The organism is Actomonas aquatica (assembly GCF_019679435.2).
Taxonomy (GTDB): domain Bacteria; phylum Verrucomicrobiota; class Verrucomicrobiia; order Opitutales; family Opitutaceae; genus Actomonas; species Actomonas aquatica.
On sequence record NZ_CP139781.1, the window covers coordinates 5,033,386 to 5,091,056 of the forward strand.

At 65.6% G+C, this 57,671-nt stretch carries 40 protein-coding genes and 1 tRNA gene (2 of these 41 only partly in view); 22 read left to right on the forward strand and 19 right to left on the reverse strand.

Features of this window, described 5'->3' with window-relative positions; all coding sequences use genetic code 11:
* Both K1X11_RS19250 and K1X11_RS19255 read right to left on the reverse strand, forming a co-directional pair.
* Positions 1–55, reverse strand: the beginning of a protein-coding gene (locus tag K1X11_RS19250; RefSeq protein WP_221029627.1) for a UDP-N-acetylglucosamine 1-carboxyvinyltransferase. It extends 1,241 nt beyond the left edge of the window; 55 of the gene's 1,296 nt are visible here — the first part of the coding sequence; the start codon lies at positions 53–55; its stop codon lies beyond the left edge, outside the window.
* 147 nt (positions 56–202) lie between these two features.
* The gene (locus tag K1X11_RS19255; RefSeq protein ID WP_221029626.1) at positions 203–1,348 is read right to left on the reverse strand and encodes a translation initiation factor IF-2; all 1,146 of its coding nucleotides are present in this window, start codon (positions 1,346–1,348) and stop codon (positions 203–205) included.
* A gap of 201 nt (positions 1,349–1,549) precedes the next feature.
* Between K1X11_RS19255 and K1X11_RS19260 the strand changes: the two genes are divergently transcribed.
* The 3 genes from K1X11_RS19260 to K1X11_RS19270 all read left to right on the forward strand — a co-directional run bounded on the left by K1X11_RS19260 (position 1,550) and on the right by K1X11_RS19270 (position 5,983).
* On the forward strand, positions 1,550–1,921 hold the full coding sequence (locus tag K1X11_RS19260; RefSeq protein ID WP_221029625.1) for a dUTPase: 372 nt from the start codon (positions 1,550–1,552) through the stop codon (positions 1,919–1,921).
* A 100-nt stretch (positions 1,922–2,021) separates the two neighbouring features.
* Entirely contained in the window at positions 2,022–2,501 is a 480-nt protein-coding gene (locus tag K1X11_RS19265) for a redoxin domain-containing protein (RefSeq protein WP_221029624.1), read from the forward strand.
* A gap of 458 nt (positions 2,502–2,959) precedes the next feature.
* On the forward strand, positions 2,960–5,983 hold the full coding sequence (locus K1X11_RS19270; RefSeq protein ID WP_324726027.1) for a DUF748 domain-containing protein: 3,024 nt from the start codon (positions 2,960–2,962) through the stop codon (positions 5,981–5,983).
* 117 nt (positions 5,984–6,100) lie between these two features.
* Here K1X11_RS19270 and K1X11_RS19275 read toward each other — a convergent pair whose 3' ends face one another.
* Entirely contained in the window at positions 6,101–10,189 is a 4,089-nt protein-coding gene (locus K1X11_RS19275) for a PAS domain-containing hybrid sensor histidine kinase/response regulator (protein WP_221029622.1), read from the reverse strand.
* Positions 10,190–10,347: 158 nt separating this feature from the next.
* Between K1X11_RS19275 and K1X11_RS19280 the strand changes: the two genes are divergently transcribed.
* From K1X11_RS19280 to K1X11_RS19305, 6 genes are all read left to right on the forward strand, one after another.
* Positions 10,348–10,602 (forward strand): YkgJ family cysteine cluster protein, encoded by a 255-nt coding sequence (locus K1X11_RS19280; protein WP_221029621.1) that lies wholly within the window; start codon positions 10,348–10,350, stop codon positions 10,600–10,602.
* A 12-nt stretch (positions 10,603–10,614) separates the two neighbouring features.
* Positions 10,615–12,306 (forward strand): energy-dependent translational throttle protein EttA, encoded by a 1,692-nt coding sequence (gene ettA, locus K1X11_RS19285; protein WP_221029620.1) that lies wholly within the window; start codon positions 10,615–10,617, stop codon positions 12,304–12,306.
* 150 nt (positions 12,307–12,456) lie between these two features.
* Positions 12,457–13,311, forward strand: a complete 855-nt coding sequence (locus K1X11_RS19290; RefSeq protein ID WP_221029619.1) for a hypothetical protein — start codon at positions 12,457–12,459, stop codon at positions 13,309–13,311.
* Positions 13,308–13,841, forward strand: a complete 534-nt coding sequence (msrA, locus tag K1X11_RS19295) for a peptide-methionine (S)-S-oxide reductase MsrA (RefSeq protein WP_221029618.1) — start codon at positions 13,308–13,310, stop codon at positions 13,839–13,841. The genes K1X11_RS19290 and msrA overlap by 4 nt, the downstream gene beginning before the upstream one ends.
* 106 nt (positions 13,842–13,947) lie before the next feature.
* Positions 13,948–14,517 carry a hypothetical protein gene (locus K1X11_RS19300; protein ID WP_221029617.1) on the forward strand — a complete coding sequence of 190 codons (570 nt, stop codon included), beginning with the start codon at positions 13,948–13,950 and terminating at the stop codon, positions 14,515–14,517.
* Between the two features lie 81 nt (positions 14,518–14,598).
* The gene (locus K1X11_RS19305; RefSeq protein WP_221029616.1) at positions 14,599–15,027 is read left to right on the forward strand and encodes a hypothetical protein; all 429 of its coding nucleotides are present in this window, start codon (positions 14,599–14,601) and stop codon (positions 15,025–15,027) included.
* 65 nt (positions 15,028–15,092) lie between these two features.
* Here K1X11_RS19305 and K1X11_RS19310 read toward each other — a convergent pair whose 3' ends face one another.
* Positions 15,093–15,623 (reverse strand): cysteine hydrolase family protein, encoded by a 531-nt coding sequence (locus K1X11_RS19310; protein WP_221029615.1) that lies wholly within the window; start codon positions 15,621–15,623, stop codon positions 15,093–15,095.
* Between the two features lie 62 nt (positions 15,624–15,685).
* On the opposite strand from K1X11_RS19310, the gene K1X11_RS19315 reads away from it, so the two are divergent.
* The 6 genes from K1X11_RS19315 (at position 15,686) to K1X11_RS19340 (ending at position 24,056) form a co-directional block, all read left to right on the forward strand.
* Entirely contained in the window at positions 15,686–16,702 is a 1,017-nt protein-coding gene (locus K1X11_RS19315) for a glycosyltransferase family 2 protein (RefSeq protein ID WP_324726028.1), read from the forward strand.
* A gap of 225 nt (positions 16,703–16,927) precedes the next feature.
* A complete protein-coding gene (locus K1X11_RS19320; protein ID WP_221029613.1) occupies positions 16,928–18,889 on the forward strand; it encodes a methyl-accepting chemotaxis protein in 1,962 nt (653 codons plus the stop codon).
* A gap of 62 nt (positions 18,890–18,951) precedes the next feature.
* A complete protein-coding gene (locus tag K1X11_RS19325; protein WP_221029612.1) occupies positions 18,952–20,370 on the forward strand; it encodes a methyl-accepting chemotaxis protein in 1,419 nt (472 codons plus the stop codon).
* 32 nt (positions 20,371–20,402) lie between these two features.
* Entirely contained in the window at positions 20,403–21,905 is a 1,503-nt protein-coding gene (locus K1X11_RS19330) for a chemotaxis protein CheW (protein WP_221029611.1), read from the forward strand.
* Positions 21,906–21,987: 82 nt separating this feature from the next.
* Complete coding sequence (locus tag K1X11_RS19335; RefSeq protein WP_221029610.1) at positions 21,988–22,668, forward strand: response regulator; 681 nt, start codon at positions 21,988–21,990, stop codon at positions 22,666–22,668.
* On the forward strand, positions 22,665–24,056 hold the full coding sequence (locus K1X11_RS19340) for a sensor histidine kinase (RefSeq protein ID WP_221029609.1): 1,392 nt from the start codon (positions 22,665–22,667) through the stop codon (positions 24,054–24,056). The genes K1X11_RS19335 and K1X11_RS19340 overlap by 4 nt, the downstream gene beginning before the upstream one ends.
* Positions 24,057–24,143: 87 nt before the next feature.
* Here K1X11_RS19340 and fucP read toward each other — a convergent pair whose 3' ends face one another.
* The 5 genes from fucP to K1X11_RS19365 are packed head-to-tail and all read right to left on the reverse strand — an operon-like array spanning position 24,144 to position 28,870.
* Entirely contained in the window at positions 24,144–25,535 is a 1,392-nt protein-coding gene (fucP, locus tag K1X11_RS19345; RefSeq protein ID WP_221029608.1) for an L-fucose:H+ symporter permease, read from the reverse strand.
* Between the two features lie 24 nt (positions 25,536–25,559).
* Positions 25,560–26,591 carry a zinc-binding alcohol dehydrogenase family protein gene (locus K1X11_RS19350; protein WP_221029607.1) on the reverse strand — a complete coding sequence of 344 codons (1,032 nt, stop codon included), beginning with the start codon at positions 26,589–26,591 and terminating at the stop codon, positions 25,560–25,562.
* Between the two features lie 15 nt (positions 26,592–26,606).
* Positions 26,607–27,560 carry an aldo/keto reductase gene (locus K1X11_RS19355; protein WP_221029606.1) on the reverse strand — a complete coding sequence of 318 codons (954 nt, stop codon included), beginning with the start codon at positions 27,558–27,560 and terminating at the stop codon, positions 26,607–26,609.
* 20 nt (positions 27,561–27,580) lie between these two features.
* On the reverse strand, positions 27,581–27,973 hold the full coding sequence (locus tag K1X11_RS19360; RefSeq protein WP_221029605.1) for an RbsD/FucU family protein: 393 nt from the start codon (positions 27,971–27,973) through the stop codon (positions 27,581–27,583).
* A gap of 12 nt (positions 27,974–27,985) precedes the next feature.
* On the reverse strand, positions 27,986–28,870 hold the full coding sequence (locus K1X11_RS19365; RefSeq protein WP_225919268.1) for an amidohydrolase family protein: 885 nt from the start codon (positions 28,868–28,870) through the stop codon (positions 27,986–27,988).
* Between the two features lie 100 nt (positions 28,871–28,970).
* Between K1X11_RS19365 and K1X11_RS19370 the strand changes: the two genes are divergently transcribed.
* Entirely contained in the window at positions 28,971–29,843 is an 873-nt protein-coding gene (locus K1X11_RS19370; protein WP_221029604.1) for an AraC family transcriptional regulator, read from the forward strand.
* Positions 29,844–31,000: 1,157 nt separating this feature from the next.
* Here K1X11_RS19370 and K1X11_RS19375 read toward each other — a convergent pair.
* The 5 genes from K1X11_RS19375 to K1X11_RS19395 form a co-directional block, all read right to left on the reverse strand.
* The gene (locus tag K1X11_RS19375) at positions 31,001–31,954 is read right to left on the reverse strand and encodes a hypothetical protein (protein WP_221029603.1); all 954 of its coding nucleotides are present in this window, start codon (positions 31,952–31,954) and stop codon (positions 31,001–31,003) included.
* A complete protein-coding gene (locus K1X11_RS19380; protein WP_221029602.1) occupies positions 31,888–32,454 on the reverse strand; it encodes a transposase in 567 nt (188 codons plus the stop codon). The genes K1X11_RS19375 and K1X11_RS19380 overlap by 67 nt, the downstream gene beginning before the upstream one ends.
* 189 nt (positions 32,455–32,643) lie before the next feature.
* Positions 32,644–33,393, reverse strand: a complete 750-nt coding sequence (locus tag K1X11_RS19385; RefSeq protein WP_221029601.1) for a PEP-CTERM sorting domain-containing protein — start codon at positions 33,391–33,393, stop codon at positions 32,644–32,646.
* A gap of 694 nt (positions 33,394–34,087) precedes the next feature.
* Positions 34,088–34,795: a LuxR C-terminal-related transcriptional regulator gene (locus K1X11_RS19390; protein WP_221029600.1), complete on the reverse strand. Its 708-nt coding sequence runs from the start codon at positions 34,793–34,795 to the stop codon at positions 34,088–34,090.
* Between the two features lie 87 nt (positions 34,796–34,882).
* Positions 34,883–44,815, reverse strand: coding sequence for an autotransporter-associated beta strand repeat-containing protein (locus K1X11_RS19395; RefSeq protein WP_221029599.1), 9,933 nt, complete (start codon positions 44,813–44,815; stop codon positions 34,883–34,885).
* 226 nt (positions 44,816–45,041) lie between these two features.
* Here K1X11_RS19395 and K1X11_RS19400 point away from each other — a divergent pair, with 226 nt between their 5' ends.
* Complete coding sequence (locus tag K1X11_RS19400) at positions 45,042–47,312, forward strand: ATP-binding protein (RefSeq protein ID WP_221029598.1); 2,271 nt, start codon at positions 45,042–45,044, stop codon at positions 47,310–47,312.
* Between the two features lie 7 nt (positions 47,313–47,319).
* On the opposite strand, the gene K1X11_RS19405 is transcribed toward K1X11_RS19400, so the two are convergent.
* Together K1X11_RS19405 and K1X11_RS19410 are read right to left on the reverse strand one after the other, a co-directional pair.
* Positions 47,320–48,120, reverse strand: coding sequence for a LamG domain-containing protein (locus K1X11_RS19405; RefSeq protein WP_221029636.1), 801 nt, complete (start codon positions 48,118–48,120; stop codon positions 47,320–47,322).
* Positions 48,121–48,232: 112 nt separating this feature from the next.
* Positions 48,233–48,784, reverse strand: coding sequence for a hypothetical protein (locus K1X11_RS19410; RefSeq protein ID WP_221029597.1), 552 nt, complete (start codon positions 48,782–48,784; stop codon positions 48,233–48,235).
* A gap of 410 nt (positions 48,785–49,194) precedes the next feature.
* Here K1X11_RS19410 and K1X11_RS19415 point away from each other — a divergent pair, with 410 nt between their 5' ends.
* The 3 genes from K1X11_RS19415 (at position 49,195) to K1X11_RS19425 (ending at position 51,102) form a co-directional block, all read left to right on the forward strand.
* A complete protein-coding gene (locus K1X11_RS19415) occupies positions 49,195–49,914 on the forward strand; it encodes a hypothetical protein (protein WP_221029596.1) in 720 nt (239 codons plus the stop codon).
* A 147-nt stretch (positions 49,915–50,061) separates the two neighbouring features.
* Entirely contained in the window at positions 50,062–50,376 is a 315-nt protein-coding gene (locus tag K1X11_RS19420; protein ID WP_221029595.1) for a hypothetical protein, read from the forward strand.
* 39 nt (positions 50,377–50,415) lie between these two features.
* Positions 50,416–51,102, forward strand: a complete 687-nt coding sequence (locus tag K1X11_RS19425) for a hypothetical protein (RefSeq protein ID WP_221029594.1) — start codon at positions 50,416–50,418, stop codon at positions 51,100–51,102.
* A gap of 17 nt (positions 51,103–51,119) precedes the next feature.
* On the opposite strand, the gene K1X11_RS19430 is transcribed toward K1X11_RS19425, so the two are convergent.
* Positions 51,120–51,194, reverse strand: a tRNA-Arg gene (locus K1X11_RS19430).
* A gap of 137 nt (positions 51,195–51,331) precedes the next feature.
* On the opposite strand from K1X11_RS19430, the gene K1X11_RS19435 reads away from it, so the two are divergent.
* The gene (locus tag K1X11_RS19435; protein ID WP_221029593.1) at positions 51,332–51,829 is read left to right on the forward strand and encodes a hypothetical protein; all 498 of its coding nucleotides are present in this window, start codon (positions 51,332–51,334) and stop codon (positions 51,827–51,829) included.
* Positions 51,830–51,858: 29 nt separating this feature from the next.
* Here the strand turns inward: K1X11_RS19435 and K1X11_RS19440 are convergent, their stop codons facing one another.
* Positions 51,859–53,865, reverse strand: a complete 2,007-nt coding sequence (locus tag K1X11_RS19440) for a heparinase II/III domain-containing protein (RefSeq protein WP_221029592.1) — start codon at positions 53,863–53,865, stop codon at positions 51,859–51,861.
* A gap of 223 nt (positions 53,866–54,088) precedes the next feature.
* On the opposite strand from K1X11_RS19440, the gene gspG reads away from it, so the two are divergent.
* Positions 54,089–54,529 carry a type II secretion system major pseudopilin GspG gene (gspG, locus tag K1X11_RS19445; RefSeq protein ID WP_221029591.1) on the forward strand — a complete coding sequence of 147 codons (441 nt, stop codon included), beginning with the start codon at positions 54,089–54,091 and terminating at the stop codon, positions 54,527–54,529.
* Between the two features lie 345 nt (positions 54,530–54,874).
* Here the strand turns inward: gspG and K1X11_RS19450 are convergent, their stop codons facing one another.
* Positions 54,875–57,671 carry the 3' portion of an alginate lyase family protein gene (locus tag K1X11_RS19450; protein WP_221029590.1) on the reverse strand. Its footprint extends 959 nt past the window's final position, so 2,797 of the gene's 3,756 nt are visible here — the last part of the coding sequence; its start codon lies beyond the right edge, outside the window — the gene reads right to left on this strand; its stop codon occupies positions 54,875–54,877.

Here is a 57,671-nt window from a genome sequence, read left to right on the forward strand (position 1 = left end):
AGGGAGTGATGGTGCCGGAGAGCGGATTGCCGCCTTGGACGACGAGGTCGGACATGAAGGAAGAGGTTTAAGTGGAAAGGGGAAGTGAAAGGGGCGGAGGGAGGTGGGGGAAGGGAAGAGTGGGAGTGAAGGGGCCAAAAAAAGCGCCCGTCGGTGAGGACGGGCGCTGAAGGAGTAAGTGGCGGGTGAACGCTGGGTCGGCTTATTCGCTGGCGGAGCTGCCGCCGGAATCGCCACCGCCGTTGCGGCGACGACCACGACCGTTGCCACCGCGGCCACCGCGACGGCGGCGACGGCGGTTGCCACCCTCGCCGGAACCGGAGTCGCCCTCGCCACCGCGGGAGCGGGAGCCGGAGGATTCGCCGGAGGCACCTTCGGGGCGGTTGCCACCGCGGCCACGACCACGACCACCACGGCCGCCGCGACCACGGCCGCGGCCACGGCGGTTGCCGTCGCCATCGCGGGACTTCTTGGTCTCGGTTTCGGTGGAGGTTTCGCTGCCGCCGAAGAGGCCCTTGATCCAGCCAATGAGGCCTCCGGACTTGCTGGCGGATTCCACCTTGGGCTTGGGCACATCGACCTCGACGGGCTTGGGGGCGCGGGGGCGACGCTCACCGCGGTCTTCGCGGTTTTGGCGATCGCCGCGCTCGCCGCGATTGCGACGACCTTCGCCCCGGTTGTTGCCGTTGCCGCGTTCGCGACGGCCGGTGGGTTTGAAGGTCGGACGCTCGTCGCCGGAGGCGCCGTCCGGGAAGGACGGGGCTTCCCAGCTGGAGGTCGGCTGGCGGATTTGCTTGGGCGGGAGGATGTCGAGCTCGGCCTTTTCCTCGGACTCCGTCTCGGTCTCCGCGGCGGCCGCGGGCTCCGGCGTGGGGGCCGGTGCGGGGGCGGGCTTTTTGGCCACGGGAGCAGGAGCGGGGGCGGGAGCGGACGGGGCTTCGGCGGGGGCGGAGGTGGTTTCCGCGGGAGCTGCGGGAGCAGGCTCCGAGGTTTCCGGCTGGGCAGGGGCCGGGGTCGCGACCGGAGCCGAAGCGGCCGGCTCCGGCGCCGCGGGGGCGGGAGTCTCGGGCTCGGGTTCGGGCTCGGGGGCGAACGGGTTTTTGTATTCCGATGCGTTCGTCACGATTTGGACGGCGGTGGGTTTGTAGTCACCGGCGGGGGCATCGGAGGAAGCCGGGGCCGAATCGGCGGGCTTGCGTTTGCCACGGGCGAGGCCGGAGCCGCGGCTGGTGCCGAACGCGAAGGCGGTCTCGGCAGCAGGGGCAGGGGTCTGCTCGCTGGGCGTCTCGGCGGAGGGGCCTGCCGCCGGAGCGGAGGTCTCGGGACCGGACGGATTGTTGTCTGACATGTTGTTGTTTATGTTTAGGTTAACACGCGCTCACTCAGGAGGAGGAGCCGCGGGACGGTCGCCCTGGCGGAGGCCAGCGGAGGCACTCGACGCGGGCGACAAGTGGCGCAAGCTCTTCAAGTGCGGGCGGAAGCGCAATTCTTTATTAGAGGGCGGGAAAGGCACTTGCGCTTGGGGGGCGCACGGCCAGCCTGCGGGGCCATGGACAAGCTCGAAGAGATTTTCCGCATGCAGGAGACCTTAAATGCGCGCATCGGCGTGGAATTGCCGCCGGCGAGCGACGAGGAGAAGGCGAAGTGGATTCTCAACTACACCCGCGCGATGCAGCAGGAGACGGCCGAGCTGATCGACAGCGTGCCGTGGAAATGGTGGGCGAAATACCAGAAGTTTGACGAGCAGAACGCCAAGGTGGAGGTCGTCGACCTGTTCCACTTTTTGGTGTCGCTGGCGCAGACGCTGGGGATGTCGGCCGACGATGTTTACCAGGCTTACGTGAAGAAGAATCAGGTGAACCACCAGCGTCAGGAAAGCGGCTACACGAAGAAGGACGCCGACGATTCGAAGCATATCTGAGGCGCGCGGAAACCCGCGCGGAAATCCTAAATCCTAGGAACTAAATCCTAAAAACACCGGACGGCACTCCCTCATCCCATTTAGGATTTAGAGTTTTCCCATGAAGCAAGTTGGCGAAACGTTGGACCTCTCGTTTGAGGTGAAGGTGGTGCGCGGGGCGGGCGCGGCGCCGGAGGTGATGCGGTTTGGCGACTTGGTAACGGGGCCGACGGTGGTGTCGGTTTACATGCGCAACAACACCGGCTCGTGCGACAAGCAGAACGCGGCGCTGGTGGCGGATCTGGCGGCGATTCGCGAGCGCGGTTATGCGGTGATCGCGGTGTCGCGGGACACGGCGGGGTCGCATGAACGTTATGCGACGAAGCTGGGGATTGATTATTCCTTGGTGAGCGACCCGGAGGATTTGTTTGGGCAGGCGGCGGACGCGATCGTCGAGAAGAAGATGTATGGACGCACGTTTACCGGGCCCTTGCGTTCGGCTTGGGTGCTCGATGGGACCGGCAAGGTGCTGGCGGTGATCGACAAGGTGGATGCCAAGGCGCATGGCGCGCAGGTGTTGTCGGCGCTGGATGGGATTTGAGGCGGGCGACGGCGGGGGGGCGGGGGACGGAGAGGCACGGCGCGCGGTGGGGTGCCGAGGCTGGAAGCCTCGGCCACGGTCTGTCGGTGTGCGATCGGCTGTGGGCGCGGCATCTTGCCGCGGCGGCGGCGGTGGGTGCTGAGGGGCGGAGAGGCAAGTGGCGGCGTGCCGCCGGCGGAGAGGCGAGGAGGAGCGGCCGAGACGGCCGCTGCTACACTCGGACCAGAGTTGTAGCCGCGGGCGTTTCGCCCGCGTTGCGGTGATGCGCGGTGGGGGGCCGAGGCTGGAAGCCTCGGCCACGGTCTGTCGGTGCGTGTGTGGTGGTGTCGCGGCGTCAGGGCAAACGGGTGGCAACGTGTCGCTTGCCGGGGATGGAGGCGGTCGCCTAATTTGCGGGGGTGACGACTCCGACCATTAAAGACATTCGCGCAGCGGCGGCAGCTCGACGGACCCGACGGGTGCGTCTGCGTCGTGGACTCATTGGCGCCGGGGTGGCGCTGGTGCTCGTGGCGGTGCTGTCATGGTGGGTCGTGCCGACGGTCGTGCGCAACCAGATCGAACAGCGTGCGAGTGCGGCCTTGGCGCGCACGGTGTCGGTGGCAGGCGTGAGTTTTAACCCGCTCAATCTCGGTGTGGAGGTGCGCGGGCTGGACGTGCGGCAGGGCGACGAGACGTGGCTGCGCTGGGAGCGGCTGTATGTGAATCCGCGAGTGTGGTCGTTGGTGCGCGGGCGGCTGGGGTTTGATGTGATCGAACTCGATGGGTTCGATGGACGGGTGGCGGTCGACGAGGCGGGCGAATTAAATTTTGCGGATTTGCTCGCGCGGGAGAGCGCGGACGAAGAGGACGAGGAGGAAGCCGAACCGACGGTGGTCGAGATTGGTTCGTTGGTGGTGCGGGAGGCGCGTATCGAGTTTTTGGATGCGAGTCATGCGCGGCCGTTTGCCACGACGCTGGGGCCGGTGAGTTTTTCACTGGCGGACTTTCACACGGTGGGAGATCCGCAGGCGCCGTATGAGTTTGTGGCGACGACGGAGGCGGGGGAGACGCTGAGTTGGAATGGTCAGTTGTCGGCGACGCCGTTGCATTCGCAGGGATCGATCGAGTTGGGTGGGATCCAGCTGGCGAAGTATGCGCCGTATTTGAGTGAGTTTACGGCGGCGGAGATTCGGAACGGCCAGCTGCACGTGAAGACGGATTATCGGGTGGCGGTGAGCGACGGGGGCCTGGAGTTGGAGCTGCGACAGGGGGACGTGGTGATCGAAAATTTGGCGGTAAGCGCGGTGGGACGGGCCGGCGAGCTGGTCTCGACCGAGCGTTTGCACGTGCGAGGCATGGACCTGGATTGGGCGGAGCAACGGGTAGCGATCGACGCGGTGACGTGGACCGGCGGGCGGGTGGAGCTGGCGAAACAGGCCGAGGGTTTGGAGTTGGTGCAGTTGCTGGCCGGTAGCACGACGGAGGGGGCAACGCAGGGCGGGGATGATTGGCGGGTGACGGTGGGCGAGCTCGGGGTTGATGGGCTGGCCGCGTTGTGGCGGGACGAGACTCTGGCGCAAACGGCGACGGTGGAGGTGGCGGCGCTGAGCGTGCAGGTGCGCGATTTGGATTTGAGTGATCTGACTCGAGCGGTGCCGGTCACCGTGGCGGCGACGCTGGCCAATGGGGGCGGGAACTTGGCAGCGGTCGGCGAGGCTGGACTGGTGCCGTTCCGACCGGCGTTGGACGTGACGGTAACGGATGTCGATCTGGCGGTGGCGAGTCCCTATGTGCAGGCGGCGCGACCGGGGTTGCACGTGGGCGGAGGAACTTTGGCGGTTAAGGGAGCGTTGGGCACGAGCGGGGACTCGCTGGTGTTCCGCGGTGGCCTGGGCGTGGCCGGGCTTTCGCTCACGGATGATGACGGCGCGATGTTGGCGGCGTGGGAGCAGTTGCACACGGAGGGCGTGAGTTTGGTGCTGGAGCCGTTGACGTTGGACATCGAACGGGTGCGGTTGGTGCGGCCGGACGTGGCGATGGCGATTCGCCGGGATGGTTCGATCAATTGGATGCCGGATGTGCCGGCTGAATCGGCCGAAATCGTGGGGCCGGTGGTGGCTGACTCATCGAACGAAGCGGCGCCGGTGATCCGCGTGAGTTTGGTCGAGTTGGTGGAGGCGCGGGTGGACTACCGGGATGAGTCCCTGGTAACGCGCGCCGGGGCGGTGTTGACTGAATTGTCGGGCGAGATGACGGGGTTGTCGTCGGTCGAGCTGGGCAAGGGGCAGGCGGAGTTGCGTGGGCGGGTCAATGGCTCGGGCAGCGTGTTGGTGCAGGGCGATTTTAATCCGCTGGGTCAGCCGGCCTTCACCGATCTGGCGGTGACGGTGGAGCGGATGGATTTGTCACCGCTGAGTGGATACGTCGGGCAATACGCGGGTTATGCGTTGCAGCGCGGACGGATGACGCTGGCGGTGAATTTTAAGCTGCAGGATCGCGTGATCGACAGCGAGACGGTGGTGACGCTGGACGGCTTCACGCTGGGGGCGAAGGTCGACAGTCCGGATGCGACCAGCCTGCCGGTGCCGCTGGCGTTGAAGCTGTTGCGCGACGGCGACGGGCAGATCGTGATCGATCTGCCCGTGGGGGGCAGTCTGGATGATCCGGAATTTCGCGTCGGCCGGGTGGTGTGGCGGGTGATCACCAATCTGCTGACCAAGGCGGCGACGGCGCCGTTTAAGATGCTGGGCGGTCTGGTCGGTGGCGGTGGTGAGGCGGCGGACGATCTCGATGAACAGATTTTTGCCGCGGCCAGTGCGGAACTCGCGCCCGCTGCGATCCAGAAACTGGATACGCTGGCGGCAGCGCTGCAGGAGCGGCCGGAGTTGGCGCTTTTGGTGCACGGCGAATACGCGCCGGAGGCTGATGCGGTGGCGTGGCGTCCGGCGGTGCTGGAGCAGCGGCTGCGTGAGCGCGCGGCGGAAGGGCAATGGTCGGCCGCAGACGGTTGGGCGGAGAACGCGCGGATGGGGCAGTTGGTGAATCTGTATATGGACGTGTTTGGGGTGCCGCCGCTGGATCCGGACACTCCGGTGGAAATGGAATCGGTGGTCGAGGGGGAGGTGGCGGAGGCGGCGAGGCCGGATCCCGAGCCGCGGGCCGCGTCGGACGACTCGTTGATGGGGTGGTTGCGCCGGGTGTTTGGCGGCGGCGACGCGGCGGCGGACGAGTCGTCACCGGAGAGCGTGACGGCGGTGGCCGGGGAAGAAGTCGACGGGGGCGGGCCGGGCGCGATGCCGGCGATGACGGTGTTGCCGGAAGCGGAGATCGAAGCACGTCTACTGAGTGCGATCGAAATCAGCGAAGCGGACTTAATCGAGTTGGCCCGAGCCCGGGCGCAGGCGGTGCAGGCGAAGCTGGTGGCCGCGGGAATCGCGGCGAATCGGATCGAACTGGGCGAGGTGCGCGCGGGGATGGCGCGGGTGTCGCTGGAGTTGCGCTAGGGGGGGCGCAGAAGCGGGGTTGGAACGTTGCGAGAACGTGGTCCGTTTTGGGCCACGCTTTCACCTCCGGCTCAAGCGCAGCTACGAGGGCGGCGGGCGCAGAGGCGGCGGTGGCGCTCAGGCCTCGTCCGGGCCGTTCTGCAGCCACGGGTAGCGTTTGAAGACCGCCTCGAGGGCGAGTTGGCTTTCTTCGCGGATGAGGGCGATGAGGCGTTCGCGTTCGGCGGCGGGGGGGGCGTCCTTGGGGTCGTGCAATTGTTTGATGGTGCTGACGACGCCCATGAGGGCGAGGGAGCCGGTGGAACCTTTGAGTTTGTGCAAATGACGTCGGGTGGAGGTCTGGTCCTCCGGGGGCATGGCGGCGACCTCATCGAGCACGGCGTGCAAGTCGTTGTGGTAGGTGCTGATGATGCGGCGGAGCACCTCGGGGTTGTCGGCGGCGCTGGTGAAGGTGAGAATCGAGTCAAACGCCTCCCAGTCGACCAAATGGTCTCCGGGTGATGAGGTGGGAGAGTCCGAGGGGGAAGACGCGGTCGGCATGGAAGATTGGGAGGGAGACGGCGGAGCGATGGTCTGCGGAGTAGGCGCGGAAGGAGCGGTGCGGAGGCTGACGAGTTTGGAGAGCGTGGCGAAGGTGATGGGCTTGGCGACATATTCGTCCATCCCGGCTTGAATGCAACGTTCGCGGTCGCCGCGGGTGGCGTTGGCGGTGACGGCGACGAGTCTGGGGGGAGACCAGTCGGGGGACCATTGGTGGCGCACCCAGTGGGCGACGCCGAAGCCGTCGACCACGGGCATTTGAATGTCGATGAGGGCGAGGTCGTAGGGAGAATTGGTGAGGAGTTCGATGGCGACCTGGCCGTTCTCGGCGAAGTGGGCGTTGAGGCCGAGTTGTTCGAGCATGGTGCGCACGACCTCGCGGTTTACGGGATGGTCTTCGGCGACGAGCACACGCAAGGCGCTCACCGGGGGCGGCGCGGAGGGCTTGGAATCGGGGGCGGCGGTGTGCGTGGAGTCGATCGGCGTGTCGGGGGGCGGTGTCGGCGCGGGGGAGGCGGAGGAGGAGGTGGCGGCGGCGATGCGGGAGGCGCGTTGGAGGGATTGTCCGTCGAGCAGTTGAATAACGTCGCGGCGGCGCAAGGGGGCGGAGAGTTCGGCCTCGAATGGCGAGGACGAGGGGGAGTCGGGCACGGCAACTTGGATGGCGATGCGGACGAGCGGAGGGAGGGGACGGTCGTCGGCGGGGGTGGCGAGGCTCTGAGCGGCGGCGAGGGCGGCGGGGCGGAAGGCGCGGGGGAAGATGACAGGGAGCGGTCGGCCTGGCTGGTGGTGTTGTTGGATGAAGCTGTGCAGGTCGGCGGGGGTTTCGCAGGCGATGAAGGTGCAGCCGGTTCGGGTGAGGCAGTTGTTGAGGGCGGAGAGGTCGGCTTCGTCGGGTTGGAAGACGGGGAGGCTCAGGTTAAGCGAGACGGGAACGTCGGTGTAGCGACGGGTTTCGCCGGGGGCGGGCGGGAGATGGACGATGACCCGGAAGGTGGAGCCTTCGTCGAGGGTGCTGGTGGCGGTGATGTCGCCGTTCATGGCGATGGCGAGTTCGCGGCTGATGGCGAGGCCGAGGCCGGTGCCGCCGTGGGCGCGGGTGGAGGAAGCGTCGAGTTGGTTGAACCGGCGGAAGAGCGTGTCGATGCGGTCGGGGGGGATGCCGGGGCCGGTATCGTCGATGTCGAAGCGCCAGCGGTCGTGGTCGAGCGGCGAGACACGGAGGCGGACGTGGCCGGTTTGGGTGAACTTGAGGGCGTTGCCGACGAGGTTGGTGAGGATCTGCCGCAGGCGGAGGGTGTCGCCGAGCACCCAGGAGGGATGGCCCTCGTCGCGGAACTCGTGGTGGAGGGCGATTTCCTTTTCGGTGGCGAGGCGGGAGAAGGGTTCGAGGGCTTGTTCGGTGGCGCGGCGCAGTTCGAAGGGGGCGACTTCCAGCTCGAGGCGGCCGGCTTCGATGCGGGAAAAGTCGAGCACGTCGCTGATGAGGCCGAGCAGTTGTTCGGCGGAGGTGCGCATGGAGTTGACCCATTCGCGCTGGGTTTCGTTGAGCGGGGAGCGGTCGAGGATGGTGGCGAAGCCGATGACAGAGTTGAGCGGCGTGCGCAGCTCGTGGTTCATGGTGGCGAGGAACTCGCTCTTGGCGCGGTTGGCGCGGGCAGAGGACTCGGCGGCTTCGCGCAGGCGTTGCTCGTAGTCGTGACGTTCGGTGACGTCGCGATCGAAGCCGAGGGCGCGTTCGGCGGGACCGTGGACGGCGCGCAGTTCGACGGTATTGGACTCGATCCAACGCCAAGAGCCGTCGTGATGGCGGGCACGGTAGGAGTGGCGGCGGAATTTGCGCCCGGGGTCGAGGGCCTCGACGGTGTGGGCTTTGAGTTTGGCCAGGTCCTCGGGTTCGATGAGGGACTCGTGTGCGAGCGGGTCGGAGGGGTCGGAGGGAGGCTCGTGGCCGAGCATCTGCCACCAACGGTTGGAGCGATAGAATCGGCCGCGGGTAAAGTCGGCATCCCAGAAGCCGTCGGGGCTGGTCTCGATGATGGTGCGGAGGCGTTCTTCGGCGGCGGCGAGGTGCTCACTGCGTTCCTGTCGCACCAGGTAAGAGGAGAAGGCGTTGCAGATGGCGTGGAGAGCGGAGCGCACCTCCGTGCGGGCGACGAGGTTGCGGTCGGAAAAGACCAGCACCAAGGAGCCGTAGAGGCGGTCGGTCAGCTCGACGTTTTCGACGAAACACCAGGGCGTGGCGAAGGAGTCCGGCGCCATGCCGGGCAGCGGCTGGCCGAGTTCGCGCAAGTCCCCTTCGATGGATTGGCGGCGGGACAACGCGCCGTGCCAAGCGGGCGGGAGTTCCTGGAGGGAGTGCCAATGACCGGTGTGGCCGGAGGTGAAAGACGGGTGGGCGGCGACGGGGCGGAAACCGAGTTCGCCGCGGCGTGGGCTGTAGACCCAGAAGGAAGCATGGACGAGGTTGAGCCGGCGTTGGACTTCACGGACCAGCCAGTGCGCGACCTCGTTGGCGGATTGGTTGCCCAGCAATTTGCGTGAGTGCTCGGCATTTATCTGGAGGAGGATGTCGCGCTGCCATACGCGCACCACGCCCTGCAGGTAACCGGCGATGCTACCGTAGATCACGAGGGTGACAAAAAAGACGATGAGGTCGGTCACGAGCATCGGTTCCGCCAGGCTCTGGGCGAGGAGTTCACGGGGGGCGAGCAAACCGACCAAGGCGATGACGCGGTTGTCCTCAAAGCGGCGCACCGGAGCGATCGCGAGATGCCAGCCCCCGCCGTCCTCCAGGTCCCGAAAGCGGGCCACGCTGGGCTGGCTGCTGCTGGCGAAGCGCGCGTAGTGAGCGGCGGAGGCCATGATGGGCACGGGGCGTTTGTCGGGGGAAATGACCCGGGCAATGAAGCCGGAGGACGGATTGTTGGCGGGGAGGATGAAGGCGCCGGTGATGGAATTGGACGTGGAGCACATCGACTCCAGGGCCTGGCGGAGACGTGCCGAGCGATCGGGCAGCAGGTCGGCGGAATCGATGAGGCGGGCGTCGAGGAGTTCGGCCAGGGCTTCGACGCGCGAGACCAGATCGTTGTCGCGATTGCGTAGTCCCTGATTCTCCACTCGCGTGAGGGCGATCCAACTGAGGGCCAGCGTGCCAAGCACGGCCACACCCATACTCCAGTGCAGGAAGTGGCCGCGGCGGCGCATGACGGGCAGCCCGCTGAACACCAGCCAAACCAGACTGAAGATGGCCAGCGCGAGACCCAGTGATCGGTCGGTGGGGGTGGCGCCCGACCCCAGCACGGGCGGCATTACGAAGGCGAAAACGTAGTGGGCGAGGTGGCACACGCGGGTGCGCCAGGGCCAGGTTTCGTTGACGGGTCGGTGTTTGTGGTGGAGGAAAAACGCGCCTCCAAGCAGAAGGGTGGCGACGAACCACAGGCCGGGTTGGAGCCATCCCAAAAACAGTTGGATCCAAGCGAAGTAGTGGAGTCCCCACTGCAGGCCCGAGGCGACCACGGTCGCCAGCATGTAGAGACCGAGTGGAATGAAGCGTCGCTCCGGCAATCCACGGGGGATGAGTCCCAGATACCAGCCACCAAGCCCCAACGCCGCGATGGTGTGGGCCAGTGCAAGGAAACGGGAGAGCAGGACGGGATCGGGCATGCCGATGAGCGAGGGTAAGACCGGTTTATCTTCGAAAGGAGATTTTGTGCATGTCGATGGCAAATAACTGGTTGGAGATGGGGAACACTACGTAGGGACGGGGCGATGAGCCATGGTTGGGAGTGGACAGATGGGTGGGGTTGCGGCGAGCTGGCAGCATGGACTGCCGACCCGGCTGCGCGGCCTGCTGTATCGCGCCTTCGATCTCCACGCCGATCCCGGGCATGCCGTTGGGCAAACCGGCGGGAGTGCCTTGCGTGCAGTTGGACGAGGCGGGGCGGTGCAAACTCTTCGGTCTACCCGAGCGGCCGGCGGTGTGCGTGAGCCTGCGGCCCAACCCCGAAATGTGCGGGGCGAGCCGAGAGGAGGCGTTGGAGTTCCTGCATCGGCTTGAATCCGAGACAAAACCCTGAATCGCTGTGGGTATGGCCAAGGCCGACGAACCCAAAGTGATTTTTTCCATGATCCGCGTCTCGAAGAAGATCGAGCGCAAGGAGATCCTCCGCGACATCTCGCTGTCGTTCTACTACGGCGCGAAGATCGGCGTGCTCGGCCTCAACGGCGCGGGCAAGTCGTCCCTCATGCGCATCCTCGCCGGGCGCGACCGCGAGATCGATGGACGCGTGCATTTCGACGAAGGTTACTCCGTCGGGCTCCTCGAGCAGGAGCCGCAACTCACGCCGGGCGCCACGGTGCGCGCCTGTGTGGAGGAGGGCGTCAAGACGCTCACGGATCTGGTGGATGCCTATGACGCGACGTGGGACGAAATCAACGAGGCCGAAGACGATGCGGCGCGGGATCTGATCATGGAGCGCCAGGGCGAGTTGCAGGAACGGATCGATGCGCTCGATGCCTGGGATGTGGCGCCGCAGGTGGAGATGGCGATGGACGCGCTGCGCTGTCCGGCGGGTGAGACGATCGTAGATACGCTGTCGGGTGGTGAGCGCCGGCGCGTCGCGTTGGCGCGGCTGTTGTTGCAGAAACCGGATGTGCTGTTGCTCGACGAGCCGACGAATCACCTCGATGCGGAGAGTGTGCACTGGTTGGAGCAGCACCTAGCGCGCTACGCCGGCACGGTCATCGCGGTGACGCACGATCGCTACTTCCTCGACAACGTGGCGGGCTGGATTCTCGAGCTCGATCGCGGTCACGGCATCCCGTGGCAGGGCAATTACTCCGGTTGGTTGGAGCAGAAACAACGTCGCCTGGAGATCGAGCAGCGCACGGAGGATCGCCGCCAGAAGGCGATGAAGCGCGAGCTGGAATGGATCCGCCAATCGGCCCGGGCGCGGCAGGCGAAAGGCCAGGCGCGTATCAATGCTTACGAAGCCATGTTGAAGGAAGACGTGGCGGAGAAAGAACGGGAATTTGAAATCGTGATCCCGCCGGGGCCGCGGCTCGGCGATCTCGTGGTGGAAGCCTCGGGCGTGCGCAAAGCCTACGGTGACAAACTGCTCTTCGACGGTCTTGAGTTCAGCCTGCCGCCGGGTGGCATCGTGGGCGTGGTCGGACCGAACGGTGCGGGTAAAACAACGCTGTTTCGTATGATCACCGGTGACGAAACGCCCGACGCCGGCGTGCTGCGGGTGGGACCGACGGTGAAGATCGCGCACGTCGACCAGTCGCGCGACAGCCTGCCGGATGAACAGACGATTTATGAAGCGATCAGCGGCGGGGAAGAAACGCTTTCGCTGGGCGGCAACCGCGAGGTGAACGCGCGGGCGTATTGCGCGCAGTTTGGGTTCACCGGGGCCGACCAGCAGAAGAAGGTCGGTGTGCTGTCCGGTGGTGAGCGCAACCGCGTGCATCTGGCGCGCCTGCTGAAGAGTGGGGCGAATCTGATCCTACTGGACGAGCCGACCAACGACCTCGACGTGAACTCGATCCGCGCGCTGGAGGAAGGTCTGGAGACCTTTGCCGGTTGCGCCGTGGTGGTGTCGCACGATCGCTGGTTCCTGGATCGCACGGCGACGCACATCCTGGCCTTTGAAGGCGACTCGGAGGTGGTGTGGTATCGCGGCAACTACAGCGCCTACCTCGAAGACTATCGCCGCCGCAAAGGTCACGACGCCGACCGCCCGCATCGCATCAAGTATCGCAAGCTGGGCCGCGGGTAAGCGGCGCGTGGTTCCGAGGCTGGAAGCCTCGGCCACACTTGGCTGCGGTATGGGCAGCATGGCCACGGCATCCTGCCGTGGTGCGTCGCGATGGGGCGATAGACTCGTGGATTGTCTTGGGCCGGGAAACCGGTTTGGGTCCGCCGCCATATGGCTGAGACTACCCCGGGCGAAGTGGTGGAGCGTGAGGCAGCGTCGGGTGCCTGGCCGGCTCCGTGCCCGCCCCGGCCGCCGTTGCCGTCGCATTTTAAAGCCAGTTTTTACTGGCCGCAGGTGCTCAAGGATCATCCGGCGCTCGGTCTCTCGATGGCGTATGCGGTGCTGACTCTGGCCGGAGCGGCGTATGCCGCGTTTTACTTCTACATTCTGAAGGTCAATTTCCTGCAGCTCACGGATGCGGCGGATTTTCTGGTGATGGTGTTCCAGCATCCCTTTGTGCCACTGCTGCTGTTGCTGCCGTTTCCGCTCTTCAACCTCTACATGGGGGTGAGCTATCGAATCATTTGGTGGCTGCGGTGGCGGTTCCGCTGGGCTGCCCAAAAGCTCCGCGATCCGTCGGGTCCACCGAAGTATCGAGAGCGAACCCAACGTCTGCTGGGGTATTTGTTTTTCGCGCTCTATGCGATGGTGGGGCTGGAGTTTTACGCGATCGGCAGTGCGATCAGAGTGCGGCACGGCGAGGGCAAACGCATCGTTTTGGAGGTCCGACCGTCGGCGCGGGCGGAGTCGATGACCGCGGAGTCTTACGAGGTGCTCCTGCTCGGCACGACGACTCGGTTCACGATCGTTTATGATCCGGAGGAAGGCCGGGCGTGGTCACTGCCGCACGATTCCATCGCTCGCATTTTGCATCCCGCGCGGAAGAAAAAGGACGACGAGGACGAAAATGAAGGGGCGACCGAGGACCCCGACGCGACGGTGGACCCGGCCGCGACGGACGAAGCTCAGGAAGTGGTGGAGCCAGTTGAAATGACACCGGAGTCCGGCGAGAGTCCGGGCGCATGACACAGGTTACCAAAGCGGAATCCCTTATTCTTGGCGGCGGCTGTTTCTGGTGCGTCGAGGCGGCGTATCAGATGCTGCCCGGCGTGTTGGCGGTGGAGAGCGGTTACTCTGGCGGGCACGACCCGGCCCCGACTTACGAGGCCGTGTGCACCGGTGAGACCGGCCACGCCGAGGTGGCGCGCATCACTTACGATCCGAGCAAGGTTTCGCTCGGCGAGGTGCTGGCGTTGTTCTGGCGTATTCATGACCCCACGACGCTGAATCGACAGGGCGATGACGTCGGCACGCAGTATCGCTCCGTTATCTTCTACGCTGGTGAGACGCAGCGGGTGGCGGCAGAGGCCTCCCGCGAGGCGGCCAAGGCGAGTTGGGGAGATCGTATCGTGACGCAGATTGAACCGCTCACGCAGTTTTTCCCCGCTGAGGGGTATCACCAAAACTATTACGCGCGGAACCCGGAACAGGGTTACTGTCGCGCGGTGATTCGGCCCAAACTGGACAAGGTGAAACGGGCGCTGGAGGCAGAGTGAGGTCGGAACCGGTTAAACCGGTAAAAATGGTTAAGTTGTTTATTAAAAATATTTAACGTAACCAGTAGGCATTGACCGCGCCGCAAAGGGTTTTCACCGTGCGGGCGTGTCGATTCGTCGCAATCAGCTCTGGGCCTGCCTGCTGATCTTCGCGTCCGCCAGCTTCGGAGTGGCCGGTCGCGGGCAGCTGGATTTACCGCCGCCGCTGGACGTCGATCATCTCGTATCCGCGCAGGAACTACTGGAGGACGCCCGCCAGTTGCTGCCTTCGGGCGGCTTTGTGGGTCCGTTGCTGGATGAGCAATATGCCGTGATCGATCACGGCTGGCTGAAGAACACCTTCTTGCCTTTCTACCGCGAAGAGGCGGCGAAGCTGCGGGCGGTCGCGTCGCGCGAAGGTGAGGCGTCCGACTGTGACAACTACGGCATGTTCCTGCGGCAGATGGTGGGGCTCGCGGGCATCATGGGTCGCACCGAGGAGCCGGCGGTGGCGCAGGTGGTGGTGGTGCAGAATCGACCGTTCTCGGGCGTGCGCCGCACCCGGGAGAATCATTCGGTGGGCCTCTTTTTGACCGATCGCGGGTGGTATGTGATCGAGCCGCAAAACGGCGACAAACTCATCCCTTTCCGGCGCTACGCGAACCGCAAGACGGTGCGCTACATGTCCTTTCACTGAAGCGCCTCCCCCGCGGGCGGGGCGCACCGGCTGAACCACAACCCAACAACACCACACCACGACAACGAACGAACACACATCATGAAAAAAACCATCACCGCCACTCTGGTTGCCGCCGCCTGTCTCGCCGCTCCGTTTGCCTCAGCTCAGGAGGTGAAGGAGGAAGTCGAGCTGGAGCAGTTTATGGTGACCGGCTCGCTGGCTGACGACGAAACGACCGGCGAGGAAGTTGAGCTCGAGAAGTTTATGGTCACGGGCGCCCTGGCCGACGAAGCCAACGCCGAGGACGAAGTGGAACTCGAGAAATTCCTTGTGACCGGCTCGTTGGCCGACGAGGCCAATCCGGAAGACGAGGTCGAATTGGAGCAGTTTATGGTCACCGGTTCGCTGGCCGATGAAGGAGCGGATGGCGAAGAGGTGGAACTGGAGAAGTTTCTCGTGACCGGTTCGCTCGCCGATGACGTCGCCGCCGCGCCGACCCGTCGCGTCTCCCGTTCGGTGCATCGCTAAGATCCACCTTCAGGCTATTTGCCCGGGCCGGTTCCGATGAGGGACCGGCCTGTTTCGTTTTTAAATCACGCGGGGAGCGTCGCGCTGGTGGTGAGTTGGGCTCGGCCGAGCATGCGCTTGAGGATGAGCAGGGCGCTGCTGTGGAGCGGCTCACCCGCGGTCGAGGCGACGAGGTCGGTGAGCACGACCGGGCGGATGTTGAGCGCCAGGAGGTCGCCGGCGGTGCGCAGGACGCAGAGATCGGTGTCGACGCCGACGATATGCGCGGTGGTCACGCCGAGCGATTGCAGCTGTGCGCCGACGGCCGGGGTGACGAGGCCGAAGCCGGTTTTCTCCACCAGCGTAGTGCGCGCGGCGGCACGCTGGCCGAGATCGATGGCGAGTGCCGAGGCAGGGTCAGTGGCGGCGGCCGGCAGGTAACCTTTCCAGCGGGCGATGGGGCTGGCGGGGTCGGGCAGCAGGCGGCTGGCGAAGACCCAATCAAAGCGGGGCAGGAGCGCCTGAATCGCGGCGGGCAGATGCCGCGTGTGTTCGTTGATGAACTGGGTCTGCACGTCGACGACGAGGAGGCAGGAAGGCGCGGTGGAAGCGGGCATCAATAAAGGAGGCGGGTTGAGGCTTGGACGGGTTGAGGGACAGCCGCTACGACTCGGAGTTCGTGCATCCTCAGGTTTCCATAGTCATGCCGGTGCGAAACGCAGCGTCCACCTTGGAGGGGGCCATGGCCTCGGTGGTCGGGCAAACGTTTTCGGATTGGGAGGCCGTGGTGGTGGACGATGGATCGAGTGATGCCACGCCCGAGCTACTGCAGGCGTGGGCGAAGCGGGAGCGCCGGGTGCGGCTGCTGCGGCCGGATCCACGACCGGGGTTGGTGGGCGCGCTCAATGTGGGGCTGGCGGCGGCGCGGGCGCCGCTCATCGCGCGCATGGATGCCGATGATGTGATGCACCCGGAGCGTTTGGCGCGACAGGTGGCACGGTTGGCGGCGGAACCGGCGCTGGGCCTGGTGTCGTGTGGCGTGGCGTTTGGCGGCGATCGGGCGGCGCAAGCGGGTTATGCGGCGCACGTGGATTGGCTCAACACGGTGGTGACGCCGGAGCAGATCCGGCGGGAGCGTTTTGTTGAGGCGCCCCTCGCCCACCCGAGTGTGATGTTTCGCCGCGAGCTGGTGTCACAACATGGTGGATACCGGGAGGGGCCGTGGCCTGAGGACTATGAGTTGTGGCTGCGATGGCTGGATGCGGGGGTGCCCATGGCCAAGGTCCCGGAGGTGCTGCTCACGTGGCGGGATTCCCCGGAGCGGGCTTCGCGGGTGGACGCCCGTTATGATGTGAAGGCGTTTTTTGCGGTGAAAGCGCAGTATATTGCCGCGGAGTTGGCGCGGAGTGGCGCGGGCCGGGCGGTCTGGATCGCGGGGGCGGGCCGTCCGACGCGGCGGCGGGCGGTGTTGCTGGAGGAGCACAGCGTGGAGATCGCGGGTTACGTGGATATCGATCCCCGGAAAATTGGCGGGCGCGTTGCGGGGTGCCCGGTGGTCGGCCCGGCGGAGCTGCCCTCGGCCGATGAGGCGGTGGTGCTCAGCTACGTCGCCAACCGTGGCGCGCGGGCCAAAGTGCGGGCAATGCTGACGGCGCAGCGGCGTGAGGAGGGGCGGGATTTCTGGCTCTGCGCTTGAGGGAATTCGCGAGGGAATAGTGCCCAGTGTAAGGCCCTTGTTTGGGGGTGTTTACCCATTTAAGGGGCGTAATGAACCCCTCGATTTGGGCATCAAGGGATCCGGGTGACGAGACGATCAACAAGTCCGTTGTGCTTTCGTGTTAGCGAGCCCTTGACGCCCGGAATTCCCCGGAGGGCAGGCGCCTTGCCGAAATTGCAGCTCCGTTAACATCCGCTTCAGACTATGAATTCCTCTCAAACTCTCGGCCAGCGCGTGGGCTTTGGCTTCGCTGCGGTGGTTGTCCTCGGCCTGCTATCGGGTGGCTTTGCCATCTACGAAGTCACGCGCGTGCGCGAGGCCGCGCACATGATGAGCGAGGAGTTTGTGCCGGAAGCCCGTCACGCCGCCCAATTGGAGGCGCAGCTCGGAGCGTTGCAGTTGGAGACTCAGCACTACCGACTGACCGCCGAGGAAGACCGTTTCAGTCGCATCTCCGCCCAGTTGCAAAGTGTGCGGGAGCAAGTGCAGGCCTTGCATAGCTTGGCCGAGGCACATCCGCATCTGGTTAAGCTGCGGTCGGAGGTCGGAGTGTTGGATGAGCAACTGGAGGCTTTTGAAACCCTGGCCAAAAGCCTCGCGGATGCCACGGCGACGCTTCAGGCCGGGCGAGCTTCGCTGGAACAGGCCGGGGCTAATTTTGATTTGGAAATGGATCACCTCCAAGCCGTGCAGTTTGAGCGTTTTGAAGCCGAAGCCGTGGGCAGCGATCTGGAGCATCTGCGTCAACGAGGCCTCAAAATGCATCTCGCCCAACAGGTGGCGAAGCAACTCGACCACCTGCAAATGCTCGCGGCGCAAGGCCAGCTGAAGCGCGATCCGGCGCTGATCCGGGCGGCCTCGACGACCTTTGATTCGCTATTTGAGCAACTCGCGGCTCTGCGGGCGGTCTTGGAGATTCCGGCCGATATCGCAGAGGTGGATCGTCTCACCGCGTCCGCTCGCGCCTATCGGGACAACTTGATCGTGGTGGCGGAGCAAAGCGAAGTGCTTAATGCCTTGGGCGTGACGGGCAGCACCCTCGGTCACGACCTGCAGATGGAGGCCGAAGCCCTCGCCCTCACCGGGATGGATCGCACGGTCGAAGCGGCAGAAGAATCCACCGCGCGCCTCAATTTGACGGTGCGCGGAGTCGTGGCCAGTGCAGCGTTGTTGACCCTGCTGGGGATCGTCATCTCGACGCGCGTGGTCAGCCGTCTGCGGTCGATCCTGCTCGATATTTCCAGTTCCCTGGCCGCGGGCGCCCAGCAGTTGGTGAGTGCCAGTGGCCAGATATCCACCGCCAGCAATCAGGTGGCCGATAGCGCCAGCCGCGGGGCGGCGGCGCTACAGCAGACAGGGGCTTCGATGGAGGAGCTGGCCAGTTTGGTGCGGCGCACGGCCGATGACGCGGGCGCGGCGATGTCGCTCGCGGGCGACGCGCGCCATGCCTCGGTGGCGAGTGGCCAGAAAGCCGAGCGTCTGAACGAGGCGATGGGGCGGATCAAATCCTCCAGCGACGAGATTTCGAAGATCATCAAGACGATCGATGAGATCGCATTTCAGACCAATCTACTCGCGCTGAACGCTGCGGTGGAAGCGGCTCGTGCCGGTGAAGCCGGAGCTGGATTCTCGGTGGTGGCAGAGGAGGTGCGCGCGCTGGCCCATCGTGCCGCCAAAGCGGCCAAGGAGTCGGGCGAAAAGATCTCACATGCCGTGCGCAACAGCGGCGAAGCGGCCTCAGTGGCCGGAGAAGTGACCACCGATTTGGAATCGATCCGGCAACAGGTTGAAAAGGTCGACCGCCTCATCGCCTCGATCGCGACCGCGGCCGAAGAGCAAGCCCAGGGCGTCGACCAGATCAACCGGGCGATCGACGAGATCGACCAGGTGACGCAAGGCAACGCTGCGGCGGCGGAGGAATCGGCTTCGGCCTCGACGGAGCTCAAAGCGGAAGCGGATGCGGTGCAGGGGTTGGTGAGCTTTTTGGAACAGGTTTCGGGAGTCAAAAAACGAGCTCCTCAACCTGCCTCGGTCTCCGCGGGGGCCCCACGATCCGGTGGTCACGGGAAGGCCGCCGGCACCGGCTGGTCTCCCTCGGCCGCGAGCGCGAACTCGGCCCTTGAGCCGGTCGGCTTGGGAGCGGGGGAAGCGGAGTTCTTCCGCTGATCCTCACCGCAGCGCTTGGCCGCCCCACCTCAATTTTCTGGCCCTTATTTCCGACCCGACCCATGACTCCACCTCCCGCCTCCGCCTCCGCCGCCCCCCAACCCTCACCGGCACCGTCCGCCACGCCGATTCGTGCGGCGGAAAACGCTGCGCTCATCGCGGCGATCGACCGCGTGCAGGCGCTCATCCAGTTCGACCTGAGCGGCCAGATCCAGCACGCCAACCAGCACTTCCTCGATGCGGTGGGCTACACCTTATCGGAAGTGGTGGGTCAGCATCATCGCATCTTCTGCGAGGCAGATTACGCCGACTCGGCGGAGTATCGGGAGTTTTGGGCCGAGCTGCGCCGGGGCAGCAACCACTCCGGAGTGTATCAGCGTCGGCGCAAGGACGGGCAGGAGGTGTGGCTGCAGGCGTCCTACAACCCCGTCTTTGATGGCAACGGCAAGGTGGAATCGGTCATCAAATTTGCCACCGACATCACCCAACGCCGCCGCGCCGAGTTGGAGGCCGCCGGCAAGATCGCGGCGATCGATCGGTCGCAGGCCGTGATCGAGTTTCGCACCAACGGCGAGGTGCTCACCGCCAACCGCAATTTCCTCGATCTGATGGGCTACACCTTGGACGAGGTGCGCGGCCAGCATCACCGGATTTTCTGTCCGCCCGACTACGTCGCGACTCGCGACTACGCCAAGTTTTGGGGCACCCTGGCGCGAGGTGAATTTCATCGCGGTCGTTTCCTGCGCATCGGCAAGTTTGGCCAGCGCGTGTGGATCCAGGCGACCTACAACCCCATTCTCAACCCGGCGGGCCAGGTCGAGAAGGTGGTGAAGTTTGCCACCGATGTGACCGACCAGGTCGAGCGTGAGGAGGAGATCGAGCGCCGGGCGCAGGAAATCCGGGGCACCATGCAGAAACTCTGTGCGGCGACCGTCACCATCGCCGACAACGCCGGCCACTCGAACCAACTGGCCAATGCCACCCAACAAAACGCGCGGCGCGGCAACCAGGCTCTCGAGAAACTCGGCGTATCCATGGATGAGATACAAAAGGCCTCCACCGGCATTCGCGAGATCGTGGCGGTGATCGCCGAGATCGCCGGGCAGACCAATCTCCTGGCCTTCAATGCGGCCATCGAAGCGGCGCGCGCGAGTGAGTCGGGCGCCGGCTTTTCGGTCGTGGCGGATGAAGTGCGTCGTCTGGCCGAAAAATCGGCCGAGGCCACCCGCCGCATCGAAGCGCTCAGCCGCGAGGCGGTGGCCCGGGTCAACGAAGGTGGAGTCGTTTCGTCGGAGGCGGTGGAGTCGTTCCGCGCGATCAGTGAAGGCGTGGATGATACCAACGAATCGATTCAACAGATCGAATCGTGCACCGACGAACAGACCACGCTGGCCCGCCATGTGGCGGAGCTGGTGGACCGCCTGCTGCAGGGGGCGCATAAAAGCGAAAACGCTCCGGTGGAGCTGGGACGTTGCGCCTGAGCTCGGCGAAGTCCGTGACCCCTTCGCGAATCATGACGACGACGGAGACCGCCAGCGGCTCGAGGCGGGTATTGGGGCTGGTGCGGGTCGGGCGGGTGCGCTTGGCGGTGCCAGCCGCCACGCTGGCCGAGGTGGTGCGTGGTCCCCTGGAGGTGAGCGCGCTGCCGCAGGCCCCGCGCCGCGTGCTCGGCACCATCGGTTGGCATGGGCGACCGGTGCCGTTGGTGGATCTGGCGGATTTGGTGCGAGGTGAGAGCGAACCGGCGGAGGCACCGCGACTCGATCTGGCGATGGTCGTGCGCCACGGGGAGGGTTTTTTTGCGGTGCCCATCGATGAAGCGCTCGGCGTCGTGCGGGCCCGGGCCGATGAGGTGATGCCATTCGATGACGGCGGGGCGGATGCGCTGTTTCGGGAACTGTTTCAACCGCGGGCGGGGGGCGCGCCGGCGGCGATTGTGGATTGGACGGTGATTTCCGCGCGGCAGTCCATGCGGCGTCTGCTGGCAGTCGCCACAAGCGGGAGTGACGCTGCCGATACGCTGCGCGCGGACGCCGAGGCGGCGCGGCCGCATGTGCTGGTGCGCCTGTGGAACCGCGTGTTGGCGATCGACGCGCAACGCGTGCGGCGGGTGCAGCGCCGCCCGCAGCGGTTTGATTCCGAAGTGCGGCTCGGTCGCGTGGAAGGGTTTTTGCGCATGGGCGCGTTGCAGGTGCCGGTGCTCGATCTGGGCCGTTGCTTGGGTTGGCAGGAGCCGGTCGAGGCCGCTCCGCGGCAGGACCTGATTGTGGTCGGCGATACCAGCCGTCAGGTGGCGGTGACGGTGCAGGATGTGATCGCGATTGAGGGCATCCGGGAGGGCGATGTGGAGCCCGCCGATGAGGTGGGCGAGCAGGCGCGTGCGCACGTGCGGGGCGTCTGGCAAAGCCCCAGCCAAGGGCCGGTCTGGGTGGTGGGCGCAGCGAGTTTGGAGGCAATGGGTTTGGCCGCGGAGACCGCCGAGGGCGCGTTGCATGGAGGCGCGGGCGCGGAGGGAGAGGTCGATGGGCTGGCGTGGGGGAACCGGTCGGCGGACCTGTTTCTGGTGGTGCGACTCGGGGCCTCGCATGTGGCGTTGGCTGCGTCGGAGGTGGCGGCGGTGGAAGCGGTGCCGTCGAACTGGTCGCGGGCGAATGACGATCCGTTGTTCGGTGGGTTGATGGAACTGCGTGGTCGGGCGGTGAAGATTTATGATTTGGCGGCAGCTTTGGCGTTGCCGGCGGCGGAGACCGGGGCGGAGGCGGAGTGTCGAGTGGTGGTGCTCATGCGCGGGGAGGACGGAGACTGCGGCTGGTTGGTATCGTCGATGGATCTGCTGGTGCGGCAGGCGCCGCGAGCGTTGCCGGCCCGGGGCGTGAAGGGGCAGGGGTTGGCGGCGGCGTTTACCGCTTCGGTGCGAGCGGAGGGCAGCGGGTGGACCAAGGAAGTGTGTGTGCTGGACCTGCCGGGTCTGATGGCGGCGGTGGGGGCGGTGTCGGGTGCTGCAGCGGCGGCTTGAGGGCGTGCAAAAGTCCTCGCCACCGTGCGAGCACTCGCGTTGAGGTTGCGCGCGCCGAGCGACGTTTCCCTTCCCCGAACCGATGAGCCTTTCTTCCCAGCACTCCACCGGCCGCGTTGCGGTCGCCGTCGTCGAGGACGATCCGCATTTTCGGCTGTTCCTGGAATCGATGTTGGAGGCGAGTCCGCGTCACCGCTTGGTAGCGACGGCGGGATCGGCGGTGGAGGCCCTGGCGTGGGATCCGGCGGTGGTGACGCCGCATGTGCTGTTGGTCGATGTCGGGTTGCCGGATCGCTCCGGCGCGGAGTTGGTGGGGGAGCTGTTGGCGCGGCACGAGCAAGCGCTCGGGCTCATGCTCACGGCGGAGACGGATGCGGCGGTGGTGCTGCAGGCGGTGCAGAGCGGGGCCAATGGTTATGTGCTCAAGGGCGGGCGCGAGGAGGACCTTTTGGCGGCGATCGATGATGCTTTGGCAGGTGGGGCGCCGATGTCGCCGGGCATTGCGCGCAAGGTGTTGGGGTTGATGCGGGGAGGGCCGACGAGGAAGCCGGAGGATGCGCGTTTGGCGATCCTGACGGACCGGGAGCGGGACATTCTGGAGCGGGTGGCGGAAGGCGCGGTCGATAAGGAAATCGGCGATGCGTTGGGGCTGTCGCGGTCGACGGTGAAGAACGCGTTGTTGGTGATTTACCAGAAGTGGCGGGTGCGTTCGCGCACGGAGGCGGCGGTCGTGTTTACCCGCCTGCGCGAGGGGAACTCATGATCACGTCACCCGCCTCGGCCTCGGAAACGTCACCTTGGCGCCGCCGCGCGAAGTGGCGGCTGCAGTTCGCGGAAGCGTCGGTCGAAAAACGGTTTCGGCACGAGTGGCTGCACGACAGCGTGATTCGCTCGCGCGTCATGATCGTGGTGGCGATCTTCGCCACGCTGGGCATGGGATTGGTCGATGCGCGGGTCAACGTGGGGGTGCAGCCCGAGTTTGTGTGGATGTCGCTTTGGCAACGGGTTCTGGTGGTGGCTCCGGCTTGGCTGGTGATGTGGATCCTGCCGAGTTGGCACCGATTTGAGCGCACGGCGTGGTGGATCTATCCCTTGGGCACGGCGTGGGTGATCTTCTCACTCGGACTGATTCCCTGGGAGTTTCAGCGCCTGAACCCTGGGATGAATATGGTGCCGCAGGTCATGATCAATTCGCTGGGGGTGGCGACCGTATCGGTGTTCACGTTGCCATTGAGTTTCCGCGCGGCGCTGTTGATGCAGGTGCTGGGATTCGGTGGGATCGTGTTCCTGCTCGCCCGCACCTTGTGGGGCGACCGGCTCGGCGACCTGATCACCCTCTCCGGCGGTCTGGGCGGATTCCTATTGGTGCTCTCGGCCTTTGCCTGGACGCGTGAATCCCGACTGCGACGGGAATACGCCCAGCGTGAGGAGCTCGCTTTGCTGAACCGTGAACTGGCCCGCCTGAATGCGGAAAAAAACGAGTTTATGGCGGCGGCGGCGCACGATCTGCGCGCGCCGCTGGCCTCGGTGCGCGGACTGGCGTCGCAGATGCGTTTGGGACGCATGGAGGATCCGGACCGACGCGGGCGAGCATTGAGCGCGATCGATGACCTGAGCGGGCGCATGTTGGAAGTGGTGAACAACTATCTCGGCGAGCACGCGCTGGAATCGGGCACCCTGCCGGTGCGGCTGGAGATGATCGACCTGCGCAAAGTGATCAACGAAGCGGCGGGGCGTCATGGACCGGCGGCGGCGGCCAAGGAGCAGCAAGTGCTCGCGCCGGCCGGGGAGGCGGTGTGGGCGCGGGCCGACGCCTCGTTGCTGGGGCAGGTGTTGGATAATTTCCTGAGCAACGCGCTGAAGTTCAGTCCACGCGGTGCGACGGTGCGTTTGGCGCTGGGGCTGGCGACCGCGACCGAGCGCGTGCGTATTGAGGTGATCGATACGGGGCCGGGCGTGAACGAAGCCGACCGGGGCAAGTTGTTCAGGAAATACAGTGGCTCCGGTGCGCGACCGACCGGCGGCGAAAGCAGCCACGGGATTGGCTTGGCGGTGACCAAACGGGTGGCCGAAGCCATGGGCGGCGAAGTCGGCTGCGACTCCGCGCCCGGAGCAGGGGCGACCTTCTGGATCTCGCTCCCGGTGCGGTGATAACGCGGCGGGGGAGAGAGGCTATTTAGGGCCGGGGTGATCCGGGGGCGGACCGCAAGGATATAAGATTGACCCCTTTTGCTGGGGTTAGGCGCGTTTTTTGGTGTGGGCGATGAAGCCGTAGGCGGCGATCACGACAAAACAGATGGCGGGCAGGAAGAAGGAGATGCGCACCGACTCCAGGGCTTGGCCGAACAACGTGAGCCCGTCGCCGTCGATCAAGCCACCCTGCAGGCGCGGCATGAACGCACCGCCGACGATGGCGAAGATCAGGCCGGCCGATCCGAGTTTGGCGTGGTTGGGACTCAGGCCGTCCAGGGCAATGCCGTAGATCGTGGGGAACATGAGGGACATGCAGCCGGATACGCCGATGAGGCAGTAGAGGCCGGCCATGCCCTGGACAAAGATCGCCCCGAGCGTGAGCAACAGGCCGCCGACCGAGAGCAGGCCGAGCAGGAGTCCCGGTCGCAGGTATTTGAGGATGAAGGTGCAGATGAAGCGGCTGCTGAGAAACAGCACCATGGCGATGATGTTGTAGTTCTGCGCCTGCGCCGCCGTGAGGCCGATCAGGGTCATGCCGTAGTGGATGATAAACGTCCAACACATGATCTGCGCGCCGACGTAGAAGGTCTGCGCCACAACGCCCCCGAGGTAGTGAAAGTTGGCCAGCCGACGAAACAGCTCCCCGAGGCGGATGGGGCACTCTTCCTGGCCGGTATCGGGCATCCGGGAAAAGGCGAAGAGCAGCAACACGCCGAGCACCACGAGCGCGATCGAAACGTAGGGAATCATCACGACGCCCAGATCATGTTTCACCATGGCGAGGTGAGCCTCCGGCTCCGCGGCCGCAAAGGTTTCGAGCGATTGGGTCAACAGGCCGTCGACGTCGCTGGGCAACATCTCGGCGTATTCGGGATGCGCCGCGACTTCCGCGTCGCGAAACTGACCGACCTGCAGGCTCGGGAGGATGAACATACTCGCCAACACCATGCCGGACAGTGAGCCGATGGGATTGAAGGCTTGGGCCAGATTGAGGCGCTGCGTGGCGGTCTCCGGCGGGCCGAGCGAGAGGATATAGGGATTCGCGCTCGTTTCGAGGAAGGCCAGGCCGAAGGTCAGGACGTAGAAGCCGACGAGGAAGATGTTAAAATTCATCGCCGTGCTCGCGGGGATCGTGAGCAACGCGCCGGCGGCGTAGAGGCCGAGTCCGATCAGAATGCCCCACTTGTAGGACAGCTTGCGGATGACCAGCGCCGCCGGAATCGCCATCGTGGCATAGCCACCGTAGAACGCCCACTGCACGAGGCTGCTTTGCGCGTTGCTGATCAGGAAGATTTCCCGAAAGGCGCGCACCAAGGGATTGGTGACGTCATTGGCAAATCCCCACAACGCGAAGAGCGTGGTGACCAGGACGAAGGGATAGATGTAATGCGGCGGAACGACGCGCGGACGCGTCTCGGGCGTTTGGGTTGGGGGCATGGGGATGGGGTGGGGCGGGTGAAATCAGGCGGGGACCTCGATCATGGCTTTGAGCACACCACTTTCGGGTTTGGTCCAGTCGGCGAAGAGGGAGGGCACCGCGCTGAGTTCGGCACGGTGAGTGATCCAGGGCTTGGTGTCGACTCGGCCGGCTTCGATGAGGCCGATGATGCGGCCGAAGTCCTCGGGCCGGGCGTTGCGACTGGCGAGCAAGGTCAGCTCGCGGCGATGGAAGTTGGGATCATCAAAGGTCACTTCACCGGGGAAGAGGCCCACAAAAACGATCCGCCCGCCCGGCGCCGGATAGGTGAACGCGTTCATCATCGAGCGCGAGTTGCCAGTGGCGTCGAACACCGCCGTGGGCAGGTCGCCTTCGGTCAAGGCCCGCAGTTGATCGGCGACATCGCCGGTGCGGGCGTCGATCAAATCCGCCGCGGGCAACCCGAGACGCTCGCGGCAGAAGGCGAGTCGTGTGTCATTGATATCGATCACCAGCACGCGGGCGCCGGCGGCCAACGCAAACTGGATGACGGACAAACCGATCGGACCGGCGCCCAGCACGGCAACCGTTTCGCCGGCGGCGAGTTCGGCCCGGTCGACCGCATGCGCGCCGATGCCGAGCGTCTCCACCAGTGCGAGCTGCTCGTAGCTGAGTTCGCTGGAGCGGTGCAGCTTCGCGGCGGGCACCACGATGAACTCGCGTTGGCCGCCATCCACGTGCACGCCGAGCACGCTGAGCGAAGCGCAGCAGTTGGGTTTGCCCCGGCGGCAGGCGATGCAGTGTCCACAATTTAGATACGGTTCGACGGCGCAACGGTCACCCACCGCGACCTGAGTGACTTCGTCGCCCACGGCGATCACCTCCACGCCCAACTCGTGGCCGAGGATGCGCGGGTAGGAGAAAAAGGGCTGCTTGCCGTTGAAGGCGTGAATGTCGGTGCCGCACACGCCGATGCGGTGCACCCGCACGAGGGCCTCGGTGGGACCGGGCGCGGTGGGCGGCGTGGTGGTGGTGAGCTCGAGCGAGCCGGGGTTTTGCAGAACCAAAGTCTTCATGGTGCGGGGGGGGAATCAGCCGATCAATTCGTCGCGGTTCTCGGGGCGCCCGCGGGTGAAGTTGTGATTGTGGATCGGGCGCAGCAGCTCGAGGACGCGGGCGATGGCGGCGAAGTCGATCGGCTCCTCGATGCAATCCAGGTTGCGCGCCATGTTGATCGGGTTGGCGGTGCCCACCAGCGTGGTCGCAATGCCCGGGTGACTGGTGGCGTATTGCACGGCGAGTTTCACGATGTCCCAGCCCTCGGCCTGGCAGAACGCGACCACCTCGCGGGCGACCTCCACCATGCGCGCGGGCGCCGGGTGCCAGGCGGGGACCCCACGCTCGGTCAACAGGCCCATGCCGGTGGGCGAGGCGTTGATCACGCCCACGCCCTTTTGCTGCAGGTAGGGCAACAGGTCGCCGAGGGAGGTGTCGTTGAGCTCGTAGCGGCAAAAGGAGAGCACCGTATCCACCACGCCAGGACCGACGCGATCGAGCACGGCGGTGAACACCTTGAGCGGCAGACCGGTGATGCCGATGTGACCGATGCGGCCGGCCTCGCGGAGTCGCACCAGCGTCGGCAGCGTCTCGTCGACGATCTGATCGATGTCGGCGAACTCGATGTCGTGGCACTGCAGCAGGTCGATGTAGTCGACGCCCAGACGGGCGCAGCTCTCGTCCAGCGAACGGGTTACGCGGGCGGCGGAGAAATCGAATTCCCCCTCGCCGTATTGGCCGACCTTGGTGGCGAGGATGTAGCGATCGCGCGCCACGCCCTGCAGCGCGCGTCCCAACACCGTCTCCGCCCGGGTCGCGCCGTAGTAGGGCGAGACATCGATGAAGTTGACCCCGCGATCGAGCGCGACGTGGACCGCGCGGATGCCCTCCGCGTCGTCGGTGGTGCGAAACACGCCGCCGAGCGAGGAGGCGCCGAAGCTGAGGATGGAAACGTTCAGGCCGGTGCGGCCAAGAGCACGGTATTGCATGAGTGGATACGCCGGTGGGATCAGGCGCTGGTGAGAATCATGTTGGCGTAAGGGGTGGTGTCGCCGGTGCGAATCAGGCCGATCGCGTGAGGCACGCGGGGTTTAAACACCGCTTCGTGGGGTTCGTGCAGCAGTGTGATGCCCTCCAGCGCACGGGCGAAGCGGGCCACCACTTCCGGTGGATTGTGGGCCGGGAACTCCTCGGCCATCCGGGCGGTGCCGATGACAAAGTTGGCCCGAATCGCGGCCAGCACCTGCAGCACCGTGGGCACGTCGTCGATCAAGGCGAGGTCCACCGTTTCGATGGTCGGCCAGAAGGGGAATCCGCGGTCGGCGATGACGAGGGTGTTGGTGTGCCGCACCCGGGCGAGCAGGGAGTTGAGGGCGGGGTTGAGGATGCCGGATTGGAGCATGGCGAGGGTGGGTCAGGGGGACGGGATGCGGTAGAAACGGGCGGCGGTCCCGCCCATGATGGCCGCCTGTTCGTCGGGCGAGAGGGGGCTGATGAGCTGGCGCACGCAGTTGGCCCAATCCGCGTAATCCGCGGCCACGAGGCAGACCGGCCAGTCCGAGCCGAACATCAGCCGCTGCGGGCCGAATGCTTCGAGCACGGTTTCGAAGTAGGGCCGGATTTCGTCGGTCGTCCACTGCCAGTCCGGCACCTCGGTCACGATGCCGGAGACCTTGCAGCACACGTGCTCGCGGCGGGCCAGCTCGCGGATCGCGTTGACCCAGCTGGGATCGGGCGCGCCGCGCACGACGGGTTTGGCGATGTGATCGAGCACCATGGGCAGCTCGGGATGCCGATCGACCAACGCGATGGCGGCGGGCAGTTGCGGCGCCATCACCAGCAGGTCGTAGCTGAGCCCAAGGTCCGGCAGTTGGTGCAACGCGGCGTTGAAGGCGGCATCGGCCATGTAGGCGTCGGGCTCCCCCTGCAGCACGTGCCGCACGCCCTTGAGCGCGGCGCGACCTGCCCACGGCGCGAGCACGTCGCCGATCGCCGCGCCTTGTTCGCGCAAGGGCAACCAGCCGACCACGCCGCGGATGACGTGCGGATGGGCTGCGGCGAGCTCCAACAGCCAGGCGGTTTCGGCGAGACTTTGCCGCGCCTGCACGGCGATGCTGCCATCGAGGGCGTTGGCGCTCAGGCGGGGCGCGAGGTCCGTTGGCGTAAAGTCCTGCCGGATGGCGGCCATGCGGTCATCGATCCAATCGTAGTCACGCGGGTGGTAGCGCCAGAAATGTTGGTGGGAATCGAGCTGCATGGGGTAGAGCGGGTCGGCGCCGAGGCGTCGGGGGTTGCGCATTTATAGCACAAGCCAACGGGCGGCCCTATGGCATTTTTGCGCCTTTGCATGACGATTCTTGATCTGATTGGCTTTCGGGGTTTTCCCGTTCCCTGCACCCATGTCTCACGCCGACGTCGACCAGCCGCCCTACATCTCGCATCAGGTTCAGGCGGCGAAACGTTTTTACCTCGGCACGGCGGTGGGGAGCACCAGTGAGCTCCATGCCAGTTGTGGAGGGTGGGAGCGCACCGCGGCGGATTATACGATCCGTCGCGACACGTTTCCGTGGTTGGGCATCGAGTTTGTGGCGGGCGGGCGCGGCACCTTGTGGTTTGGGCGGCGAAGTTATCCGCTAAGCCGAGGATGTCTCTTTTCCTACGGACCGGGCGTGGCGCACCGCATCGAGTCGGATTCGCGCGCGTTGTTGTCCAAATACTACATCAACTTTGGGGGGCAGCAGGCGGCCAATCTGATGTCGGCCGCGCAGATGGACCCGGGCAGTTTTCGGGTGGTGGATAACAGTGAAGAGATCGAGTCGGCGCTGGATCTGTTGATCGCGGAAGGCGGGCGGAGTCGTCCGCAGGCCCCGCAGATCGCCTCGTTGCAACTGCACATCCTGCTGCTGAAGTTGGGGCAGGGCGGCGCGAACGATCCGCGTTCGGATCGGCGGGCGCAGCAGACGCTGCGGAAGTGCCTCGACTACATCGATCGGCATTTTCTGGCGGTGGCCACGGCCGAGCAGATCGCGGCGGCCTGTCACGTATCGCCCAGTCACATGACGCGTCTGTTCGGGCGATTCGGCTACGTGTCGCCCTACGATTACCTGGTGCGCAAAAAGATGGTGCACGCCGCGGAGCTCTTCGACTCCGGCTATCTGTTGGTGCGGGAAGTGGCCGAGCGGTTTGGCATGGATTCGTTTCAGTTTTCCCGGGTGTTCAAGCGGGTGCATGGACTGAGTCCGTCGCAATTTCTCCGCCGTCACGGCCGCTGAGATCGGGCATGACTACCGGTTCGTTTTTGCGGGGCGTTGTAGCCGGGCGGCACCACGCGTGGCGCCGCGACCTGGTCAACGCCAGACGGTCCAGCCTGCCTTCGAAGTCCTCGCAAAACAGGGAGACGTAAAAGCGGCTTGGGGATGGCAAACCGACGAGCGTCGACTCGTGGGCCCATGCACCAAACGACCGACCTAAGCGCGCGAGGGTTAGCCATGTTGCCGGACCCCTCCCCAAAAACTGATCGCCATACTCTGCGGTCCGAGCAGGGCCAGTGGGGACGGTTCTAAAGAGCCCCGCGGTGGGCGCGGTAGCCGCGGTGCCCTGTAGGACTACAAACTACAAAGCCTGACCCCTTGCGGACTCGTGACCCCTTGCGGACTCGTCGCAAAACAGGGAGACGTAAAAGCGGCTTTGGGATGGCAAACGGACGAGCGTCGACTCGTGGGCCCATGCACCAAAACACTTACCCAAGCGCGTGAGAATGGTCACGCGCAGCCGCAAAAGCTGCCGGCGACTGTGCTCAAACAGCGTCGTGCGACGCGCGGGTTGCAACGACTGGCTGACAAAGCAAGGGGGGCCTGAAATGAGGGCCAGATGGATCGCTCGGCACTACGGCGCCAACGCCTCGTAGTCTGTCGGAACCGCCCGGTGCGGCCTTGTCCTCCGAAGCCTTGGCGAAGGGGGGACCCGCATGCCGGGTGGTGTGGGACCTGTGGTCGGCTGAGCCTAATCTCTCAGTCGGTCACGGGGACCCGATTCGCCTCTTTTTCTTTAGGCATGATACGCGGTCAGGGCAGAGACAAAGAATGTCGTGACAGCCACGCAAAGTGTCGCACCAACTACAAAACGTATGGCACGGCTGAGGTGCTTCTCTAGGAACGCGGCTACGAATATGCAGCCGACCGCGAGGCATATCGAGTAGATCGCTATGAGGGTCGAAACCGACGACTTCGCGACAACGGGAATGAGTAGCGCAGGGATCACTGCAGCCAGCGGAGCGAGTGCTCCAAACGTGGATCCTCTTTTCTGAGGAGACGGTTGGGAGTGGGGTAACGGGTTAAACATAAGATATCTCCGGCGAACGCCTGAGGTCAGACAAGAGGGACAGCGGAGCTGGCCCGAATTGTCTGCACCGATTTGTTAGCCTCTCTTTTCATTGATTCCTAAGATGACGCCAATCCCAATCGGGCGTCTCCGCTTTGTAGTCCTCTTCCCACTTCCCAGCGTAGGAGTCGATCACTTCGGTTCCGGCGGCCAACCGGAATGTAAAGAGAACAATCTCAATCTGGGCGAATTTCAATCTATCGGGCGATCCCGGTGGATACATAATCCGATCAGGCTCGTGAATCTGGGCCAGCATCGGCGTGAAAACGAAACCGTCTCGATCGTAGTCTAATAGTGACGGAACGACTCGTCTCGGAATATATCCCAGTCGCTTCCCGGTCAGTCGCCTAAATACTCTAAAGGCTCTTGGATCGTATTGATTCCCCGGCTCGTGAGCGAATCCGAGAACCTCGAACGGTTCGCAAGTGAGCGCCGCAGCAACTCGGGACGATCCGTCTTCATTTGGGTATTCGGTGCCCGCAAGGGTGACCATGATGTGCTGTATCGAATCACTCTTCGCTCTGGCACCGGCATCGATGCCCATGTGGCTCAAATGATCGACGCCCTCCTCGTGAAACGAAATCGCGATTCCGACCGGTCCGATACTGGAAGTAAGCCACGAATCCACCTTGTCCTCTGCGACCTCGCGTCTGGTGCTCCATCCCTTGAGGGCCGCATAGCGGATATAAATCTCAACGAGCTTATCGAATGAGTATTTCTCGCTTCGTGCCATTTGTCTTCGGCTAACGAGACTGTCGGGAAACCCTCTGCTGTCGAGGTTGGGGTGGGGTTGGTGGGGATTGATATAGGGGAACGGGATTTTTGCTACAGGGGCGCGGTTTTCGGGCGGAGCCGGGGATTTGAGGGGAATGATGCGATAGGATGCCTTGGCGGCGGCGTTGCGCGCCGCGACCGCGGGCCGCATCGCCCCCTTTCTCACCTTATGGGTCTGCCGTGGCGGGCGATCTTCTGCAGGTTGTGCACCAGGCAGTAGAGTTTCCATTGGGTATCCACTTTGGCCCTACCGCGCAGCGTCGATCGGTTCATACCTTTTTGCGCGCGGAGGTTGCCGAAGACCGGCTCCACGATACCGAGGCGGCGGCTGTAGATCTGCCGGCCGGTGGGCGTGTCGATCTTGTCCTTCATGCGCGAGGTGAGGGTCTCGGTGACGCGTCCGTGGAAGACGCGCACTTGGCGCGGGTTGCCGCTCTCGGGGTGTTGCAGGCAGCGGTCACGCAGCTCGCAGGTTAAGCAGGCGGTTTTGGGCGCGCGGTAGGAGGTGGCGCGGTAACCTTGCGCGGTGATGTGATCGTGACCGCAGCGATACAGCCGTTGGCCGGCGGGGCACACGAGGCGCTCAGTGGCTTCGTCGTAGGTGAAGTCGTCGCCACGGAACCAGCGACGTTTGGAGCGGTAGTCCTGTCTGCGGCGGTCGGTCGGGCGACGGTGCCGTTTGGCGGTGGCCAGTTGCGGGTCACGGGAGCGGAACTTCGGCTCGGGCACGTAGGTGTCGACCTCGGCGGCTTCGAACGCTTCGAGGATTTGGTTGGGAAAAAATGCCGGTGTCGGCGCTCACGATCTTTTGGCGCAACGGGTCGTCTTCGCCGGTGGCGTGAGCGAGGTGGGTGGTGGCGCCGGCCAGAATGGCGGTGAGCGCTCAGGCTGTGGCCTGGTGGCGTTTGCGCTATCCGCCTACGCTTGGGGGCTTCGGCGGATAGGGGAGCGGCGGCGGGCGACGGCGTAGGCAAGGAAGGCCGCGCCAAGGAGGGCGGCGTAGGTTGAAGGCTCGGGCACCGCCGATAGGCTGAGGTTGTCGAGGTAGATCTCCTGCGACCCGCCACCCGCAGCAGAGGCGTAGTTTTGGAAGGCGATGCGGAAGTCCGTTGAGGGGGCTTCGCCATAATCGATGTAGGGCTGGATGTAGGCGCTGACATCAAATTCGAAATGATACCATTGGCCGGCCGACGTCGGATCGAAGTTGAAGAGTTGGGTGGCCGGACTGAAGAGGGACCGCAGGGGGCCGATGCCGGTGGTCTGGCTGTCGATGCCGACCCATTCAAAACCGACGCCGGAGGTGGAGTCGGTGAAGCCGATGAGCAGGGAGCTGTCGGTTCCGCTGCTCTGATAATAATCGAATGACAGCGTGAAGGTTTCGTTGCCGGTGAAGCTGCTCAGGTCATGAGCGGTGCTGAAGATACTGGCGTTGGAGGTGCCGGAGGAAAACTGGAGCACGCGGGTGCTGCTGTTGCCGGTGGTGAAGGCATTCGAAACCACAAAGGCGTTGGGCGAGTTGGAAATCGTCCACCCATCCGGGAGAACGGAAGGATCGTTGTCGGGATTGTCGGACTCGAAGGTGTAGCTAAAGACCGAGGTCTGCGCGGTGGCCACGCTGGAGAGCGCGCAGGTGCAGGCGAGCAGGAGAAGGGATCGCAGGGTGATCATGAGATGAAGAGCACGGGCAGAGAGGTGAGAGGCGGTGGCCAAACAGGTGGCCATGCAAACGTGGCGTGGACCGCAGTCGCACGCGCAAGGACTATGCTTTCTGATGAGGGCCCGAATCGAGCGGACAAGTTACCCTGGCCTTTTGTCCGGCGGCAGAGGGAGGGGCGTCGAAAAAGCTGAAACGGGAAGGGGAATGGTGAATAGTGAATGGTGAATGGTGAAAGGGGGGCGTGGTGGATTTGTGGATACGGGATGCGGGATACGTGATGCGGGATACGGGATACGGGATGCGGGGTGCGGGGGGCGGGATGGCGGAGGGGCAGGGAGAGGCGTGGCGCACGGAATACGCGGACGGAGGGGGACCACGAAACACACGAAAGTCGGAGTGGCGCGGCGGGGCAGGCTGCGTCTCGTGGGGTTTGCGCTTCTTCGCGGTTTTTATCCGCGGTGCCTCTCGGTATCTGCGTTTATCGGCGGGATCTGCGGTTTGAACCTTTGCGGCATCCACTCGCTCACGCTCGTAGCCACGGGGGCTTCTTTGCTTCGTTACCTTCTGTTGAACCCCTTTGCTCCTCGGCCCTGTGAAACTCTGTGGTTCATGATTCATAGCCACGAAGAGGCACAAAAATGCACGAAGAGGGGGCCGGGGTCGGCGACCCCGGCTGCAGCGGGTGTTGGGCCGTGCGCTTGCTGGTCAGGGACCGGCGGTGGTGGGGACTTCGGCTTGGTATTGCATGAACTTCACGGCGGCTTCGGTGCGGGTGCGCACCTGCCATTTGCCGAAGATGCCGAGCAGGGCGTTCTTCACCGTGGAGCGGGCGAGGCCGAGTTGTTCGCCGATGCCTTTGTCGGAGGTGCCGACGGCGACGAGGCTGAGGATCTGGGTTTCGCGGGGGCTGAGTTGGGGCAGGGCGGCGAGCTCGGTGAGGGTGGCGAAGGGCGGGGCGCTGGAGGGGCGGGGCTCGGGCGTGGTCGCGAGCAGGCGCAGGAGTTCGCGGGCGACGCGGGGGGTGAGCGGCGAGCCGCCGGCGAGGGTTTGGTCGAGGGCGTCGAAGAGGGTGTCTTTGCCGGATTGCTTGAGCAGGTAACCGACGGCGCCGGCTTGCACGGCGGCGAGCACGGCGGGGCCATCTTCGCGGGTGGTCAGCACGAGCGGCAGGGCACCGGGGTAACGCTGGTGCAGGGCGGCGATGACGGCACTGCCGTTGGCGGGCAGGCCGCTGGTTTCGATGAGCAGTAACTCGGGCGCGGGCGAGTCGGGCCAGCGCAGGGCGTCGTCGGCGGTGGCGGCGCTGTAGAGGGGTTGATAGCGGGGGTGCGCGCTCAGATGGGCCTCGAGAAACAGGCGGTAGTGGAGGTCCTGTTCAAGGATGGCGACTTGGACACGTTTGGGCGCGGGCATGGACGAGTGAGTAGCGAGTAGCGAGTAGCGGGTAGCGGGTAGTGAGTAGCGGGTAGCCCCTACCGGGGTGGGGTATTCAGTTTGTGGTTACTTGGTGGTGCGGCGGCGTTTGCGCCAGGCGGCGTAGCCGAGCATGGCGAGGCCGGCGAGGGCGGCGTAGGTGCCGGGTTCGGGGACGGCGCTGAGGCTGATGGCGCCGGTTTGGGCGAGGTAGGAGGTGTTCCAGGTGGCACCGGCGATGGTGGGCAGGTCGTAGTTGGCGAAGGTGCCGCCGATGCTGCTGGCGGTGAAGAGCTGGAAGCTCTGGCCGATCGACGGGGTGTAGTCGTTGAGCAGGGTGAGCTGCAGCGTGCCGCCGAGGGTGAGGTCGCCGTTGACGATGATTTGATCGAAGTCGGTGCCCGCCATGCCGCCGCTGCCGGCGAGTTCCATGGCGACAATGGCGGCGCTGTTGAGCACGAGGTTGCCGTCGACGGTGATGATGCCGGGGCTGTTACCCGGGGCGAGGGTGCCGGCGAAGTTGAGCGTCTGATTGGTGGCGAGGTTGAGGGTGCCGCTGCCGGAGAGGGTCTGGCCCGAGCCGAAGGCGAAGCCGGTCGATTTGGCGGTGAGGTCGAGGATGCCGCCGTTTCCGAGGGCGACGCCGGAGGAGTTGGCGATGGAGCCGTTGGCGCCGAGGGCGAGGGTGCCTGCGTTGATGGTGGTGGCTCCGGTGTAGGTGTTGGTGCCGGAAAGGGTCATCGTGCCGACGCCGGCCTTGGTGAAACCGCCGCTGCCTTCGAGGGTGCCGGTGAAGGCGGCGGCGAAGCCGTTGGTATCGATGGTGGTGCTCGTGCTGTCGCCGAGGGTGAAGGTCTCGCCCGAACTGAAGTTGGCGTTGATGATTTCGAGTTCGCCGCCGTTGAAGTTGAAAGTGGCGGTGTCGGCCTCGCTGGCGATGACGCTGGTTTGGAGTTTGCCGCCGGCGTTGAGATTCAGGGTGCCGGACGAGGTGCCATAAACTCCGGCGAAGACAGCGGGAGCGGTGACGGTGCCGCCGTCCGCGATCGTGAGCGCGGCCGAACCGGAGATGCCGACGTAGAGTGCGCCGGTGGAGGTGAGGGTGGAGCCGGTGCCGGTGACGGTGGCGCTGCCGTTGCCGGCCGCCTGGTTGCCGAACGCGGTGGTGGCGCCGGAGGTGACCTGCGCGCCGTTGGCGACGGTGAGGGAGCCGGTGCCGTTGGTGCCCCATTCGACGTAACCGGAGGTGGTGAGGGTGGAACCCGAGCCGGTCACGACGGTGTCGTTTTCGAAGACGTAGTTGCCGGTGGCGGCGAGTGCGCCGGTGTTGATGGTAATGTCGCCGGAGCCGAGGTTGGTGAGATGGTGGACGGCGACGGTGCCGCCGTTGAGGGTGGTGCCGCCGGAGTAGGTATTGGTGCCGGAGAGCGTAAGCGTGCCGGAGCCGGTCTTGGTCAGTCCGCCGGTGCCGGAGAGGACGCCGGAAAGCGTGTGGTTGGCGCCGTCGCCCGTGGTGAGGGTGCCGCTGCCGAGGGTGATGTTGCCGGCGCCGTCGAGGTCGGCGATCGTGACGGAGTTGCCGTTGAGGTCGAGGGTGGCGCCGGCGGCGACGTCGACCGAGGCGGTGGCACCGAGGGCCGAGGCGGAGTCGAGGCGCAGCGAGCCGGCGTTGACGGTGGTGGTGCCGGTGAAGTCGGAAGTGCCCGAGAGGATCAGTGTGCCGGCGCCGGTTTTGGAGAGCGAGCCGGACCCGGAGAGCGTGCCGGCGTAGGTGCCGGCGGAGTCCTGATTGAAGACGAGAGCGGCGTTGTTGGTGATGTTGCCCTGCAGGCTGGTGGTGTTGCCGGACAGCGTGCCGCCAGAGACGGTGGTGCCGCCGGTGTGGGTGTTGGCGCCGGTGAGGGTGAGGGTGCCGGCGCCGGCCTTGGTCAACGCGAAGTTGGCGTAGTTGTTGCCGCCGAGCACACCGGAGAAGGTTTGGTCCTGTCCGTCGGCGGTGTTGACGGTGAGCTGACCGTTGCTGCCGCCGAAGCTGTAGATGCGGCCCGTGCCGGTGAGACCGGCGATCTCGGTCGCGCGGTTGGAAATGTCGAGGATGGCGCCGGACTCGAGTTCGACGTCGGTGGCGGCGGAGAGCCCCTGGTCGGTGTCGGTGGAAAGCACGAGGATGGAGCCGGACTTTACGGTGGTGGAGCCGGTGTAGGTTTGAGCGCTATCCAGACGCAGGATGGAGCCGTCGTGGGTCACGTTGCCGGTGCCGGAGATGACGCCGGTGTAGGTCACGTCGCCGGTGCGGTCGAACACCACGGCGGCGTTGTTCACGATGTCGCCGGTCACGGAACCGGTGGCGGCGCCGTTACCCAGTTGGAGGGTGCCGCCGGATACGGTGGTGCCGCCGGTGTAGGTGTTGGCGCCGGTGAGGATCTGGGTGCCGGAGCCGACCTTGGTGAAGTGACCGGCGTTGCTTCCGTCGGTGTCGGCGAGCACGCCGGAGAAGGTGCCGGAACCGTCATCGACGCCGAAGGTGAAGGTCGAGTAACCCGCGCCGTTGTAGCCCGAGGTGATGGTCCCGGCGCCGGAGAGGGCGTCGACGCGGACATTGGCCTCGACGCCGGCGAAGGTGGCGCCGGAGGCGACGTTCAGCTCGGCGAGATTGGCGGTCCAGTTTTCGTTGCCGCCGGCGCCGCCGGTGAGGGTGCCGGCCTGGACATCGATGAGGGCGCCGGAGTCCATGGCGAAGGTGGCGGCGGCGGTGCCCCAGACGGCGTTGCCCGCGCCGGTTTTCTGCAGCGTGCCGGAGCCGGTGAAGGTGGTGGCGTCGGTGTTGTCGCGCGTGCCGGAGGCGACGCTCACCTCGAGGGTCGCGCCGCTGGCGAGGTTGATCGTGGGCGAGGCGGTGGTGCTGGTGAGGGCCAGGGTGCCGGCGGACACGGAGGTGGTGCCGGTGTAGCCGTTGGACCCGGACAGGGTGAGGGTGCCGGCGCCGGATTTGGTCAGCGAGCCGGTGCCGGAGAGGGAACCGGAGAGCGTGGTGGCGTGGCCGTTGGTATCAACCGTGGACGAACCGGTGAGGGTGGTGGCGACGTTGGAGCTGAAGGCGCCGCCGGAGCGCAGGGTGCCGCCGGCGAGATGGAGGGTGCCGGAGCCGCTGAGACCGGCGGTGGTGAGCGTGCCGCCGTTGCCGACGGTGACGCTGCTGGTGCCGGAGCCTAGGGCGGTGATATTGCCCACGCTTACTGAACTGCCGTTGCCGATGTCGACCGTGCCGGTGCCGCCGCCGAAGGCGAGGGTGAGGTTGTAGGTGGAGGCCGTGCCGCCGTCGGTGAGGGTGAGCGAACCGTTGCCGCCGTTGCCGATGATGAGTTCGCCGTTGTTGGCGAGGTAGGAGCCGGAGCCATCGATGGTGACGGCGCGGTTGGTGCGGAAGTCGCCGCCGGTGGCAAGCGTGGCGCCGTTGGTGACGGCGAGCGCGCCGGAGCTGGCGCCGAGCTTGGCGTCGGAAGAAATGGTAAGGGAGCCGCCGGAGACGGTGGTGCCACCGGAGTGGGAGTTGGAGCCGGTGAGGGTGAGGTTGCCGACGCCGGACTTGGTGAGTGAGCCGGTGCCGTCGATCGTGCCGGCGTAGGTGCCGGTGGCAGCCTGATCAAAGACGACGGCGCTGTTGTTGGTGATGTCGCCCTGCAGGCTGGAGGTGTTGCCGGTGAGCGTGCCGGCGGAGACGGTGGTGCCGCCGGAGTAGGTGTTGGCGCCGGTGAGGGTGAGGGTGCCGGTGCCGGATTTGGTGAGTGAGCCGTCGCCGGAGAGGACGCCGGAGAGGGTGGTGGCGTAGCCGTTGGTATCGACGGTGGAGGCGTTGGAGAGGGTGGTGGCGAGGCCGGTGCTGAGGGCGCCGCCGGAGCGCAGGGTGCCGCCGGCGAGATTGAGGGTGCCGGAGCCGGAAAGCCCCGGGGTGGTGAGGGTGCCGCCGTCGTTGAGATTGAGAGCGCTGGAGCCAGTCCAGAGAGAGGTGGTGCCGCTGACATTGATGGACGCGCCGGAACCGATGTCGACCGTGCCGGTGCCACCGGTGTAGGCGAGGTGGAGGTTGTAAGCGGATACGGTGGCGTTGTTGGTGAGAGCGAGGGAGCCGGTGCCGTTGTTGCCGATGATGAGTTCACCGTTGTTGGCGAGGTTGGAGCCGGCGCCATCGATGGTGACGGCGCGGTTGGTGCGGAAGTCGCCGCCGGTGGCAAGGGTGGCGCCGTTGGAGACGGCGAGGGCACCGGAGCTGGAGCCGAGTTTGGCGTCGGAGGCGATCGTGAGGGTGCCGCCGGAAACGGTGGTGCCACCGGCGTAGGTGTTGGTGCCCGAGAGCGTGAGATTGCCGGCGCCGGATTTGGTGAGGCTACCGGAGCCGGAGAGGTCGCCGGCATAGGTGCCGGTGGTGGACTGGTCGAAGGTGACGGCGCTGTTGTTGACGATGTTGCCCTGCAGCGAGGTGGTGTTGCCGGTGAGGGTGCCGGCGGAAACGGTGGTGCCGCCGGAGTAGGAGTTGGAGCCGGTGAGGGTGAGGGTGCCGGTGCCGGACTTGGTGAGTGAGCCGGTGCCGGAGAGGTTGCCGGAGAGGGTGGTGGCGTGGCCGTTGGTGTTGACGGTGGAGGCGTTGGTGACGCTGCCGCTCATGCCGGAGGTGAACGCTCCGCCGGCGACAAGGGTGCCGCCCGCAAAGTCGAAGGTGCCGGTGCCGCCGAGGTTGGCGGTCGTGAGGGTGCCGCCGTTGCCAAGAGTGATGTTGCTGGTCGCACTGCCGAGCGAGGTGGTGTTGCCGACCGTCACGGAGCTGCCGTCGCCGATGTTGACCGAGCCGGTGCCGCCGCCGAAGGCGAGGGTGAGGTTGTAGGTCGAAGCGGTGGCGCCATCGGTGAGAGTGAGCGAGCCGGTGCCACCGTTGCCGATGATGAGTTCGCCGTTGTTGTAGAGGTTGGAGCCGGAGCCATCGATGGTGACGGCGCGGTTGGTGCGGAAGTCGCCGCCGGTGTTGAGCGTCGCGCCGTTGGTGACGGCGAGGGCGCCGGAGCTGGCGCCGAGCTTGGCGTCGGAGCTGATCGCGAGCGTGCCGCCGGAAACGGTGGTGCCGCCGGAATAGGTGTTGGTGCCCGAGAGGGTGAGGGTGCCGGAGCCCGACTTGGTGAGGGCACCCGTGCCGGAGAGATTGCCGGAGAGGGTGGTGGCGTGGCCGTTGGTGTTAACGGTGGAGGCGTTGGTGAGGGTGCCGCTCAGGCCGGAGGTGAACTCGCCAGCGGCGACGAGAGTGCCGCCCGCAAAGTCGAAGGTGCCGGTGCCGCCGAGGGTTGTGGTGGTGAGGGTGCCGCCGTTACCGAGGGTAATGTTGCTGGTCGCGCTGCCGAGCGAAGTGGCGTTGCCGACGGTCACGGAGCTGCCGTCGCCGATATTGACCGAGCCGGTGCCGCCACCGAAGGCGAGGGTGAGGTTGTAGGCCGAGGCGGAGCCGCCATCGGTGAGAGTGAGCGAGCCGGTGCCACCGTTGCCGATGATGAGTTCGCCGTTGTTGTAGAGGTTGGAGCCGGAGCCATCGATGGTGACGGCGCGGTTGGTGCGGAAGTCGCCGCCGGTGTTGAGCGTCGCGCCGTTGGTGACGGCGAGGGCGCCGGAGCTGGCGCCGAGCTTGGCGTCGGAGCTGATCGCGAGCGTGCCGCCGGAAACGGTGGTGCCGCCGGAATAGGTGTTGGTGCCCGAGAGGGTGAGGGTGCCGGAGCCCGACTGGGTGACGGAACCGGAACCGGAAATGTTGTTGGCGGCGGTGACGGCGTTGGAGCGGTTGAAAGCGAGGTTGGCGTTGTTGACGATGGAGCTCGAAGCGATGGATCCGGTGGTGCCGCCGTCGCCGATTTGTAGAGTGCCCTCGGAAACGGTGGTGGTGCCGGTGTAGGTTTGATCGCCGGTGAACACGAAGGTGCCGGAGCCGGTCTTGGTGAGGCCGCTGGAGCCGCCGAGTGAAGCGTCCAGCGAGCCGGTGCGGGCCTCGAAGGCGGCGGCATTGTTGAGCGAGCCGTTGGTGAAGGAGCCGCCATTGAAGATGGCGGTGCCGATGGTGGGGCTGTTGGTGCCGAGATCGAGGGTGCCGCCGTTGAGGGTGAGATTGCCGGTGGTGGCCCCGAGGGCGTTGGCGTGACCGAGCGTAAGCGTGCCCGCGTCGACAATCGTGCCGCCGGTATAGGTATTGTTGCCGGACAGAGTGGTATTGCCGGTGCCGACCTGCGTGACCGAACCGGAACCGGAGATCACGCCCGAGTAGGCGAGAGCGTCGGAACGGTTGAAGGCGAGGTTGGCGTTGTTGACGACGTCGCTGGCGAGTGCGCCGGTGGATCCGCCGGCGCCGATCTGCAGGGTGCCCCCGGAGAGGGTGGTGGTGCCGGTGTAGGTGTTGGCGCCGGTGAGGGTCAGGGTGCCGGAGCCGGTTTTGATCAGACTGCCGCCGCCGGCCAGGACGCCGCCGATGGTGGCATCGAACGCATTGGTGTTGAGGGTGGAGGTGGTCCCGGTGACCACGCCGAACGGGGCGTTGGAGTAGGAGTCGGCGGCGGTGAAATTGACCGTGCCGCCGCGCAGGTTCAGCGCACTGCCCGAGCCGCTGCCAATGTCGACGCCGCCGGCCCCAATATTGACGGTGCCGCCGGAATGGAGATTCAGGATGCCGACCGAACCGGATTGGATGGCGAGGAGAACATGCGGGGCGTTGATCACGCCGCCGCTGGACACATCAACGGTGGCGGAACCGGAGATGCCGAGGTAGAGCTCGGCCCCGGAAGTAAGGGTGGAGCCCGTTCCGCTGATTTCAGCGATGCCGAGCGCGTCGGATGCCGTGCCAAACGCGACGGTGGAAGCCGCTTCGGCGGTGGCGCCGTCGTAGAGATAGAGTGAGCCAGACCCGGTGGTCTCGACGGTGCCGAACTCGAGATAACCGCTGGTGTAGAGGCTGGAACCGGCGCCGGTAACAGACACTCGACGATCGAAGGGGAGTGAACCGGAGCTGGTCAGGCGGCCGCCAGTTTGGATGAAAATTCCCCCGGTGCTAAGGTTGCTTTGGCTGGCGATGGAGAGCGTTCCGCCTTGGATGTGGGTGGAGCCGGCGTAGGTGTTGGCGGCGGTGAGGGTGAGCGTGCCTTCACCGGTTTTGGTGAGGTTTGCCCGGCCTGGAAAGACCCGGGTCAAAGTGCCGGTGAGCGTGGCGTCGAAGCCGTTGGTATCGACCGTCAGGCCCTCGTTGAGGTCGGTCCACCAGGTTCCGGCGTCGCCGATGATGAAATTCACCCCGGAGGAGAGGTTTGCGTCCACGACCTGGAGGGTGCCGCCAAAGACGTGGAGATTGCTGCCGCCAAACGAAGGATTCACCCCGCTGGCCTGAATGGTCCCGCCTTGGTTGAGATAAACCGGGCTGCCGCCGGGTTGGATCTCGACGCCATTGGAACTGCTGAGATTGAGGATGCCGCCGTTGTTGACATTGATCCGTCCGGAATAGCCGGCGGTGATCGAGGTGTTGCTGATGGATCCGCCGTCGTTGATGTTGAGGTTGCCGACGCCGCTTTCGCCGATGGTGAGGATGGGCACGTTGAGGGTGCCGCCGTTGATGTTGAGGTTGCCGGTGGCGCCGAAATAGGTGCCGAGGATCACGCGCGGGGCGTTCAGGCTGGCACCGTCCTCCAGGTTGAGGGTTCCGGAACCTGAGATGCCGAGGTAGGTGGCGTCGCCGGAGGTAAGGCTGGAGCCGCTGCCGGTCAGGGTGGCGGTGCCGGTGACGCCGGCCTGGTGCCCGATCGCCGCGGTGGTGCCGCTGGTCACTGCGCCGCCGTCGGATACGGTGAGCGATCCGGTCGCGCCGTCACCAATTTCCAAATACGTCGTGGTCGAAAGGGCGGAGCCCGATCCGTCCACGGTCACCGCGCGATTGAGCACGAGATTGCCGGAGCTGGAGAGGCTGCCGCCGGAAATGTGCAAGTCGCCGCTGCCGATGTTGCCCGCGCTGCTGACCTGCAGGGTGCCGCCGGAAACGGTGGTGTCGCCGGTGTAGGTGTTGGTGCCGGAGAGCGTGAAGGTGCCGGAGCCGGTTTTGGTGAGGGTTTGGGCGCCGTCCAGATCGTTGGGCAGGCTGCCGGTGCGGACCTCGAAGGCGGCGGCGTTGTCGAGCGTGCCGTTGGTGAAGGTGCCGCCGTTGAAGATGGCGGTGCCGACGGTGGGGTCGAAGGTGCCGAGGTCGAGGCTGCCGCCGTTGAGCGTGAGGTTGCCGGTGGTGGCGCCGAGGGCGTTGGCGTGACCGAGGGTGAGGGTGCCCGCATTGACTGTGGTGCCGCCGCTGTAGGTGTTGCTGCCGGAGAGGGTGGTGTTGCCCGTGCCGTTCTGCGTGACGGAACCGGAGCCCGAGATGACGCCCGCGTAGGAGAGCGCGTTGGAGCGGTTGAAGGTGAGGTTGGCGTTGTTGGTGATGGCACTGGAGGCGAGGGCGCCCGTGGTGGATCCGCTGCCGATCTGGAGCGAGCCGCCGGAGATGGTGGTGATGCCGGTGTAGGTGTTGTCGCCGGACAAAGTCAGGGTGCCGGTGCCGGTTTTGGAGAAGGTGCCGGTTCCGCTGATGACGCCACTGAAGGCGGTGTCGGTGTTGGCCCCGCCGGTCGTGAGGTTGACGCCCCCGAGGATGAGGTTGCCGGATCCGGCGAGCGAGCCGACGGTCTGGGCGTAGCCCGCGAGGTCGAAGGTGCCGGGCGAATTGATGGTCAACGCGGTGCCCGATGGTAGATTGTTAAGCGTGTTGTAGAGCGTGCCCTCGTCGATCGTGGTGGATCCGGTATAGGAGGCGCCGTAGAGGTAGAGGCTGCCGGTGCCGGATTTGGTGAGGCTGCCTGCGCCGGAAACGCCGCCACTGAGGGCGGCCGTGAAACCGTTGGTGTCGATCGTCGAGTCGGTGCCGCTCACGAGGGTGACGGGCACGAGGGTCGTGAGGTTGGCCCCGGTCACTTCCAAGGTGCCGCCGCCGAAGTTGAAGTTGGCGGTGCCCGCTCCCTTGGCGATGCCCTGGGTCCCGCCCACCGCGAGGGTGCCGCCGGCGTTGAGATTGAACGTGCCGGTGGAACCGGCGGCGGTGGCGAGCTCGAGAATGCTACCAGGGGTGACAGTGCCGCCGGACTCCACGGTGAGTTCCCCTATGCCGTGGTAGCCGACATGAATCTGGGAGCCGGAGTTGAGCTGCGAACCAGAACCGCTCACCAGTCCCACGCCGTTGACGCCGGCATTGACGCCAAAAGCGATGGAGCTGTCGGAACGGATCACCGCCCCGTCGTGGACGCTGGTGGTGACGTCGCCGATATCGCCCAATTCGATGTAGTTGGTCGAACTGAGCGTGGAGCCGGCGCCGGTCACGCTGACGGTGCGGTTATTGAGTTCGAGGATGCCGTTGTTGGCGAGGGTGGCGCCGTTGCTGACGGTGAGGTTGCCGGAGCTGAGGTTGCTTTGGCTGGTGATGTTTACCGTGCCGCCGGAGACAGCGAAGTTGCCGGTCATGTTGTTGGGCGCCTTGATGGTGAGCGTGCCCGCGCCGGTTTTGGTGAAATTCACCGCACCGGAACTTTCGTTCATGGTGGCGTCGAGGATGGCGCTGGCGCCGCTGGCGACATCGAAGGTGGCTAGGTCGTGGAAGTAGCCGCTGTAGAAGGCGCCCCAAAGTTCCACGTCACCCTCCTCGACATAAATGGCGGCGACGTTCACGCCCTGGCCGATGTCGACGAGTTGGTAGCCGGTGGCGTTGGTGCCAGCGGAAAACACGGCGGTGGAGCCGGAGGTCCAGGCTTGAGTGGCGGTGTCACCGGCGGCAGACGTCGACCACCACGGGCGGATGGCGCTGTAGTCCCAGGTGTTGCGAATATTGGTCGTGCCCGGAGTGGCACCGTCGGAGTCCCAGTAGAGCGTGCTCTGGGCGGCGAGCGGGGACAGGAGAACCAATGCAAGGAGGGAGAGGCGCAGCAAGGGCATGATGAAGCGAAACGTGGAAGGGGGAGGCGGCGTTGCCAGTGGACAAAGGACCGGGCCTTTTGGCCGCTTGGCCCTACGTGCGGCGTTTGCCGGGATGGGAGCAATCGCGCGCCTCATGGGTGGCCGAAACGGACGCCAGAATGTCCGTTCCGGAACTCGTGCTGTGGAGTTGCGCTCCGCGATCGCCTAGGTTCTCGTCCTCAACCCGTTACCCCTTTTTGGCCCTATGTTCGCCGCCCATCCGTTTTGGAACGCTTCCGCTCTGTGCCTCTTGATCGTCGATGGTGCCCGTTGCTGGCAGACCAATCCGAGCTATGAGCGACGCTTTGGGGTGCTGGAGGCGGTGGCCTCGACCTCGTGGTTGGAGCAACTGGGGGTGGTGACAGAGGAAGCCAGGGCGGTGCTGGCGTGGCTGACGGCGGAGCTGCCGAGCGGCGCGGTGCGGTTGGTGCGCGGCCAGGAGAAGGGCGAGGCGCGGTGGTGGCGCCTGCGCGTGCTCGCGGCGGTGCCCGAGCGTGGTGACGGGGCGTGGGTGATCGACGTGGAGGACGTGACGACGACGCAGGAATCGATCGAGCGGGCGCGGCTGGAAGGGCAGCATTTTCACGCGCTGATCGAGCGCTCGGCGGAAGGTATTTCCCTGTTTGATACGGGCGCCAACATCCTGTGGGAGTCGCCGTCCAACAAACGCATCCACGGTTGGGAAAGTTGGGAAATGGAGGGCAAGAACCTCTTCGATTTCTGCCACGAGGATGACTTGGCGCGAGCGATGCCGCGCTTTCATCACCTCGCGCAGGCGCCGGGCATCGTGGAGACCGAGATCGTGCGTTTTAAACACAAGAAAGGGCACTGGATCTACCTCGAAGGCACGGTGATCAACGCCACCGACGATCCGCGGGTGAATGCGCTGGTGAACAACTTCCGGGATGTCACCGGGCGGCTGGAGGCGGAGCGCGAAGTGCGGCGGGCGAAAGATGCGGCGGAGGAAGCGCATCGGTTGCAGCAGCACTTTCTGACCAACCTCACGCATGAGTTTAAAACGCCGCTGACGCTGATTCGCGGGCCGCTGGTCGACCTCGCGGAGGAACGGGTGGCGCTGGCGGATGCGGGCGCGGTGGTGGGGCGGGTGCTGCGCAATGTCGATCGGCTGGGCGGACTGATCTCCGAGCTCATCGACCTGGCGCGACTCGATGCCGGCACCTTCGCGATGCAGGTGAACCGGCACGATCTGGTGGAGTTCGCGCGGGTGGAGATCGATGCCCTCACCGCCGCGGCAGCGGCGAAAGAGGTGCGCATCGACCTGGCGGCCCCGACGGCGCTGCCGGTGTTTTTCGACCTTTCGAAGTTGGAAAAGGTGATGACCAACCTGCTGTCCAATGCGGTGCGGTATTCACCGGCAGGTGGGCGCGTGACCGTGCGTATTCAGGAAATGGATGCGCCGGAAGGCACGGCGCCCGAGCGGGTGCGGGTGGAGGTGGCCGATGAAGGCCCTGGCATGGACGAAGCGACGCGGCGACGGGTTTTTGAACGCTTTTTTCAGGCCGACACCAGCATGAGTCGTGACCATGAAGGCATGGGCATCGGCCTGGCGCTGGCGCGCGAAATGGTGGAGATGCACGGCGGCACGGTCGGCGTGCACAGTGAGCCGGGCGCGGGCAGCGTGTTTTACTTCGAACTGTTGCTGGGCTGTGAGCACTTCGACCCCGACGACATCGACACCTCGGCGGGCGCGGAGCCGCGACCGCACACGGTCGGCGGCACGGTCGCGACGGCGACGCCGGTGGGATTGGTGGAGTTTGCGGCGCATCGGCCGCGGCTGCTGCTGGTGGAGGACAATGCCGACATGCGGGCCTACCTGCGCATGAACCTGGATCCCTACTACACCGTGAGCGAAGCGGTGGATGGTCAGGAAGCTTGGGAGGGGTTGGAGGGATATGCGCCGGAGATCATCGTTTCGGATGTGATGATGCCGCACGTGGACGGTCTGGAACTGTGCCGACGGCTGAAAGGCTGCGCGCGTTGGCGGGCGGTGCCGTTGGTGCTGCTCTCGGCCAAGGGCTCGGTCGACCATCGGGTGGAAGGACTGCAGGCGGGGGCGGATGATTATCTGGCGAAGCCGTTTTCGGTGGCGGAGCTGTTGCAGCGGCTGCGGTCACGGGTGCCGTGGGGGACGGAGGAAGCGGTCAACGGCAGTGCGTGGCGCGAAAGTCTGGAGGCCTGTCTCGCGGCCCATCTGCGGGAGCCGGATTTTGATGTCACGGCAATGTCGCGACATCTTGGATACAGCGAGCGGCAGCTACGGCGGCGGGTGCGCGAGCATTTTGGGCAGTCGCCGGCGGAGCTGCTGTTGCGGCGGCGGTTGGAGAAGGGGCGGGAGCTGATCGCCACCGGTCGCCTCAACACGCGGGCCGAAGTGGCGCACGCAGTGGGATTGTCGCCGGGATATTTTTCGCGGCGCTACCGGCAGGCGTTTCGCGAGGTGCCGGTGGCGGGTTGAAGTTGGGTCAGGCGGCCTGGGTTGGTGCCGGGCGGCGGCACCAGAGCGCGAGGCCGAGGCCGGCGAGGCCAAGCAGTGTGGCGTAGGTGGTGGGTTCCGGCACGGCGGAGGTGCTCAGATGAAGCATGGAGGTGTCGAAGGTGCCGGTTTCGAAGGTGAAGATGCGCACATCGTCGATGAAGCCTTGGAAGAGCTCGAGGGAGGCATTGTTGCCAGCAATCAGCAGGGCTCCGCCGACCAGATCGAAGCTCTGGGATGAGGCCGAGAAGTTGGCATTGCCGTCGAGGTAACCGGTGAGCGCGCCGTTGTCCCATACGACGGCGACGTGGTGCCAGGAGCCGGCCTCGATGATTCCGACCGGGTTGAGGGCGATACCGCCGCGGAGCACGTCGATGGTGTTGCCGTTCAAGTAGAGGCCGATGCCGTTGGTGCCGGAGTTGCCGTTGTAAACGATCATCTGACCGGTCGTGGTGTTGGAGGCATTGATCCAAGCCTCCATGCCGAAGCTGGCGCTGCTGGAGAGCGAAGTGTCGAGGGCCCCGCTGTAATAGTTGGAACCGTCAAATTGGTAGGAAAGGGACGACGCGCTCCCGCGGGTATTGGAGGAAAAGGTGCCGCCGCTGCCGGCCTCGGACAGGTCGGTGCCGGTGGCACCGGAGTCAATGAGCGTGGAGCTGAGCGCGTCTCCGGCGGAGGCGGTGTCGGCCTCGCCGCCCGCGAAGTGGTGCACCACGACCTGAGCAGGGGCGGTGAGCGTGAGCAGGCAAAAAAGCGGGATGACGAAACGAGGCGCGGCGAAGGAATTCATGGGCGAGGGAACGGGGGAATCCGAACAAGTCGGTCACCCTGTTTCCTGCCGCGGGCCCTGCCGGGTTCGAGCGGCGATTGACGAGTGGAGGCTCTGAATTGACCAGCGGGACTCAGGCCCGGGTCGACGTCACCGGGCTCTTGATGAACTTGGCGAGGACGAGGCCGATGACGATGCTTCCGATGGTGAGGTAGGCGAGTTCGCTGAGCTGCCAGTCCATGGACTTGTGCCACCAGATGGTGTCGCTGATGCGGGTGGCGAAGGCGGCGGTGAGGCCGACGAGGGTGACGAAACCGACGCGGGCACCGTAGCCGCTCTTTTTGCAGATTTGTTTGAGCAGGAAAGCAAGGAGCAGCGCGTAGCCCCAGCCGTGGAGGAAGCCGCCCACCATGAGCATCGGGTCCATGGGTGTAAGGCCCTCGCGCTGGATGTGCACGGTGGCGACGGGCCCGCGGGTCATGAGTTCCTGAGCTTCTTCTATGTTGCCCATGGCGGGCACGAAGTAAGTGCCGTTCTCAGGGAAACTGGCGAGCAGGGCCGGGCCCACATCGGAGGGCGTGGATTTGAGCACAGAGCCGGGGACCCCCAGCACGGTGTAGAAGACGGCGCCCCATATGAAGAAGGCGAGGGCGGCGAGGAAGGAGCCGAGCAGGACGGATTTCATGGGTAGAGGGAGGGTTGCGGGTAACGGGTATGAGGCAGGCGGCGGAGCGCGGACGGGGCAAGGCCGCGGGGCGGGCAGACCGGTTGTGCAGTCGATTAACAGCAATGCTTAACGCAGAGCGACGGGAGGGCAGCAGCGCTTGGGGGGCGCGGGAACAGACGAGGTGGCCGCGAACGAGGGGCGCCCCTCCGACGTCGCTCGCGCCTCGCGCGCCTCGCGGGTTTCGCGCCTCTCGCTTGTTCGCGGCGTCGGCGCGTCCTCAAATGTTCGTAATACGAACATTTGGGGTAGGTTGCTCCTTAAAATAGTCCCGATGTTCGTATTACGAACATGTGATTTGAGGCATTGCGGTGGTTGGTGGAGGGAAATTGAGGGTGGAGTAGGCGGGGGAAATGAGGTGTGGCTGGGGGATGTCGTTTTCTCATCCGTGGTCCGCTTTTGCCGAGGTGCAGGTGGTGAACAGCTTCGCCGAGCTGGTGGCGACGCCGTTTGCGGGGGCGGTGAATGCCTTGTGCTGGCCGCGGGAACTGGCGGGCGACTTCGGCGAAGTGGTGGCGCAGGTGGTCGCACTGGGGGGCGGCGATGACATCACGACGCTGGATGAGGAGGACCTGATGGCGCTGTCCTTGGGAGCTCGAGGGCGGGAGGCGCGGGCGGTGTTGATCGAGGACCTGCGGCGGCTGACGCAGCACGGCTTGCAGCCGTCGCTGGACTGTTTTGGTCGACTCACTCGGGACGAGTCGGGCGGGCCGGTGAGCACCGATGTGCAGTCATGGCACGTGGATGCGGCGCCGGTGATCGTGGATACTTACTTGTGCAGCTACACGACGGCGTCGAGCGAAGGGCTGCGCACGGCGGACGCGTTGTTGTGCACGGAAATCCCGGCGGTGCGGGCAGCGTTGTTGGCCGAGTATGGGGGGGCGGATGACGACGGGTTTCGGGCCTACCTGCGGGAGCAGTATTATGATTTACACTACGAAGCGGCGGCGGGGGCGGTGCCGTTTGCTTTTGGGTTCGGCAACATGTGGCGCATCGCGAATCAGTGTCCGGGGAGTCCGGTGCCGCCTTGCGTGCACCGCGCGCCGAGTCCGCCGGCCGGGGCGCCGCCGCGATTGCTTTTGATCAGTTGAGGTTGGGAGGCCGACGGGCAGGAGGCGGACGGGCAGGGCGACGCGGCCGGGGACGTCCGCGTCCACCTAGGGACACGCCGACGGGTCGGGTCGGGGTGGTAACGGGTCGACGGCGGGGCGGGGTTCTGGCATGGGATTTATCCCGTCATGTCGAAATCCAAAGTGCCTTCCTCCCTGCCGCCGGCGATGGCGAATGCGACCGCGTTTATTCAACTCAATGTGCCTTGGTCACAGAACGCGGAGTCGGGCGGTTGGATTCGCTTCGAAGTGAAAACGGCGACTGGGGCGAATCACTTTTATGTGGTCGAGACGCTGTCGCTCTCGGCGTGGGACATCAAACGCAACACGGGCGTGGGTGCGTGGCGCACGCTGTTTGTGCCGGTGCCGCAGGGGTATACGATCGTGTGTGACGCACAGCGGGGAGACGTTGAGGTGATCAAATTCGAATACCTGCCGGCCTAGGGATTGCGGGCTGGCACGGGGTGCGCCGGAGTGGAGGGCATGCCGAGTTCCGAAACCCTAGCTCACCGCGAGTTGAAGCGCCTGGCGCTGGAATGGGCGCGGGAGCAGGGCTTGGCCATCGCGGCGGCGGAGGTGCGGGTGCCCAAGAGCGGTTACCGGGCGGATGTGGTCGCGATGGGGCGGGGGGCGGAGGCGAAGACCGCGGTGTTTGAGTGCAAGCAGGCGCGGGCGGATCTGTTGAAGGATGCGCATGACGACGGGGCGACGCGACAGAAGCTGGCGGCGTTGTTGCAGCGACGGGAGGAGTTGGAGGCCTTGATCGGCGCGCATCGGCCGGACTTGCGGCGAGGCGAGTCATTGTTTCCTGAATACGACGCCTGGGATTTCAGCGGGTTGGAGCACAAGGCCTATCACGACCTGTTGGCGGAGATCGCGACGGTGCAGGGACGGGTGATCGCGGGGACCAAATTCTCCAAGATGCTACGCTATCGCAGCGCGGATTTTCTCTACCTCGTGGTGGAGGACGACATCTTCGCCGAGGCGGAGATTCCGGCGGGCTGGGGGCTGTTGGTGCGGGTGGGCGAGGCGCTGGAGTTGCGGCGGGCGCCGGTGGCTTTGGAGGCGGGGGCGGCGCAACGGCGGGCGTTGTTGGAATCGATCGCGTTGAAGGCGACGCGGGCCTTGGAGCCTTTGCCGCGTCCGCCGGAAAAAGCGGCGGAGGAGTGACGCAAAGCGCGCCGGCCTGGTAGCCCCGCTGGGAATCGAACCCAGATTAACGGTTTAGGAAACCGCGGTTCTATCCATTGAACTACGGGACCACAGCCGGTGCGGAGACTTACGGGCGAGTGAGGTGGCGACAAGCGCAGATGCGGAGAGAAACGCCGGCGTATGACCGGGGAAAGGACCCGATGGATCTGCTTGTGGATGGGGGCGGCGACGGGCAAAAGGTCTACCCATGCGCAACGCGTGGATCAAATGGGGCACCCTCGTCGTGGTGGGGATGGGGGTTCTGGCGACGGTGGGTTGCCGGTCCTTCGCTCCGTCGACTTCGCATTGGTCCGAGGCGGAGACTTTGGCGGAGAATGATCGGGTGCCGCGCGAGTTCCTGTCGCAGAACTACGGTTCAACGTGGTTGCGCATTGCTGACATTCGCTACGATGCGGCGGTGTGGTTGGCGGGATCGGTGGACACCGAAGGCGGGGTGCATTTTCACCGCACGTTGGAGGACGTGGTCGACGCGCGCCATCTGCAGCTTGCGCGCTCTTTGCTGCCGGCGGTCGAGTTGCCTCGCTCTGCGGTGGGGGAAATCCGCGGCCGTGCTGAGGTGCAGATGTTCTTCTACGAATCCGATCGGGCGCAGACCGATGTGCTAATCGTCGCGTGGCGGAAACAGCGAACCCCTTACGGAGAAAGTCGGGGCAAAAACTTTTTCTGTCGGATGGTGACGCTGTAATTCGAGCGCGTGCGGCGCGGCGAAGTCGGTTAGCCGATCTCGATGGTGGGGGCGAAGGGGCCGGGCGTGAGGCGAGCGCGGAAGGTGTCGGCGGTGAGGGTCCAGGTGCCGTCGGCGGAGGCGGCCTCGAGTTTGGGCGGGAGGGCTTCGCCGGCTTTGCGGGCGGCGAGGACCGTGACGACGTGATGGCTCAGCGCGGCGGGGGCATGCACTTCGACGCAGGGAAAGTCGCCGGTTTCGGGCAGGACTTCCAAGCGGGCGAGGCGGGGCGTGGCGGAGGCGGCGGAGGACGCGACGAGGCCGTGCAGGGAGGCGGCGGGGCGGTCGAGGCGGAAGCGGGGGCCGTCGACGCTGAGGCGGGCGGCGCCGTCGGCGTTGTCGGGGTAAAAACGGGCGTCGAAGGTTTGTTCGTGGTAACGCAGTTGGATCTGGTCGAAGACCACGATCACGTCGGGTTTGGCGAAGATGACGGTGCGCAGGACCTGCTTGGCGGATTCGTTGACGACGCCGTAGGCCGCGGTGGCATCGCTGGTCCACCAGATGTGGCCATCGTGGTCGGCGTAGGCGATGAGGTTGGCGTAGGCGAGGCTCTCGTTGGTGCCGTGTTCGCCATCGACGTAGTGGTGGCCGCGACCGTCGAGCAGCACGCCGTTGTGGCCGCGGGTGAAGCGCATTTTCCAGCCATCGGTGCGGCGGTCGTAGGCGGCGCCGAGGTGGTCGTGGAGGAGGCGTTCACCGTGGATTTTGTAGATGAAGTGATTGCGGTCGGCGTGTTCGTGATTGGCCGGGGCGCCGCTCTTGAAGGCGAGGACGGCGTCGTCGGGCTGCCAGCCGCTGCGGCAGAGGACCCAGTTGAGGTCGTTGCGGTGGTTGAGCAGGCGGTCGGGGAGCGGCGCGGTGAGGACGTCGGGACGATACCAGAGAAAGTCGTAGAACCAACGCGGTTGCGCGGCGTAGGTGGCGAGGGTGCCGGCGTAGGGCGTGCCGGTGATGGTGCCGACTTCGCACACCCAGCCGGGAAACGCGCTGCCGCGGGCGTCGCTGAAGTTGACGATGTCGGCGCCGCCGTCGGGCGTGCGGCCGAGTTGCATGGTGAGCACGTAGTCGAGCATGCCGTCCCAGTTGACCGCTTGATCCCAGTCGACGTCGCCGACCAAGCGGCGGTGCGCGACGATGAAGGGCATGGCGGTGCGCATGGAGTAGTCGAGGTAGCTGAGGCCTTCGAAGTAGCTGCCGTCGGCGGAGAAGAGTTGGAGGAAACGGCGGGTGCTGGCGACGGCGGTGTCGAGCCATTGCTCGGCGCGCGGATCGTGTCCGCGCAGGGCGAGGGCGCCGAGACCGAGGGCACCGGTGGGGGCGGAGCGGAGGTTGTTGGCGCCGAGGATTTCGGGCCAGCGCTCCATGGTGAGGTCATAAAAATCGGCGTGCGCGGTGTCGAAGTCCCAGCCCTTCACGGTCTCGGGGTGGTCCATGTCGTTGACGGTCGCGAAGCAGGCGGCGCAGCCCTTGTCGGCGATGGCTTGGAGGAGGCGTTGATCGAGCTCGGGCGAGATGGCATCGCCCAACACCTCGCGGGCGTAGAGCAGGCGCACGGTGGAGTAGGAGGCGCGTTGGATGCCGAGCACTTCCTCGCCGCCGTCGCGGAAGTAGTCCCAATGCGGGCGTGCGATGATGCGCTCGATGGCGTCGAGCAGGGTGGCTTCGCGGGTGGGCGTCGGCTCCACCAATTGCACGGTGAGTGCGTGTTCGAGGGCGGTGAGCACGGTGGCGAAATCGCGGACTATGTTGCCCGAGTTTTCGAAGGTATCGAGGGCGGTCGGAATCGCGTCGGGGGCCTCGGCCTGCCAGGCGGCGTAGAGGGGTTGCAGGAGCGGGGTGCGGGTGTTGGCGCGGATGCGCGGCAGGTCGGCGGGGGCGAAAAACAGGTGGCTCGCGGAGCCGGGGGAGGACTCGGGCGCGGCCCAGGTGAAAGAGCGGGACAGCAAGGCGCCAGCAAAGGAGGCACCACCCAGACGGAGCATTTCTCGGCGAGTCATGGGTCCATGGGGTTGGGCCCTGGGGCGCGGCTTGTAAATGACGGTCGGCCCGGGGCTTAAACTTTCATTTTCTTTCAGTCGCCTGGCCCGGTGTAACGGGGGCGGTGAGCGCGTGGTGGAGCGGGCCGGTGAAACTTTTGTGACGCGGGGGCGTCTGGAGGGAATAGGCTGTTCGAGGCGTGTCTCGACAATACCTGTTCTCCTTCCTTACCTCTCGTTTTCCATGACTTTCTCCGATCGTTCCTCCCGTCTCCGTTCCGCTGCCACCAAGGGTTTCACGCTGCTCGAAATCATGGTGGTGCTCGCCATCCTCGGTCTGCTCGTCGCCGTGCTGGTGCGTAATGTGGGCGGCGACCTGTCGCGTGGTCAGGAGTCGGCGGCGAAGCTGTTTGTGACCGCGACGATGGAGAGCCCGTTGACGGCTTATCGTATTGATACCGGCAACTACCCGACGACGGCGCAGGGTTTGGAGGCTCTGATCACCAACCCGGGCAACGTGAAGGGCTGGCGCGGGCCGTATCTCGACAAGCTGGCGCTCGATCCGTGGCAGCAGCCCTATGAGTATCGTTTCCCGGGCCAGAAGAATAAGGGCAAATACGACCTGTTCTCCAAGGGGCCCGATATGACGGCGGGCAACGACGACGATATCGGTAATTGGGAGTGAGTTGAGGTAGGCCGAGCGCTGGCTGGCGGAGGGGCAGGTTGAGACGGCAGCTGAAGCAGCCGCTACGATCTGAGAGGCAGCATGGAACGGCCGAGACGGCCGTTGCTACACCAGGACGGTGTGGTGGCCGGTGCGTGTGCCGGCCGTGGGACAGGCGTCGGCGGTCTCAGGGAAAGCCTTCTTTCTCTTTCGTCTTTATCTTTATCTTTATCTGACGACGCGGAGCGTCGCGATGGGCGGTGGGGAGATGGCGGCTCGGCTCGGCGCGGCGGGGAGAAAGAGAAAGATAAAGAATAAAGAGAAAGAGGTGGGGCCGACGGGGATGCACGAAAGTGCGCGATTCGGTTAGCGGTTGAGCCAGAGGAGGGGCTGGGTGACGGCCATGTTGCGGCGGACTTCGAGGTTCGTCGGGTCGGGGTCGAGCTGTCGCCAGAGTTTTAAGTAGTCGGGGCGGCCGAGGCTGGCGCCGCCGAGCAGGAGGGCCGGTTGCCGGACGGGCCATGTGGTGAAATGGGCGACGTCGGCCGGATAGGGCCAGGCTTCGCGATCGGCGAGGTAGGGGGCCATGAAGGCCACGGCGGCGGCGACGCTGCGTCCGTCAGGCAACGACCACTCCCAGAGGTTTTGTTCGGGCGTGCTGAGCAGCTCGGTGAGCAGGGCGACGTTGTCCAATTGGAAGATGGCGTAGCCGTAGGGTTTGGTGCGGACGAGTTCGCGCGGGAAGGAACCATCGGGCGCGAGTTGGCCGGGGAGGAGCACGGTGGTGAACTCGGTGCGGGCGCGGTCGAGCGCGGTGGTTTCGCCGGTGAGCGTGGCGAAGGCGGCGACCTGCAGCCAGTAGGCGACGCTGTGGTTGTTGAGGGTGGTGGCTTCGTCGCGACCGTTTTTCGAGGTGAGCATCCAGGCGAGGTAGTCGGCGAACCACTGGCGCGTCGCGTCGAGGGCGGGACTCGCGGGCAGGACGCGGGCGGCGAGAGCGACTTCGGCGAGGTGCAGTGTATCGATAATGCCAATACCGCGGCCGGGCGTGACGCCGGGGATGGCCTGGGCGAAGCGCAGGTGCGGATTCATGCGCGTGGCCGGATCGACGAAAAAGGCGTGCAGCTGCGCGGTGGCGGCGGCGGCGTAGCGGTCGTCGCCAGTGAGGTCGTAGGCGGCGGCGAGGGAGGCCACGTGGTTGCGCAGTTCGCGCATCATCAGGCGGTGGGCGAAGAAGGCGTCGGGGTTGCTCTCGCCATCGCGGCGCACGTAGGGCAGGCCGTCGGCCGTGTGGGGGTTGGGCCACCAGTAGTCGCCCATGGAGAGGAAGTCGCCGGGCTGGGCACCGGCGGTGATGGCGTGGTCGGGCAGGGCGACGCTGCGGAAGTTGATCGGCGCGGCGGCGAGGGCGGCGTCGGCGAGACGCAGGATGCGCTCGCGGTCGATCGTGGCGACGAGCTCGCGGGTCGCGGCGGGGGAGAGGGGGCGGCTTACGACGTGATCGGGGCCGGTGAGATGTATCAGCGAACTGGGGACGCCGGGGATTTCGGCGGCGGCGCTGACCACGGCGCGGCCGGCGGGCGGGAGCTCGATTTCGATCTCGGCGCGGCCGTTGGCGAACTGCACGCGGCGGGAGGCGCGGGCGAGGCCGAGGTCGGCGATGAGGCGGCCGTCACCGGCGTGGTTCCAGCGCACGAAGTCGCGGTTATCGAGGCAGACGACGCCGTTGGCATCGAGCAACTCAACCTGAATGCGGGCGCGGCCGGGGGCGGTGGCGGGCAGTTCCTGCAGGCGCAGGTGATGAGGGGCGCCCCACGCGCGGGTCTCGTTGCGGAAGGTGAGCTCGTCGGTGTGGGTGGTGCCATCGGCGGCGGTGCCGACGGCGCGCACGTGGTTCATGCCGGGCAGGAATTTGGCCGACCAGCGCAGGCCGGCGGCGGGGAAGTCCTGGGCGTCACGGGTGCGTTTGCCGAGGGAGGTGCCGTTGAGCCAGAGTTCCACCTCGGTGCAGTTGGAGTAGACCTTGAGCCAGCGGGTGGCGTCGGGTTTGCCCCAGCGGACCGGCCAGGAGTGCCCGTAGATGCGGAGCATGGGTTCGGTGGACCAATAGGACTGGTAGACGTAGAAAATCTCCTTGGGGGTGAGGTCGCGTTCGACGGCGCCCTTTTGGTTGACGAAGGGCACGGGGTTGTCGGGGCGCAGCGGAGTGGAGAAGTCCTTGAAGGGCCACATGGCGGTGCCGGTGAGCCAGGGCATGTTTTCCTGCTCCTTGAGGTGCCAGTCGACGAGGTCGGCAATGTAGGTCTCGGACCAGTCGCCGTCCTTGGAGGCGCGGGCGGCGCCGCCGATGCTCATGAAGTCGAGTCCACGCTCGTCGGCCGCGCCGGCGGTCTCGAGGTCGCGCAGCGGGATGTAGGGATCTTCGGCGTGGCGGCCGGCGTGGGAGTCGCCGCCCCACTCGACGTGGAGGAAGTGGGGCACGCGTTCCATCTCCTTGCGTGAGACCTCCTGGTATTCGACGAACTTGCCGCGATACCAACCGGCCCAGATGGAGGGGGAATAGACGTCGACGATGTCTTTGCAAAAATCGCAGCGACGGATGGCGGTGACGCGCGACGGGTCGAGCTCGTGGGAAAGGTTGTGCAGCTCGCGCATGTAGGTGCGGATCTTCTCCTCGTCGAACTCGGCGAAGTCGCCGGGCCAGTCGTTCTCGTTGCCCATGCCCCAGAGGACGACGCTCGGGTGGTTGAAGTGTTGGTCGATCATGGCGCGCAGCATGGCTTTGCCCTGCGCCTGGTAGGCCTCAGCGCCGAGACCACCGCGGCACCACGGAATCTCTTCCCAGACCACGAGGCCGAGCTCGTCGCAGAGCTCGAGGATGCGGCGCGACTGTTGGTAGTGGCCGAGGCGGATGAAGTTCACGCCCATCTCCTTCATGAGGCGCATCTCGCGCTCCTGCAGGTCGGGGGTCATGGCGGCGGCGAGTCCGGCGTGGTCCTCGTGGCGGTGGGTGCCGCGCAGGAGGAGGCGTTCGCCGTTGAGTTTGAAGGGACCTTTTTCAACGAACTCGAAGGTGCGCAGACCGAAGCGCGTCCAGACGTGGCTGGTGGAGCCGTCGGGCGCGGTGGCGGTGACGTCCACGCCGTAGAGGTGAGGGGAGTCG

Excerpts from the sequence above, each read along its gene's own strand:
- K1X11_RS19255 (WP_221029626.1), bottom strand. The coding sequence starts at position 1,348 with ATGTCAGACAACAATCCGTCCGGTCCCGAGACCTCCGCTCCGGCGGCA.
- K1X11_RS19260 (WP_221029625.1), top strand. The coding sequence starts at position 1,550 with ATGGACAAGCTCGAAGAGATTTTCCGCATGCAGGAGACCTTAAATGCG.
- K1X11_RS19265 (WP_221029624.1), top strand. The coding sequence starts at position 2,022 with ATGAAGCAAGTTGGCGAAACGTTGGACCTCTCGTTTGAGGTGAAGGTG.
- K1X11_RS19275 (WP_221029622.1), bottom strand. The coding sequence starts at position 10,189 with ATGCCCGATCCCGTCCTGCTCTCCCGTTTCCTTGCACTGGCCCACACC.
- K1X11_RS19280 (WP_221029621.1), top strand. The coding sequence starts at position 10,348 with ATGGACTGCCGACCCGGCTGCGCGGCCTGCTGTATCGCGCCTTCGATC.
- ettA (WP_221029620.1), top strand. The coding sequence starts at position 10,615 with ATGGCCAAGGCCGACGAACCCAAAGTGATTTTTTCCATGATCCGCGTC.
- K1X11_RS19290 (WP_221029619.1), top strand. The coding sequence starts at position 12,457 with ATGGCTGAGACTACCCCGGGCGAAGTGGTGGAGCGTGAGGCAGCGTCG.
- msrA (WP_221029618.1), top strand. The coding sequence starts at position 13,308 with ATGACACAGGTTACCAAAGCGGAATCCCTTATTCTTGGCGGCGGCTGT.
- K1X11_RS19305 (WP_221029616.1), top strand. The coding sequence starts at position 14,599 with ATGAAAAAAACCATCACCGCCACTCTGGTTGCCGCCGCCTGTCTCGCC.
- K1X11_RS19310 (WP_221029615.1), bottom strand. The coding sequence starts at position 15,623 with ATGCCCGCTTCCACCGCGCCTTCCTGCCTCCTCGTCGTCGACGTGCAG.
- K1X11_RS19320 (WP_221029613.1), top strand. The coding sequence starts at position 16,928 with ATGAATTCCTCTCAAACTCTCGGCCAGCGCGTGGGCTTTGGCTTCGCT.
- K1X11_RS19325 (WP_221029612.1), top strand. The coding sequence starts at position 18,952 with ATGACTCCACCTCCCGCCTCCGCCTCCGCCGCCCCCCAACCCTCACCG.
- K1X11_RS19330 (WP_221029611.1), top strand. The coding sequence starts at position 20,403 with ATGACGACGACGGAGACCGCCAGCGGCTCGAGGCGGGTATTGGGGCTG.
- K1X11_RS19335 (WP_221029610.1), top strand. The coding sequence starts at position 21,988 with ATGAGCCTTTCTTCCCAGCACTCCACCGGCCGCGTTGCGGTCGCCGTC.
- K1X11_RS19340 (WP_221029609.1), top strand. The coding sequence starts at position 22,665 with ATGATCACGTCACCCGCCTCGGCCTCGGAAACGTCACCTTGGCGCCGC.
- fucP (WP_221029608.1), bottom strand. The coding sequence starts at position 25,535 with ATGCCCCCAACCCAAACGCCCGAGACGCGTCCGCGCGTCGTTCCGCCG.
- K1X11_RS19350 (WP_221029607.1), bottom strand. The coding sequence starts at position 26,591 with ATGAAGACTTTGGTTCTGCAAAACCCCGGCTCGCTCGAGCTCACCACC.
- K1X11_RS19355 (WP_221029606.1), bottom strand. The coding sequence starts at position 27,560 with ATGCAATACCGTGCTCTTGGCCGCACCGGCCTGAACGTTTCCATCCTC.
- K1X11_RS19360 (WP_221029605.1), bottom strand. The coding sequence starts at position 27,973 with ATGCTCCAATCCGGCATCCTCAACCCCGCCCTCAACTCCCTGCTCGCC.
- K1X11_RS19365 (WP_225919268.1), bottom strand. The coding sequence starts at position 28,870 with ATGCGCAACCCCCGACGCCTCGGCGCCGACCCGCTCTACCCCATGCAG.
- K1X11_RS19370 (WP_221029604.1), top strand. The coding sequence starts at position 28,971 with ATGTCTCACGCCGACGTCGACCAGCCGCCCTACATCTCGCATCAGGTT.
- K1X11_RS19375 (WP_221029603.1), bottom strand. The coding sequence starts at position 31,954 with ATGGAAACTCTACTGCCTGGTGCACAACCTGCAGAAGATCGCCCGCCA.
- K1X11_RS19385 (WP_221029601.1), bottom strand. The coding sequence starts at position 33,393 with ATGATCACCCTGCGATCCCTTCTCCTGCTCGCCTGCACCTGCGCGCTC.
- K1X11_RS19390 (WP_221029600.1), bottom strand. The coding sequence starts at position 34,795 with ATGCCCGCGCCCAAACGTGTCCAAGTCGCCATCCTTGAACAGGACCTC.
- K1X11_RS19395 (WP_221029599.1), bottom strand. The coding sequence starts at position 44,815 with ATGCCCTTGCTGCGCCTCTCCCTCCTTGCATTGGTTCTCCTGTCCCCG.
- K1X11_RS19400 (WP_221029598.1), top strand. The coding sequence starts at position 45,042 with ATGTTCGCCGCCCATCCGTTTTGGAACGCTTCCGCTCTGTGCCTCTTG.
- K1X11_RS19405 (WP_221029636.1), bottom strand. The coding sequence starts at position 48,120 with ATGAATTCCTTCGCCGCGCCTCGTTTCGTCATCCCGCTTTTTTGCCTG.
- K1X11_RS19410 (WP_221029597.1), bottom strand. The coding sequence starts at position 48,784 with ATGAAATCCGTCCTGCTCGGCTCCTTCCTCGCCGCCCTCGCCTTCTTC.
- K1X11_RS19415 (WP_221029596.1), top strand. The coding sequence starts at position 49,195 with ATGTCGTTTTCTCATCCGTGGTCCGCTTTTGCCGAGGTGCAGGTGGTG.
- K1X11_RS19420 (WP_221029595.1), top strand. The coding sequence starts at position 50,062 with ATGTCGAAATCCAAAGTGCCTTCCTCCCTGCCGCCGGCGATGGCGAAT.
- K1X11_RS19425 (WP_221029594.1), top strand. The coding sequence starts at position 50,416 with ATGCCGAGTTCCGAAACCCTAGCTCACCGCGAGTTGAAGCGCCTGGCG.
- K1X11_RS19435 (WP_221029593.1), top strand. The coding sequence starts at position 51,332 with ATGCGCAACGCGTGGATCAAATGGGGCACCCTCGTCGTGGTGGGGATG.
- K1X11_RS19440 (WP_221029592.1), bottom strand. The coding sequence starts at position 53,865 with ATGACTCGCCGAGAAATGCTCCGTCTGGGTGGTGCCTCCTTTGCTGGC.
- gspG (WP_221029591.1), top strand. The coding sequence starts at position 54,089 with ATGACTTTCTCCGATCGTTCCTCCCGTCTCCGTTCCGCTGCCACCAAG.